Raw genomic sequence first — 56130 nt, 5'->3', positions numbered from 1 at the left:
TCGCAAATGCCAGCCGCTCGTTGTTCAAGTCAGTCATCATGACAGCAGCGCCCGCCAGTTTTGCCATTTTTAACACACAGATCCCGATGGGCCCCGCTCCCTGGATCAGGACGGTATCACCTTTTTCCACCTGGCCTCTCCACACTGCCTGGGCGCCTATCGTATAAGGCTCGGCCATGACTGCTTCCTCCCAAGGCAAGTCCTTTGAGACCGCGTGAAGCTGTCTTTCCGGAAGCACAATATATTCCCGCATGCCTCCGTCCTCATGTACGCCAAATACAGAAAGCTTGGCGCAAACATTCGGCCGCCCTTTGCGGCAGGCATAGCACGATCCGCAATAAGAAATCGGCTCAATCACCACATGATCACCGGGTTTTAGGCTCTGTACATTCGCACCAACTGCCTCCACTTGTCCCGTTACCTCGTGTCCGATGACTCTCGGGAGGGTAGCGAGCGGATTCGTTCCATGATAAATGTGCATGTCTGAACCGCAAATGCCGACTCGCTTGACTTTCACGAGCACTTCATCATCCTTTGAAAGAACTGGCTTCTTCACCTCCGCTGTCACCAGATCATACGCTTTTCGCACTTGAACCGCTTTCATTTTACTCACCTGCTTTTTAAGAATTCATACACGCTCCGGGCGATAGAAATTCCGTTTTTCTTATTTCTTTCTTCATGCAGCTGCTCGATCTCGCCGGGCACATACACTCTTTCGAATCCAACAGCCGGCGGTGATTGCTGCAGTTCATCAATCATGGCATCCATCTGCTCTAAAAACGTATCCCAGTCAGTAAAAAAGGATGGATTGATCGCGCAAACGTAATGCCCCAGCTTTCTTTTTTGATCAAGGCCGTTGTACATTTTGGCAATATGAGGGCCAAAAGCCGCGCCCGCCAGCAATCCGGAAAACACATCCACTACAATCGATAGTCCATAGCCTTTCGGGCCCCCGAATGTTGAAAGTGAGACGACCTTGTCAGGATCAGTTACTGCTTCTCCGTTTTCATCGACTCCCCATCCTTCAGGAATTTCTTTGCCCTCTTCACGGGCCTGCAGAATCTTCCCAAAAGCCACTTTGGATGTCGCCATATCTAGGATAAACGGTTTTTTATGCTTAGCCGGAACACCGTAAGCAATCGGATTTGTCCCTAAAAAAGGAGTCCTCCCCCCAAACGGAACAACGATACTGTCTGTATGCGTCATTGCCATTCCGATCAGCTTTTCGTCAGCCGCTTTTTGCACAAAATAGCTTAGCGCTCCGCAATGGCTGCTGTTTACGGCCGTGACCATGCCTACTCCTTTTTTCTTCGCCATGTCAATTGCATGGTCCATCGCCATGTCGCAATTCACATGACCGAAACCATCGTCTCCGTCAAGCACCCCGGTCACAGGCCCCGTTTCTTTAAAAACAGGCTGTGCCCCAGGATTGATCCCTCCCGCTAAAAGCCTGTTCACATAGTGTTCTGTGCGCAGCACGCCATGCGAATGTACATTGCGCAAATCAGCGTGCACGAGAACATCTGCTACTTTTTCAGCATCTCGTTCATTCAAACCGGCACCGGCCAGCTTTTGCCGAACGAGTCCCTTTGCTTCTTCAGCTGCAATTGTTATCGTTTTCAAACAAGTGCCTCCTTCCTTTTCAGTTTTTTGGGCACTCTCCTAGCGAAACCCCTACAAACACATTTTATTTACAAATTATTTTAAATATTCTCTATATTATATTGTCAGCTCTTTTGATGAAGATCCTGAACGATCTGAGCATGCTGCTGGTCTGTGAGTTTATAAAGAAAGCCGATAATGATCATCGCTAATGCCAAAGCAATTGCCGGATACAGAAGAAGCAGCGCTTTGATGCCAATCAGCGCCTGTGCTGTCTGGACTGCATTCGGCACATAGCCGATAATCCCCAAACCGATCCCCGAGAGAAAGCCAGACAAAGATTGAGCAAGCTTTCTTGAGAAATTGAAAAGTGAATATGTCGTTGCTTCCTTCCGTTCACCGGATTTCCATTCGCCATAGTCGATAATATCGGAGACAAGAGCCCACGTGATGCCATTTGGGATACTGATTCCGATAAAGGCGATACTGGCGAGAATTGTAAACACATAAACGTTAGATGGAAGCATAAAGTTGATCAGATCCGCGGCCACACTGATGCCGAAGCCGATCATTGCCGTTCGTTTCTTTCCAAACATCTTGACGAGCTTTGGTAGGAATACGACGCCCAAAAAGGAAGAACCAATAATGATGAAGTTCATATAAGCCATTAATTCAACATTGCCCAAGTTATATTGTGCGAAATAGACGAGCATGGCGGATTTAATGTTGTATGCGGAAATTGAAAAAATCGTCATCAGGACAAGGGTTAACAGCGGTTTATTTGTAATAAATGTTTTGACGACAGATGAGAGTGTTAATTTTTCTTTGGGTGCTTCCGATATGACAATGCGCTCTTTGCAGTTGCGGTAGCAAATATAAAACCAAAACACACCGAGCGCGGCGAACAAGCCCATGACCACCGGGTAGCCGACCTTCGGATTATCAAACTTGACGAGCAGCGGCATCACGGCCACACTCGTGATAAACAAGGCGCCAAGTGATCCGATTTGGCGGAACGTTGAAATGGAGGTCCGGTCCTCAGAATTTTGAGTCATCGCTGCCCCTAATGAGCCGTACGGAATATTCACAAACGAATAGCCGATGCCCCAAATCATATAGGATGCATATGCATAAATCAGTTTTCCGGTCGTTGATACATTGGGAGACAGAAAAATAAGAACAGTAAGCACCGCAAGCACGAGGCTGCCGATTAATAGATAAGGCCTGAATTTCCCCCGTTTGCCGATGTTTTTGCGATAATCGATTGATGAGCCGACAATTGGATCTGTTATCGCCGCAAACAGCTTACTGACTAAAAAAATGCCGCCGGCCATCGCAGCGGGGATTCCCGCTACATCAGTGAAATACTTCAATAAATAAATCTGGCCGAGATCAAACATAAAACCATTGCCAAAATCACCAAAACCATAGGACATTTTCTCTTTCAATGAAAGCCTTTTTTCCGTTTCGACCGACACAACCTTATTTGCCAGTTCAGTTCGCATGTTCCACCTCTGTGTCTTAAGAATTTTCGGATAGTGATCCGCTCAGCGATACTGAGCGGATACTTTGTTACACGTTTGCTTTCTCTTCTTGAAATTGAAAGTAGTGTTTCGCATTGTCATAGCAAATCCCCTGAACGATGCTTCCCAGAAGCTCCGTATCGCGCGGCACTTCGCCGTTTTCCACCCATTCTCCAATCAAATTGCAGACGATCCGCCTGAAATATTCGTGGCGCGTATACGAAAGAAAGCTTCTGGAATCGGTGAGCATACCGATAAAACGGCTGAAAAGGCCAACATTTGATAACGCTTTCATTTGGTCGAGCATTCCGTCTTTAGTATCGTTAAACCACCAGGCTGTGCCGAATTGTATTTTTCCCGGGGTAATACCGTCCTGAAAACTGTTGATCATGCTGGCGATGACATAGTTATCATTTGGATTCAGTGAATATAAAATCGTTTTCGGCAGCTGGTTCTTCATCTCAACTGAGTTCAGCAGCTTGTATAAAGGCTTAGCAATTTCTTCATCGTTCATTGAATCATACCCTGTATCAGGTCCGAGCCTTTTCATCATTTTTGTATTCGTGTTTCTTAAAGCGTTGATATGAAACTGCATCGCCCAATCGAGCTCCGCATACAAACCGCAAAGAAACTGAAGCGTATATGTCTTAAATTTCTTCTCATCTTCACAAGAAACCTCTGTTCCTTGTAATCTGTCAGAAAAAATCCGTCCAGCTTCTTCTTTTGTTGTTTCGGCAAATACCATTGAATCTATCGCGTGATCAGAAACTCTGCCGCCGGCTGAGTGGAAGAATCGCACTCGTTTTTCCAACGCCTTTAAAAACGCATCATAGGTTGTAATCGATATGGCGGCGGCATCTTCAAGCGCCTGCACCCACTCAGGAAAGCCTTCACGATTGATCTCAAGCCCTTTATCCGGCCGAAATCCGGGCAGCACGCTGACAGGAAAGTCTTTGTCTTCTTTTAATAATAAATGGTATTCAAGAGAATCGACAGGGTCATCCGTGGTGCACACGACCTTTACATTTGATTTCACGATTAAATCCCTTGCCCCGAAGCCTTCCCCTTTGAGCAGTTCATTTGTCCGTTTCCATATAGCCGGCCCGGACTTCTCGTTTAAAATCTCATAAATGCCAAAAAAACGCTGCAATTCTAAGTGAGTCCAGTTGTAGAGCGGATTGCCAATCGCCATCGGCACGGTTTTCGCCCAAGCCATAAATTTCTCTTCATCAAGCGCATCTCCGGTGATGTATGTCTCCTCAATTCCATTGGCTCTCATGATGCGCCATTTATAATGGTCACCATACAGCCAGGCTTCCGTGATGTTTTGAAATGTCTTATTTTCATAGATTTCTTTCGGACTTAAGTGGCAGTGGTAATCAATAATTGGCATGTCTTTCGCATAATTGTGATAGAGGCTGACAGCGGTTTCATTTTTCAATAAAAAGTTTTCGCCCATGAAGGGTTCCATGTCCTCACCGTCTTTCATTCTATTTCAAAATGTTAACGTTAACATTTTGATTTGTTTTTATTTTACCTTTATATTCCTTTGGGATCAATCTCTTTTTTGAAAATGAAATGTTAACGCTGTCATAAACATAAAAAAAGACATTGCCAGAAAGCACTCGGAAAGGAATGCTTTTGGCAATGCCAGATTCATTAAAAGGATTAGTAAGCCAGGCTGAAAAGTCCTTTAATATGTGTCAAATATCGTACATTACTTGCTTCTTTCATCAAGGAAGCAGGAAGACCTTTAAGCGGTGTAGAATTAGCACCAATGATGGCAACCGCGTCTTTGCGTCCAAGGCTTGCAAGTGTACCAGAGTTTACTGGCTTGAATGTTTCAAGCGTTTTGCCTTCCAGGTAAGCGAATAGGTTGTAACCGATCAGCTCACCCATTTGCCATGCGATTTGTGCAGTTGGCGGGTATGGACGGCCGTCTGGACCGAAGTAAACTGCGCTGTCTCCAGCAACGAATACATCTTCATGAGATGTAGATTGCAGGAAGTCATTTACAGTCGCGCGTCCGCGGTTCACTTCTAGGCCTGATTCACCGACTAATGGGTTACCTTGTACGCCGCCAGTCCAAACAAATGTGTTGGCAACAACTTTAGATCCGTCTTTCAGATCGATTACGTTTCCTTCTACATTTGTAACAGGAAGACCTGTTAAGAACTCAACGCCGCGTTTTTCAAGGCTTGCAGTCGCACGCTCGATAAGATCATCCGGAAGAACAGGAAGGATCTTCGGACCTGCTTCAACAAGTTTCAATTTGATTTCTTTATGGTCTACGCCGTATTTTTTCGCAAGGTTCGGCATGATGTCAGCAAGCTCACCAACAAGCTCAACACCTGTTAAGCCGCCTCCGCCGATAAGGATTGTTGCATCTGCTTCGTTTTTCGTTTTAGAGTACTCTCGCACACGATCTTCAACATGCTGGAAGACTTTGTTCGCATCAGCAGCAGATTTCAATACCATGCTGTTTTCTTCAAGACCTGGGATGCCGAAGTAAGCCGTTACAGAACCAAGACCTACAACAAGCGCATCGTAAGTTAATGTAGAACCGTCAGCAAGCGCAACTTCTTTTTTATCAACAGAGAAAGAGCTTACTTCCGCAATTTTAAGATCAATGTCTTTGCCTTTGAAAAGTTTTTCTAATGGCATTGCAACCGCTTTTTCAGACACGTTGCCTGCAGCAAGGCGGTGTAATTCCGTAATGATTTGGTGAGTTGGGTATTTGTTTACCACTGTCACGCGTGCTTGTTCTTTTGTGTAATGTTTGCGAACTGTTAGAGCAGAAAGAACTCCGCCATAACCAGCGCCTAGAATGACAATATGTTTTGACATCGTATATCCTCCGTCCTTTATATCAATTTGAATCTGAGATTATTTTTGGTTTTCGCGTTCGTTCATGACTTCAAGGTAGCTGTTAGCAAAACGGAACAGCTTTTGAGCTTGAGGATCTTTCAGCATGCGAAGAAGGCCGAAAAGTCCAATTGTTTCGTTGCTTGCTTCCGCGCGGTCTTTTGCTTCGATCGCAGTCGCAGCTACTTCTTTCGCTGTTTCTTTTACAGGCTCGAGAATTTCAGTGATCGCACCGACTGTGTCGCTCTTTAACACTTCGTCAGTCGCTACAGACTGAGCGAAATCATAAGACTTCGTTAAAATATTCACTAACTCAGTCAGCTTCGGAAGCTGGTCAACTAAAACAGTCAATGATTCTTGAACTTCTGGCTTTAATAGCTGATCAATAAGATCTTGCTGGCTTTGGCTGACAGACGCATTTGTTTGATCGATTGTTTCTGGCATATCCAATTCTCCTTTACTATAAGCAGTTTGCTGATTTTTTTGGAAAGGGTAGTGCCTCTCCCTGTCTCACGCTTTTAAGGCATAAGAATAAGGATTGTGAATTCGTGCACAATCATTTACAAAAATAAATGTTTACTACCCAGTTTTTCATCTTGCCATATTCAGTATTATTTTTATCTAAAAATAAACAATTGAATAAGTCAAAATCCTTTACTCTCTCTGAAAATAGCAAACACAAAAAACTCCAATTCGATTACCTTCTATATGATAACACTTTTTGAACAAAATTTGAACGTGAATTGCTTCGATTATGAAATTAATTTATATGGAGCTCATGTCATAACGTTTCTGCGGCACTAGTTATTGACAATCCAACAATTTCTCCCCTTCACTTTACCCATATTTCCAATAGAGGCTCTCTTTTTCCTGTGATCGGATCATTCGCCGGCAACGCCGCCTGCTTAATCTGTTTGACCGCTTCCTCTCGCTCATTGGGCTTCCCCGTCTTCATATCATACTGAACGCCACCGGGATAGGCGCCAAGGACAGTAAAATCGGGGCTTGAGCTGAGCTTTTTATGTCCGACTCCGGCTGGAATCACGACTGCGTCGCCTGATTTGAAAGGGATGGCAGCCCCTTTTTCTCCCCCAAACTGAATCACAGCCTCTCCCCTAAGGGCAATCAGGACTTCATGCGTATTGCTGTGATAATGATGGTATGGAAAAACACTCCCTGACCAGCTGTTTGACCAGCCATGCCGGGTGACGATCCGCTCTGCCAGTCCGGTGTCCTTAAGCGCGTTTTGATACACCACGAGCGGAAAATCAGGGTGATTCGGAATCCTGCCGTCATCCGGAAAGAAGTATGTCTGTGTCTCTTTTTCCATCAATTTCACCTCCCTTTTTTGTCTTCCACACATAGCGGTTCGCCAAACATGATGTTTTTCTCATGATTCCATTGATCTGCATGATACCGAATAGTATAGTATAAAAAAATAATGCCAGAATGAGGGATATCATGAAAGCTATCGTTATCGGAATATTGGCTTCACTCTTTTTCGCCGTTACCTTTATATTAAACAGAGCGATGGAGTTATCAGGAGGCAGCTGGCTTTGGAGCTCTTCGCTGCGCTTTATTTTTATGGTGCCGTTTTTATGTTTGATTGTCATCATGAGAGGGACATTCACGCCTCTCTTACTAGAGATGAGGAAAAAGCCGTTTTATTGGATCAAATGGAGCTTCGTCGGCTTCGTGCTTTTTTACGCGCCGATTACATTTGCGGCTGCATACGGTCCGGGGTGGCTCATAGCCGGAACCTGGCAAATTACAATTGTAGCCGGGGTGCTCTTATCTCCTTTGTTTTATGTCAAACAAGATATGCCGGGCGGTCCGCAGCTCGTTCGCCAAAAGATTCCCCTGGTTTCACTTGGCACTTCCATGATCATCCTGATTGGAGCGGCTCTGATTCAGCTTCAGCATGCAGAATCGCTTTCTGGGAGGATGCTGCTTTTCAGTGTGCTGCCGGTTGTCATTGCGGCTTTTGCCTATCCGTTAGGAAACAGGAGAATGCTCGAAGAATACGGAGGCCGGCTTGATACATTTCAGCGCGTGCTTGGAATGACATTGGCAAGCCTTCCATTCTGGCTTATATTAGCAGCTTACGGCTGGTGGTCAGATGGCCTTCCAACAGCAAGTCAAACCGTTCAATCCTTTATCGTTGCCGTCAGCTCAGGCATCATTGCGACGGTTTTATTTTTCTGGGCCACTGATATGGTAAGAGACAATCCGCAAAAACTCGCAGCTGTTGAAGCCACTCAATCCGGTGAAGTGATTTTCGCGCTGCTTGGTGAAATTGTTCTGCTGTCAGGCGTTTTCCCATCTCTATTATCATTTGCCGGTTTGTTCATTATAATAGCGGGGATGATGTTACATACCTTCGCTTCACAGCCGAGAAAACCGAAAAAGAAAGCACAGTCAAATCTGACTGCGTAGCATCTGCAGGAGAATGGGTGAAAGCCTGTTCTCCTTTATTTGTGCTACCAAAAGGAATCTGTTTCACGTTATAGTTAAATATAATGTCAGCCTACTTATATTGAAAGGTGATTATTGTAATGGAAGCAAACGATCAAACACAAAACATACCAGCCATCTCCTTCAGATCAGTCAGAAAAAGCTATAAACAAGATGGACAAACCTATGATGTGCTGCAGGATGTCACCGGAGACATTCAACAGGGTGCAATCGTAGCCGTTTTAGGCCCTTCCGGCTCAGGCAAAAGCACCCTCCTTTCTATGTGTAATTTAATGAGAACGCCTGACAGCGGCGAAATCAACATATATGGAAAGGAAGTCAGAGAATGGAATGTCAATGAGCTGAGGAGAACGGCAGCCCTCGCGTTTCAATCGGCTCCCGTGCTCGACGGGACAGTGCGTGACAATTTAAGTCTTGTACAAAGGCTGCATCAATCCCAGCTGTACTCTCCTGAAAAGCTGGCTTCTCTTGCAGGGCTGCCGCCAGAGCTGTTAGACAGAAGCGCCAGAGACTTATCGGGCGGGCAGCGGCAAAGACTGTCACTGGCCAGAACGCTCTCAAATCCTTCCTCCATTCTATTGTTGGACGAAATCACGTCGGCCTTGGACCCGGTTTCTGTTCTTGAGATTGAAGAACTGATCAAACGTCAGCATCAAGAGAAAAAATGGACAGTCATGTGGGTCACTCATAATATGGAGCAGGCAAAACGAGTAGCCGATGCCATTTGGTTTATGGCAGATGGCCGGCTGCTTGAAATCGCTGAAACCGAAACATTTTTCTCCGCTCCGCAGCATGAAGCAGCGAAAGAATTTTTGAAGGGTGGGACCCGGTAATGGATTACCTTTCTCTCTCTTTAACGATGATCTTTGTTTTGATCGCCTTGTTTTTATCAAAATCCTTTAAAGCCGGTGTAGAAAAAGACATGATCATCGCCACCATCCGGGCCGCGGTGCAGCTGCTTATCATCGGTTATGTTTTGTCGCTGATTTTTCGCGGAGACCACCCTGTTTTTATCCTGCTGATGGTGCTGTTAATGCTCGCGGTGGCGGCGCAAAATGTCATCAAGCGAAAGAAAAATACTATCGGTTCGTTTTGGAGGGTGTTTGCCGCGTTAGCAATCGTAGAAATTGTGACGCAGGGAATTCTGCTGTCTCTTCATATCATTCCGCTTACGGCACGATATGTCATTCCGATCAGCGGGATGGTCATCGGAAATTCGATGGTGCTCTCAAGTTTGTTTCTAAACCGGCTTAACTCAGAAGTCGGCGTTCGCAAAGAAGAAATTCAATTAATATTGTCACTTGGCGGCACACCGAAGCAATCCATACAGCGCATTCTTACCTCAGCGATGAAAATGAGTATGATCCCGACGCTCGAAAGCCAGAAAACACTGGGTCTTGTCCAGCTTCCCGGCATGATGACTGGCCAGATTCTAGCCGGCGCTGACCCGATTCAGGCAGTACGCTTTCAGCTCTTAATCGTGTTTACAACGATGGCCTCAGCCGCGCTGACTTGTGTAATCTTAAGCGTGCTGACATACCCATCATTATTCACCGTTCATCAGCAGCTGAAGCAGAATGAATGACAGACAAAAGCCGCTTTCCGAGGGAAAAGCGGCTTTTTGTACTTGTTATTCCTTTTCTTCATAATACTTGGCCAGCTCAACAATCATTGCACCCATCCGCTCAATCTCTGGCGTAAGCAGTCTCGTAATGCCCTCTTCCCGCAGTGCTTCAGCAGTCACTTTTCCGACAGCAGCTGCGATGGCGCGTTCTTTGAATACCTTCTTCACTTCATTGACATAACCTCGCCCCTTGGCAAAATCAAACAGGGAACGAACCTGAATGGCAGTTGTAAAACAAATGGCATCGATCTCACCGTTCATCAGCTCTCGGCATAACCGCTCCACCGTTTCCTCCTCCGGCGGGATGTGCTGATAAGGCAGAATCGGCAGGACAGACGCGCCTTTTTCTTCAAGAAATGCCATGAGAGCCGGCGCTTTTTCGCCATGAAGCTGCACCATGACTGTTTTTCCTGAAAAGTCGTGAGGCTCCAAAGAACGGATTAAGCCTCTTGTTGTCCCGTCTTCATCCGAAGCTTCCGGTGTGATTCCAAGCTTTTTCAGCGCAGACAGCGTTTTGTATCCCCGGCATGCCGCTTTCGCTTGGCGAATGGCCTGCAGAAACTCATCTTTCAGTCCAATTTTCTCTGCCATATCGACAAGAGTCTCCAACCCGATGCCTGTCGTGAAAATGACCCAGTCAGCTTTTTTTCCCTCCACAAACGTCCGCAAATCCGGCTCCACCTGCTTCTCTGCTAAGTAAACTGTACCTTGGAGAGGCCGGATGACAGGTATTCCGCCCTGTTTTTCAATGATTGTACTGATTTCTTCCGTTTTTCGTGAGCCACCGATTGCCACACGTTTTCCAAGTAACCCTTTTCCCATACCCGTTTCCTCTCCTCTTTGCATAGGCTTTTTATGTATACAAGCTTATTAAAGCTATTTTGGCGCAAACCAAGGGAGAAATCAAGATAAACCCAGACTCCTAAAATCCATTGAATACGCCGGAAGCTTGCTGTAAGATAAACAGCAGACACGTCTTGTAACGGAGGATCGACATGGAAACAAAAAAAGAAGAATATGAAACAAAAGGCTACGATACATCGATTGTTTACGAATTCAATGAATATCCGGATGCCCGCAGCGGGCGCTGCGACAACTGTGATTACACACTGTTCAAAAGCTCTGTAAAAGGCGGAAAATTTCTTAGAGAATGCCGGAGATGCGGGATGAAAAAAAATATTTAAACAGAAAACCGAAATCAAATTGATTTCGGTTTTTATGTTTTTACTGCGGGACAGCGGATTTTTTCATAAACGCTTCAATCTCAGCTGCCGCACGCTCCGCTCCGCCAGCTTCTTTTACATCCTTTTGCATATTCTTGACGCGGCTGAGCAGCTCTTGATCACTGGATACAGCCTGAACCGCTTCCTGCAGGCTGGAAACAGTCACTTCCTCTTTCGGCAAATAAACGCCAAGGCCTAATTCATCAACCCGATTTGCAGTGAGCTCCTGCTCATACATTTGCGGAATGACGACAAGCGGCACACCTGCGTTCATCGCTTCCATCGTACTGTTCATCCCGCCATGAGAGATGAACAAATCAGCTTTCTCTAACACCTCAAGCTGCGGCACACTTTGGCGAATGGTAAAGTTAGCAGGAATATCCTCCAAGCTTTCTGGATCAATCGTTTTCCCAACCGACATGATTACTTGCCATGAAGAATCCCGAAATGCCTTGATGCACATCTTGTAAAATTCCGGCCATGCGTTAAACGCCGTACCCAAAGAAATCAGCATAAGCGGGCGATCATCCTTGTCAATCAACAGGCTTTCTTTTTCCTTCCGTTCTCCGAGAGAGGGGCCGACAAAACAGAAACGGTCATCGAACGTCTCATGCTGAATCTGAAAAGACTTCGGCATAAAGACAATATTTAATGCTTCCGGCACAGCTAACTGTTCAAATGAAACAGCCGGCAACTTCTCTTGCTCCAAGTAGGCTTTAAATTCAGCCTCTGCTTCTCTTATTTTTTTCAGCATGTCTTCATTTCCTAACTGAAAGGATTCATTTTGGGCATATGACGAACAGAGCTTAATGACCGGAACATTAAGCTTTTCAGCAAACAATTTACCAGCCAGCGCAACAAAGTCATAGATGATCAGATCAGGCTGATCATCCTTATATAACTCCTCAAGCTGCGGCAGAATGCTGAGTGATTCTTTCAAAAGACTGAGGGGCGCGTCATTCTTTTCCATCATCTCCCTGATTTGCTTAGGATCAATATTCAAGGATGTATGATAGATCAATGCTTCTCCACCGGCTTGCTGAACAGCGGGCGCAAACTCCTCAGTCGTCGCGTACGTGACACGGTGCCCTTTCTCACAAAGCTTCTCTACTAAAGCAAGCGTAGGATTGACATGTCCGTACGCCGGGATATTGATCATCGAAATATGGTACTTTTTCATGAATCTCCAGTCTCCTTATCTATTACATTTTTACACGGAAGCTCTTTAATCCGTATATCACACTGTTTTCAATCGGAGTGATACTGACGTACTCCATATGAGGAATAGCAGAAATCAAAGACGTTAACGCGATATTTGCTTCAAGACGGGCAAGCGGGGCCCCAAGGCAAAAATGGATGCCGTGGCCAAACGCAATATGCGGATTGGGATGGCGGCGGATATCAAACATGTGCGGCCTGTCAAACTTTGCTTCATCACGATTTGCCGATGCCACAAACGCCAAAACCATATCACCTTCTTTAATCAGGTGCCCCCCGATCTCCGTATCCCGCTTGGCAATGCGCCTCAAAACCGGGGCGGGCGCTCTGAAACGCAGGGCTTCCTCCACTGCCTGAGGCATCAGTTCAGGATGGCTGCGCAGTTCCTCGTAAACGCCTGGCGTTTCTAATATGCTGTACATCGCATTTGAAATCAGGTTTGTAGTGGTTTCATTTCCGGCCACCAGCAGCAGCGTGCAAAACGGAATCAGCTCTTCACCGGACAGCTTCTCGCCTGTTTCTTCCGCTTCCACTAAAATAGAAATAATATCCTGCGCCGGTTTGTTTCGCTTTTCTTCTATGATGCCGGCAAAAAACGCAGCCAGTTCTTCCTCACACTTATCTCGTTCTTCCAAAAAGGCTTTTTCAGCTTCTTCACTTTTATCCCTCGGTGTACTGACCAGAAGATCAGACCATGCTTTAAACTGATCCATATGCGCTGAAGGCACTCCCAGTAGCTCAGATATCACAATAACCGGAAGCGGGTATGAAAAATCGTGAACAAGGTCAAACTCACTGCGCCCCTGAAATTTTTGAATCAGTTCATCTGTGATTTCTTGAATTCTCGGTTCCCATTGCTTCATCACGCGCGGAGTAAAGGCTTTATTCACGACTGAACGGATTTTTGTATGCTTCGGCGGGTCCATGTTAATGATGGAATTTCCAATAGAGCTTGTCTGCTGCGGCATGTAACTGGAAAACAGCTCTTTATCCCCAACAACTTTTTTGACATCATCATAAAGAAAAACGCTCCACACTTGGTTTTCTTCATCAAAGGAAACAGGCGCATCCTTTCTCATCGATTCGTACCATGGAAACGGATGATACGCATCCTGTTTGTTTTTCCCATTGAGCAGCGCTCGCTGCAAGGCTTGCCGGCGGTTTAACACACTCATTATGGTCACTCCCTTGAAAAAATTAAGCAATGAATGTTCCACTTCACCTCCCGCTTTCGAAAAAGAGAGGGACTACCACAAATAATTAAATTGATAACAGCAGGCAGGCGATCACGATGTTCGATGCAGGCATCATATATTCCCCCTCGAATTTCGTTCATCTTACCATAATCTTTCAATTTTTTTCTATTCTGCACTGCTGTTTTGGCTCACAACGTGACCTTAGGCATAAGCACGCAAATCCAATATGGATTCAATTGCACCGCTCCGCTCAAAAAACGTCACTGTTTTCAACCAAATGCACTAACTCCAAAAATGACTTTCCCATTATGTAAAATAATTTGGTTCTATGATTAAATAGAAGGTAAAAGGTGAAGGAGAGAACAACGTGGCAGCACAGACTGATTACAAAAAACAAGTTGTCGGAATCCTACTTTCACTTGCATTCGTACTCTTTGTGTTCTCTTTTTCTGAGAGACATGAAAAACCGCTTGTTGAGGGAAAAAAACAGGAAAACTGGCATACTGTCGTCGACAAAGCCTCCGTCAAAATTTATGGCAGCCGATTAGTTGAAGAAAACAAATTAAAGCAAAAACTCGGCCATAAACAAGCCGATTCTATTTTGACCCTTCTGAAACTCGCCAACGAAAAACACATTACATTATAAAAAAGAAAGAGCCCACAGGCTCTTTCTTTTTAAGTCAAATATCGTTTTCTTGTCCGGATGGCGCAAAAAGTCAAACAGCATGCTAAGCTGTGAGGGTGTGTTTCGTTTAGGAGAAAGCGGCGGGAGTCTGTCTTCCGGAAAAAAAGCGGCATGATTCGTCTCGATCCCTGTTTCCCCCTGCCCGTCCGTCATGCTGCATGCGATGAAGATTTTATAATAGTGATAAGGCTGAGGGGGATGAGAGTGTTTATGGCTGTCTAGCACGGCCAGCAATCGAGACGGCTCTGTATCGTACCCCGACTCTTCTTTGATTTCCTTGACAACGTTTTCAGCCGGCGATAAACCAATCTCGCAAAATCCGCCCGGCAGCGACCACAGCTCATCATGCTTCTCCCGGACAAGCAAAATCTGATTCTCTCTGAATACAGCGCCGCGAACATCCGCTTTCGGTGTTGGATAGCCCTTCTCGCCTTGCCATAAATCAGTGATAACTTCAATGTCCTTCTCCGAGTAATCCGCCATCATTTCCGCGCTAAGCTTCATTAGCTCTTCGTACCTCTCCCTGTCGTACACATCCTTGGAAAAAGCAAGCCCCGCTTGGGCGATCGCCCGAATCCGCTGTGCCCGTTCCAGCCATTTGGTTTGCACTTTTATCACTCATCCTTTCAAGTCAAGTTTCGCTATAAAAAATGCACGTTTTCCACAGATGAAAAACGTGCAACTGTAAATTAGCATCTAATCTAACTTCACCAAGTAATCAATATCGTCCTTTACTCTCTCTTCTGTATTACTGCTATTTGTATCAGCTAAAAACGGATTATATACCAGTGTGTAATGTTTCTGTTCTCCTTTAGGGATGACATAACTGAGTACACCTGTAACCTTTTTCCCCGATACTAGTGTTCCTCCCATAAGGATTCTGCCCTTCTCTTCTATAGAAAAAACAGGCCGCACTGATTGATCATTCTTATCTCTTAAATCAAACCCGATAAAATTGTAGCTTATTGAATCTTCCCCTATATTTTCCATCGTAACTTCTATAATAAGCCGTTCCTCATCATCTTTTATTGTTTTTGTCTCCTCATTTACAGCTCCGCCAACATTCATATATTCACCTTTTTGCACTCTATCAACTTTATTCACTGTAAAATTCGTATGTCCTGCTTTAAATGTTTCTCCTATTTTATGTATTTGATCATCTTTTTTGGTCTTCGGCTCACCGCCTTTTTTCAATTCCTTATCAAGTTCCTTTTCAAGCTCTTCTTGCGATTTTTTCTCTTTCGGTTTTTCCTTCTCTGACGCATCGCTCGATTGGCTGCACGCAGAAAGCGCTAACCCGATCGTCAAGACAAATAATAGTAATAAGACTTTTTTCATGATTGTTCCCCCATCTAAAGTAATCGATTTCTATTATAATCAGATTTTTCCTTTTCTTAACAGGTAAGAAAGTAACGATTATTTCTATCTCATTCATCACAATCTTACTTCTTCCTAGTATTTGAATATTTTTTACTAGTCCATTAGACCTTTTCATCAAAAAACCCGAGCTGGCTGAAGCCGCTCGGGTGGGAGGTCAATCTCGCTTATTCATTCCTCTTTTCTCTCGGGGTTCCTGATGATGTTTTTGGTGTTCCGGAGGCTGCGTCGTGCGTTCCAGCTCCTTTGTATCTTGTCCCATTCCTTTTAAAAAGGAAAAGAGCAGTGTAATTGATTTGTTGATTTCCGGGTCTTTTAGCGAGCGGATAATATCAAAATAACCTGTCTTTTCTTCACTGTTTTTCTGCTCTACAGCGCTTGCCACACCCGCATTCACTTTCAAAATGAGAGGCTCCAGCTGCTTCACGTCCAGCATGCCGAGTGTTCCAAACAGAAGAAGCAGATTTTTCAGCGTATTGGCTGTTTCCTCTGTATCTGCCTTTTTCACCAGGATATCAAGAACTTTATCCCCTTGACCAAAAAGGCCGCGGAGCAACGGCAGGACCCCGCGCTCGTTCATATGGCCCAGCATATGCAATGTTTCGAGAATCGCTTCTTTGTGGTCAATTAGAGCATCTTCAATTTCCCGCAAATCACGCTTTCGCTGATCCTCTTCTGTTACCTCGATTTTTTGGATTCGTTTAATCGCTTTAGCCATTATGGCCCATCCCCCTTTTCACAGCGTCACCAGGGAAAATATAATCCTTCCGCGCCCATTTCTTATGAACCTGCACACCGATTTGCGGCTGCGGATTGCCGTTGCGGTGGTTGATCTTAGGCAGCGGGCTGATTCCGTCGTGCTTCAAAATTTCCATCTTGGCCGATGTTTCTTTGTAAGCAGGCGTATCGGTATCCTTATCGGCATGGCTGCCTGTTAACAGGTTGATCGCCGCTTCCCCTGAATCGTTCATTGGCAGATATACTTCCTTCCCTTTGACTCGATCAGTAATCAGGCACTTCACTTTGACATTTCCGAAAGGCGATGTGAGTCTGACGAGGGTTCCGTCCTGAATCCCTCGTTCTGCCGCAAGCTCAGGAGAAATTTCTAAGAACACTTCCGGTGTTTTCTCCGAAATCCCTTTTGATTTGTAAGTCAGGTTCCCTTCGTGGAAGTGCTCCAAGAGCCGCCCATTGTTGACATGGATATCATATTCCTCACCGAATTCCTTAGGCTCTGTCCACTGGACAGGGTAGAGAATGGCCTTGCCGTCTGGGAAAGGGAAGCGCTCTGTAAAGAGTAAAGGCGAATCCTTTCCATCAGCGTTTACAGGCCATTGCAGGGAATTATAGCCCTCAAGACGTTCATAGGTGACACCGGCATAAATCGGCGACAGCTTGGCTGCTTCCTCCATAATGTCTGCAGGATGCTCATAGAGCCAGCCGGCGCCAAGCTTATTGGCAACCTCCATAATAATCTGCCAATCCGGCTTTGATTCACCCAGCGGTTCAAATACCTGATACAAACGCTGAATCCGGCGTTCTGTGTTTGTAAACGTTCCTTCTTTTTCAAGGCTCGGGCTCGCAGGAAGAACCACATCAGCAAACTCCGCTGTACGTGAAAGGAAAATGTCCTGCACCACAAAGAAATCAAGCTTTTCATATGCAGCGTGTACATGATTGATATTGGAGTCGACAAGGCCCATTTCTTCACCTTTTACATACATCGCTTTCAACTGTCCGGAATGGATTTTTTCAATCATTTCGTGGTTGGTCATACCCGGCTCCTTCGGCAGCGGCACACCCCACACACGCTCGTATTTTTGGCGGACTTGTTCGTCCGTCACTTTTTCATAGCCCGGTAGTCTGTCAGGCATACTCCCAAAGTCACTTGCTCCCTGCACGTTGTTATGGCCGCGCAATGGGTAAGAACCTGCTCCCGGTTTTCCGTAGTTTCCTGTCACAAGCAGCAGATTAGAGATCGCCGTGCTCGTGTCGCTTCCTCCAATATGCTGTGTCACGCCCATCGCCCACAATGCGCACACACTGTCAGCTTGCCCGATCATCTCTGCCATTTGGATAAGGGTTTCTTGATCAATCCCGGTTTTCTCCTCAGCATATTCAAGTGTGTACGGCGCGAGGCTTTTTACATATTCATCCCGTCCGTTCACTCTTTCTCTCAAAAATCGTTCATCGGCCTTGCCGTTTTCTATTAAATATTTGGCGATCGCATTCAGCCAGACGATATCCGATCCGGCACGCGGCTGGACAAATAAATCTGAGCGCTCTGCCATTTCGTGCTTTCTGATATCCGCGACGATCACTTTCTGCCCTCTCAGCTTATGAGCCCGTTTAATCCGAGTGGATAAGACTGGATGCGACTCAGACGTGTTCGAACCGATAATCAAAACAAGGTCCGCTTGCGCGATATCTGTAATTGATCCTGAATCACCGCCATAGCCGACTGTCCGGAACAGGCCGGCAGTCGCAGGAGATTGGCAATAGCGAGAGCAGTTGTCCACATTATTTGTGCCAATGACCCCTCTGGCCAGCTTTTGCATAAGATAGGATTCTTCATTTGTACATTTAGAAGATGTAATAAAAGCGAGAGAATCCGGGCCAAACGCCTCTTTTAATTCAGTGAACTTGCTGGCGATCAGCAATAACGCCTCCTCCCACTCTGCTTCACGGAAATGATCGCCTTCACGGATCAGCGGCTTTGTCAGGCGTTCTTCGCTGTTAACGAAATCCCAGCCGAACTTGCCTTTCACACAAGTAGAAATGCCGTTGGCAGGCGCTTCCTCCTGCGGCTCTACTTTCAGAATGTCTCTGCCCTTTGTCCAGACATCAAAGCTGCAGCCGACGCCGCAATACGTGCAGACGGTTTTCGTTTTTTTGATTCGTTCATCACGCATGGCCGATTCCATATCAGAAATCGCGAGAATCGAGCCGTAGCCTGTCTCTACGCCTTTCGTGATCTCGATCATCGGTCGCAGCGTTTCGTTATTGATGCCTGTTAAATATCCGGCTTCCCCTTCCATTCCTTTTTCCATCATCGCGTTGCACGGACAGACCGTTGAACAATGGCCGCATGACACACATGACGACTCATTGATCGGCACGTCGTTATCCCAAATGACGCGCGGGCGTTTCCGCTCCCAGTCAATGGTCAGCGTTTCAGTTACCTGAACGTCTTGGCATGCCTCAACACAGCGTCCGCACAATATACATTGATCTGGATCATACCGATAAAACGGATGGGATTCATCCTTATGGTATGGCTTGTGATCAAACGGAATGCTTTGGTGATTGATTTTCATTTCCTTCACCGTATTATGTATTTCGCATCCCCCATTGTTGTAATCGCAAACTGTACAATAAAGCTCATGATTATATAAAATCTTGTCCATCCCGATGACCTGCGCTTTTTTCACGTCAGGTGAGAGCGTATCAATGACATCCCCATCCTTTAATTCAGCGGAGCACGACCTCTTCAGCTCACCATTGATGCTGACGATGCACGTATCACATGTCTCAATCGGCCCTAAGCTTGGATGATAGCAAACTTGCGGCACTTCAATCGAGCTGTTATTCAAAAGCTGCAGCACCGTCTGTTCCTCGGACGCTTCCATTTCAACGCCGTTTATTGTGATTGTTTTCTTGCCAGCCATCTCCATTCCCCTTTCTTGCTTTATATACCGAATTACCTATTTCAGTTCCCTTACAACAACTCAATAAAACATACAAAGCGCACTCACATGTTTCGTTGCAAAAACACGGGGAAACGGAATGGTAGATCAATTAGGAGGGATTAACATGAAAAAGACAATGTCTGCTATAACCGCGGCAGCAGCAGTAACAAGCTGTTTTACCGGCTTTGGGGCTGCGTCCTTTTCAGCACCGGCAAAGGCCGCAGCTCAAACAAACACACTCTCAGAAAACACGAATCAATCAGCCGCTGAGCTTGTCAAAAACCTCTATAACACCGCCTATAAAGGGGAAATGCCTCAGCAGGCGCAAGGCCTTACCATTAACAAAAGCACAAAAGGGGATGTCCACGCTGCGTTTGGGGAACCGGAAAGACCAGTCGGGGGAGACAATCGATTTGATTTATATCACTGGAATATGGGACAGCCGGGCTACGGATTTTCCTATCATAAAGACATGACAATTTCAGAAATCCGCTACTTTGGAACCGGTGTGGAACGGCAGCTGAATTTAGGCGGAGTTACGCCGGAAGTGCTGCAGAAGCAATTAGGACCAGTAAATCGGGTGTTAACCGTCCCGTTTACCGATGAAATCGATTATGTATATGATACAGGCCGCTATGAACTCCATTTTGTAATAGGCACGGATCAGACAGCCGACCATGTAAACCTAAAAGCAAAATAAACACCCTACGCGGCTATTCAGCCGCTTTTTTAGTGGACAAATAAAAGCTATATTCCTTACAATACAGGGAGATGAAGCAGAGACGGGGTATCAATTCGCAATGAAGCGAAATCGTTGGATATATGCAGTTTTCACCATACTGATCATTGGGCTGGGGCTTGGATCCAGAGCATTCTCCAGTGTTCTTCCTGATACCCTCAATACTTATCTGGGAGACTCGTTGTGGGCCGCCATGATCTTCACGGGATGCGGATTTCTATTTCGGAAGCTGAAGACAATGATAACGGGCATTATCAGTCTTTCTTTCTGTTTTGTCATTGAATTCAGCCAGCTCTATCATGCCGAATGGATCGACCAGATTAGAGATACTTCTCTTGGCGGGCTTGTACTAGGGTACGGTTTTTTATGGAGCGATATCGAAGCATATACAATCGGAATTGCCGCCTGTGCCGCCATAGAACTGCTGGTTTTGGGAATCAAAAAGCGCCGCTGTATGTGACGCTTTTTTCATGTAGAAAACAGACCGCATTGAGAAATAATGGTCTTCGCATCCAAACGTGTGGCCTCGCTTATCGTGATATGATGTTGATTCATAAATGACTGAACGGCATGATAGCCAACTGCATAACCCGCAAAAGCCGATAAACCTGCAGGCTTAAAGCCTTGGTCGTTAGCAATTGGATCACCAAACATATAACGGCTGACTTCCGAAAATCCTTTCACATCCAGCACCTCATTAATCACATCAATGGAATATTGCAAGTCTTCATGATCAAAACGAGTTACCCAAGGGCCCAATCGTTCCGTACCAAACAGCTCTCTGGCGAATGATTCCGCCAATCCTTCAATCACAAGATAATCCCCGACACTTACAGAGCCATGATGAAAATCTATATACGAAAACCGCACATTATGATGAAACTCATGAGCAATAATGGAAGGAATCCTTGGCAGGTTATAACTGTTCGGATTAATCCATACATGAATAAAGCCCGGTATCCCGCCAAACCCGCAGTAGCCTTTTTGCAGCTGAAGCTTATTTGGATCAGCGATATAAAGGCCGAATTTGATCTCCTTTGCATTCACCCGCAGCTGTTCGCGCTCAGCAAAAAATATGCATTGCCGAAGTGCAGATTCAGCTGTCTCTGAAACATGTGATTCTTTCAGTATTTGTAGTGCTTTCTGGCCGCTTTCAGCATCACGGACATCCAAATAGCCCAGCATTTTCGCAGCCATGATCACATCATAGCCGTTTGGCTCCTTCGCTTTCAGCGGAACTTGGATGGCGGTCCACATCTTTTCAAACGGCCTCATCATCGTATACCGAAATACATCTTCTCTTTTCTGTTCTTCCATTGAAAACAGCTTTTCGTATTGCTCAAAGGTCTTTTCCATTACTAGATTCATCCTGATTCCCTCCTTGTCAAAAACATACGATATGCCGCAGCGTAAGGGTCAACAAGAGAAATTAAGCCATTTTTCACTGTAAAATCATACAAACCCGCCGATAGGTAAGGCATAGGAGGTGGAACCATGGATATTCCTGCTTTATCGGTTGCGATGCATCAAGCATCCCTTGCCCAGAATGTAAATATTGCTTTAACGAAAAAAATGCTGGACACCGCCCAGCAAAATGCCGATCAAACCTTAAAGATGATTCAACATCCAACTCTCGGACAAACCATTGATGTAAAAGCATAACCTCATACCAGAGGCGGCCAAGAACTCCATCCTCCCGGCCGCCTTTATTGTTCACAAAAAAGCATGCATGTTTTGATTGTTCCTCCATATGATTTATTGTTTGCCATATTAAGGAGGTCATAAATTGAAAAGACTGTTTATGAAGGCTTCATTGGTGTTATTCGCAGTAGTATTTGTTTTTGCCGTCAAAGGTGCACCCGCCAAGGCGGAAACCCATGCCTACGATGGAAAAAGCCCTTATTACAATGATTGTGCGTCCAGCGGCTCTACAAAAAAATCCTCAAACTTAGTGAATGCCAGCAATCAAGTCATCGGAGTAGTCGAGCTTAAATTCAGCAGTACATGTAAAACGGCTTGGGCAAAAATCACGATGAATAATACATTGACGTCTGGCTATGAAGCAAATGCGGAGATTACCCGGAACACAGACGGAAAAAGATATAATTGTGATTCTGCAGGCGGCAATGGAAAAGCGGTGGCCGGCCAAAAGTCTTGCTATACACCGATGGTATATGATTTAGATCCAAGGACTTCTTACGCTTTCGGCAAGTATTCAGGACCAAACTTAAATGTTTGGGCCACCACAGGCTCTTATTAAATAGAAAAAAGGCTGTCCGTACGGACAGCCTTTTCTAATTTATTTCGCTTCTCTTTGTTTTTTAACCTCTTCAAGCTGAGAAACTGTCACCAATTGATAGCCTTGATCGGTGAGCTTTTTTATAATTTCATCGGCCGCATCAGCAGAGGTGCGGTAAATATCGTGAATCAAAATGGTTCTTCCATCTCCCGCCTGATTCATGACACGGTCAACAATTGTTTTTTTGTTACGGTCTTTCCAATCTTCCGGGTCAACATCCCATAACGCAACATCCATTTTCATTTGACTCCGCAGTTCATCATTAATGCCGCCGTATGGGGGTCTTACAAGCGTCGGACGATATCCGCTTATTTTTTCAATGATGTCTTGCGTATCATTGATCTGCTTTAACGCTTCTTTCACTGAAAGCCTTGTGAGAAGCGGATGGCTCCATGAATGGTTCCCAACCTCATTTCCTTCTTTCAGCATTCTTATTAGCGTTTCCGGATAATATTGAACTCTGCTCCCCAAAACAAAAAACGTGGCATGACCCTTATATTTCTTCAAGGAGTCTAGAATCTGATTTGTTGTCGCAGGATTCGGGCCGTCGTCGAAAGTAAGCGCAATGACTTTTTGATTTGGATCAACTGTTTCCTCTTTGGGTAAAGAAATCACTTCATGCTTCGGCTTTTGTTCTTTGATTTTATTTTTATTTTTTGCTTTATCAATATATTGTTCTTTCAGAATGTCTTTCAAAAGACTTTTCTTAATGGCAATCGATTGCTCTCCAAGATAGCCTGCTGCAACCTGATATGTGTCAAAGTAAAGTTCGATATAATCCTCCTTGATGGCAAAGCGGCTGAAATTTTCTTTTTTCGGAGCCGTCCCTTCCTTTAACAGTGCATCGTCCGCGGCAATGTCCTTATTCTTTTTCAGCTCGTGATAAGCGATTAACGAAAGCTTATGTAAGTAGTCAGCGTCCTCTTTGAAAATATCATCAATGGAAAGAAACGCTTGTTTACTAAAATCATAGTTAAACGTTTTTTTCACGGTTTGCCCGTGTGCCCCGCCGATGTATTTATATTCATTAAATACAATCGCCACTGTCTGTTTGGCATAATGGACAATTTTATAATCAACATTTAATTCGTTGCGTTTTGTCGTATGCTCTTGGTCAACGTCCTTTGTTTCCTTTTGAAATTGACGAACCTCTTTTTCTGCGAATCTTTTTAATGCCGAATCCATTTTTTCATTTTTGAAAACAGGATAGTTTACCGCGTAATTAAAAGTTTTCCCGTCATTCACAAGCGTTGCGATCTCAACATTCCCATATTGAGAATCAGTTCTTACTTTATTCATGACCGTTTCTTTTTTCAATGAATGATTATGGAAAAAGCCGATAAGGCCCACCACACATACAACTGCTATTAATACATGAAACCATTTGATTCTTTTTGCCAACAACAAAAACTCCTTCTTTCGTAGCCATTTCGATTTACTCTTCATCAGTTGGAACTGTATCTATAGAAATGTTTTTGTAACATTGTAGTAACATTTATTTCACATTTGTAATACTATGAGATTTAGAAGTTCATGTCAATCCTTTTTAAGGAATTTCATCATAAAAAAAACCGAATTTCATGAATGTACATACACCCAACTTAAGCATCAGGAATATGGTAAAAGGAATAAAAAAAGCTAGGGAGGTTTTCCTCTTGGATTACCCTTTGAATGAACAGTCATTTGAACAAATTACCCCTTATGATGAAAGACAGCCTTATTATTATCCGCGTCCGAGACCGCCATTTTATCCGCCTTATTATTATCCAAGACCGTATTATCCGTTCTACCCGTTTTATCCGCGCCCGCCTTATTACTACCCGCGCCCGCGACCGCCTTACTACCCTTGGTACGGTTACGGCGGAGGTTATGGCGGAGGATATGGGGGAGGTTACGGTTACTAGTCGCCACATATCAAAATGGGGGCAGTCCAGCTCCCCATTTTTTTGTTTTAAAAATGACAATATCATGACAAATATGGGAAATAATTGTGATTCTGTCCCCCTCTTGTTACGATAACAAAAGCATGCAGTTTTGGGGGAGGCGTCTATTTTTGGAGAATACAAGAGATTCTGCAGCCATATCTGAAACAAAATACATAAAAGCTTCGAACCGGGTAACCATTTACGATTTTATCAAACTTGCAAAGCCGGGCATTATCATATCAAACTCGATAGCAGCCTTCGGCGGGTTTTGGATCGCGTTTGCAAGCGCAGAAAAAACGTTAACCGGCTTGGCTTTTTTGATGACAATGGTAACAGCAATGTTGGGAACCGCGTTTGTGATGGCTTCCGGCACTGTCTATAACAACTATTTTGATCGGCATATGGACGCAAAAATGGCACGAACTCGCAGCAGGGCCTCGGTCACAGGGAAAATGCCGCCAGCCATGATCTTAACATATGGCTCTGTTTTAGGAATCGCAGGTCTTGCCATGCTTTATTCCCTCAATCCATTAACGGCCTTTCTCGGACTGGCCGCCTTTATTTTTTATGCGATCATCTATACGGTATGGGTGAAACGAACGTCTGTGTGGAGCACATTTGTCGGGAGCTTCCCAGGAGCTGCGCCGCCATTGATGGGGTATTGTGCCGTAACCGGTGACTTCAGTATGACAGCAGTGCTGTTGTACACGATTATGTTTCTGTGGCAGCCGCCGCATTTTTGGGCGATTGGGATAAGACGCAAAGAGGAATATCGCGCTGCTGGCGTTCCGCTCTTGCCAGTAGTCAAAGGCAATCATGTAACAAAAATAAAAATGATGCAATATATTGCCGTCCTGGTGCCGGTCACGCTATTATTTCCTTTCTCTCTCGGCACCGGCCATATAAGCCCATTTTATTTCTTAGCCGCCTTGGTTCTCGGAGGCATATGGATCAAAAAAAGCATCAAAGGATTCAAAACAGACGATGACGTGAAGTGGGCAAAGGATATGTTTGTCTACTCGCTTATTTATTTTTGCTTGCTGTTCTTCATCATGATGATCGATTCATTTATGATGTTTCTGATCAGATGATGCAAAAAGAGCCACACATTAATGTGACTCTTTTTTGTTTGGAAAAACAGCATCTAATAGAAATGTCATGGCAAAAAACACAACCATGCAAATCAAAAATCGTATAATCTCACTCAAAATCCAGCTATCAGCTATGCGCATACCATCGGTTTCTCGGAGTGTTGCGCATATTGAAAAAATCATGAGTATGTTTTTTAGGGTTTCTTTGTTCATAAAATACCATCGCTTTCTCGATAGGATGACTTAAAGGCAATGAAATAAGTCATCAAGATATAAAATGTGTCGCATCGTTGCATGTTTTGATTGAAAGAAATCATTGTTTTTTTGCCAGCCAATTGTAAAGCTCAGGCAAACAGATGAAAACCGTTTCTGTGAAAAAGCAGATCTAATCGAATGCTTCTATACTCTCTCCACAAATAAAAAATGCTAAGAAATACATTTGTTTCTCTAATCTATAAACCCGCACTCTTTTTCCATCATCAGGTATTATAAGCCAAAAACAAACAAAAAAATAGACTTGCGTTTGAGTTGTATGGAAGTGAAATTGCAAGAATAACCCATACGGTGGTAATATATTGTTTGATTTTCCCATATTCATAGATTTGGAGGTCATACAAAAGTGAAGGGAATATTTTTAGTTGTTCAGCTTGGATTTTCTATTATGGTATTTCTGTTTTTAGCTGCTGTTAATTGGTATCAAGGAAGCGAGCTTGTTTCAGATCGATTTGATTGGAACTATACTGCTAAACTCTCAAAACTGCTTAATGGAATTGATGCCGTCAGCAGCCCCAAACAAATTTCACAGCTTGATTTTTTCATCTACTCCGCTAAACACTACCCTGTTATGAGTGCGTTAATGATCATCTCCTTCTTATATGTTCTGGCCGCTCTTTTTTTACTTATATACTCAGTCAAATGCAATAAGCAAGAGATTCATTTGGACTGCTGACCCGGTAAAATTCGTTTTTATAGCCCCTTAACTCTTCCCAGATGCATGCAGGCATCAGGCATAAATGGATTTGTTTAGTGAGTGAAATATACTTTCCGACCTTAACCTAGGTTTTCGGAACTTCTCGCTCCATTTTACGTATACCTTAATAGGAGGGATCAAACGATGAAAGAATATGAATTCGTAAGAGTTGAGCTGAGTACGATGAGAAGAAGGCCTAAAGAAGACTACCAGCAAATCATCCATGATTATGCGAAAAGAGGCTGGAGATTCGTTCAGATTTTCGCTCCCAGTATAGATGGGTATGGGGCAGCTGCTTATTTTGAAATCATATTTGAAAGGGATGCGGAAAAAGCTTAATCGATATGACTAAGCTTTTTCGTTCCCCTATATCTGCATCTATACAATTTCTGCAAATGCGGCATCACATGATCTGGCTAAATCTTGTGGCGCCAACTTTAGCTGCATACCGATTTTCCCTGCACTGACAATAATAAAATCAAGCGTTTCTGCAGATGCATCAATATAGGTCGGGAACAATTTTTTCATGCCAATTGGCGAGCAGCCGCCGCGAAGATAGCCAGTTACCGCTAACAGCTCCTTCATTGCAATCATTTCTATTTTCTTTTCCCCTGTCACCTTTGCTGCCTTTTTTACATCTAACTCTTCTGCAACGGGTACAACAAAGACATAATAATGATTTGTTCCTGCTGCTGCAACCAACGTTTTATATACATATTTCAAAGAATAACCGATTTTTTCCGCAACAGAGATGCCATCTACCGGCTGGCCGTCTGTTTTATACCCTAATACCTCATAAGAGATGTTCTGCTGTTCTATCAGACGAACCGCATTTGTTTTTGCCATTTTTTTCGCCATTGTTTTCACCCACTATCAAAATGATGTATGTCTAACTTCTTGCAGTAATATGTAAATTCTATCATCCTAACCTGCATTTTCAAGGTTACTAGCATTGAATCAACGGAAGGACAAATTGATTTCCTTGGACGCCTATAGCCCATTATTAGTCTACATGGAACAAAACAGGAATGAACAAATAACTCCCACATACAATTTGTATGAATGGAAAATAAAGGAGTGGTTGCTTTGTATCATTACTTTTATGGCCCTGCGTTAATTCCTTACTTTTCACATACTCATAACCCTCAAAGAAGTCCAGACTTTTCAGAAAGACAGCGAAGAAGAGAAATCACATTGACTGTAGATGGCTTTGTCCCCCCATCTTCCACCGAAGATCTTGGAGACGGCTTTTATTCTTACGCATGGACGAACCAACAGGTCATCAACCCAGGTGAATACTTAGTTTGTCATCTTGAAGGAAGAGATATCAACGTGATAAATGGTGGGTTCACTCCGCGCGATACTGCTCCATTGTATGCGGTAGCAAGCTTTCCAAGACGAAGAAACCAATGGGTCATTATCATTCATAATCCTGTTCAAACCCAAAGAGCCATATCGCTTTATTTGATTGCGAAAAGGTAGCACAACATGTTATCAGAAACCCTGCATTTAGGAACAGAAAAACGGGTAGGGTCACATTAACATCAGCATTTTCCTACCCGTTTTTGGGCTGGGCAAACTCTCACCTGTCACTCTTTCTATCCCCCTCAATTTTTTCATCTTTCTCTACTGCCAAGGTATCAGAGAAAATTGTTATATGTTATCATTATTCGCAGTAAAAAGAAAAGAGGATTAGATATATGGTTCTCCTTGAAACGAATCGATTACGTTTAAAAACGATTGATATTCCCCTTCTTGACGCTGCGTCTAAACAAGATCATCAGGCTATCAAAAACTTAGGTTATGAAACAAATGGTGAATGGCCAAATTCTGATTTTTTTGAAGCAATACCTTATTTCCGCGAGATTTTAGTCAAAAACAATGGAACAAAAGGATTTGATTCATGGATTATTGTAAAGAAGGACAATTATGAAATTGTTGGGGGAACTGGATTTTTAGGTGATCCAGACGAGAATGGCATGATTGAAATCGGTTTTGCAACAAATAAAAGTCATCGCCGCAAAGGTTATTGTGTGGAAGCCGCCCAAAAACTAATAAACTGGGCATTAAACCAAGAAACAGTAAACCGGATCACCGCAAGATGCGAACATGATAATCTAGGCTCACAAAAAACCTTGGAGAAGTTAGGGTTTATATTGAATCATAAATCAGCGGATTATAAACATTGGCTATATGTTACAAAGTAGAGTCCTTAATTACAAAAGCAGGCACTGCGCCTGCTTTTGTTTGGATTATTTACCTCTGTGCTTCTTTTTCGCTTTTTGCTTTTTGAGCATATACCTTTGCTCTTTTACATGTTCTCGCTGTTCTTTCATTATTTGTTTTTTCTTTTGCTTTCTTGCTTCAAGCTCTAGCTTTATCGCCTCTTGAGCTTTAGAAGCTACTCCGGCGTTTTTCAACTCTTTTGAAACCTGGCGCTGCAATCTTTTTGGATTGATCTTTTTTTGACGTCTGCCTTGTAAACGAACTCCTTCCTGCTCAGCTTGGGCCAACATATTCAGGAGTTGGTTATGAACAAACTCTAATACTTCAGAATCCCTCGGCTCTTTGCCAAAAAGATGACGAAAGGCTCTTAGCTTTCCATTGTCCACAACTTCAACAACGCCTACCCAAAACTGACCATCGTAGTAAATCGTTAATTTCATAACGATTCCCTCCTCATAAAAGATATTAAAGAATGATGGACATCCCGAGGAGGGGAAGGTTACTGACATTCTCAATCATGCATCCGGACTACCAACCGAATCGTGTTTTTTCATTCTTTACCATATACAGAAAAGAGTGTAACATTTCTTCTCCAACTATTAAACTCTTATTTTATTTAGATCATTGCTGGAGAATAGGCGTCTTCACTCGCAAATTTATTTCTCAAGCCCTGCATGTTACAGATGGGAGACGATACATTCTGCATATCCTTCGAGTTTAAATTCTCCAAGACCGTAAGGCAGCAACATATGATCTCCTTTTTTGAAAGGATAGACATACTCACCAGAGATCATACGGCCCTCCCCTTCAATCACACTGATAAGAAGGAATGGTTTTTGCTGCTTTAAGCTTGCTGATCCTGATAAGTTCCATTTCCCCACCGAAAAGTAAGCGCATTTAATCAATGTCGTTGTAAGCAAATCCTCAATTTGTTTATTGTGAACTGTATGCCGTTCTGGAATAGACGGGACCTCTATCACTTCGATGCTCTTTTTCAGATGAAGCTCGCGCAGCTTGCCTTCTGCATCTTTTCGGTCATAATCATATAATCTGTAGGTTGTGTCAGAGTTCTGCTGCGTCTCCAAAGCAAGAATTCCTTTTCCAATCGCATGAACAGTACCGCTTGGCACATAGAAAAAATCCCCCGGCTTTACCTTTACACGGCGCAAGAGCTCATCCCATTCTCCACGCTCTATCATGGTAGTTAGTTCTTCCTTTGTTGTTGCATTGTGGCCATAAATAATCTCGGCATCTTTTTGGCAATCAATAATGTACCAGCATTCTGTTTTTCCAAGCTCACCGTTTTCATGTATGTTGGCATATTCATCATTCGGATGCACTTGAACAGATAAGTCCTGGTCAGCATCTAATATTTTTGTAAGCAGAGGGAAACGATCCCCTTCAAGCTGTCCGAATAAATGTCTGTGATGTTCCCATAATTCGCTGAGCGTGAACCCCTTATACATTCCGTTTTGAACAACGCTTTGACCATTTTGATGCGCGGCAAAAGCCCAGCACTCCCCTGTTCGTTGTGACGGAATGGTATAGCCAAAATCAGCTAAAGCGGTCCCGCCCCAAATTCTTTCTTTGAAAACAGGCTTGAAAAATAACGGTTCAGTCGTCATGAAAATCCCCCGCTTTATTCGATTTCTTCTAGCAGCTTGTATGCTTCTTCTGTTGTTTGCACGGAGAGCAGCCGCTCCCTATAATTGTCATCCATTAGCTTTCGAGATAGCATCTGCAGTATTTTGAGATGCTGGTTTCCCCTGCTCTCTTTCGGTACAGCAATCATAAAGATTAATTTAGCTTCTGATCCATCCAGGCTATTCCAATCAACGCCTGATCGTTTGATCCCAAAGGCAACACTCGGCTCCCTGACCGTCTCAGACTTTCCGTGCGGAATCGCGATATTCATGCCAATCGCCGTTGTTCCCTGTTGTTCACGATTCAAAATGGCTTGTTTAAACCCGCTCTCTGAAAGCAGCGCACCTCTTCGGGACAATTTCTGAATCAATTCATCTATGATGTCATCCCTCGTTTCCCCCGATAAATTTGGTTCAATTAATTCCGGGCTGATAATGTCTGTCAGTTTTTTAAATTCCGACATCTCAGCTTTTTGGCTTTGAATTGGCTGCTTTATTTCATTTGCTGCCGCAGCTTCACTTGGCGCGGAGGGCGGTGCAGTTTCACTGAGCACAGGAGACGCCGTAATATCCTTTTTTAGTACATTGACGAACAGAGCAGTGACAAGAGATCCTGCAATCACAGCAATAAAAAACATCAAGACATGATCAACTGCGCCAAGCACTGCAACGATAGGTCCGCCGTGCGCCACTCTGTCTCCCACATTGCCAATCATGGCTATCACAGAACCTGTCATTGAGCCTGCCATAATACTTGGAATAACGCGCAGAGGGTCCTGCGCCGCAAATGGAATCGCTCCTTCAGTAATGCCGAAGAGACCCATCGTAAATGCCGCTTTCCCCATTTCTCTTTGAGATGCCTCGAATTTTCTTTTTCCTAAAAACGTCGCAATGCCAAGGCCAATCGGGGGGATACAAATGGCGACAGCAATTGGTCCCATAATTTCATAATTTCCTTCTCCAATCATTGCCGATCCAAACAGAAACGCCACCTTATTTACAGGACCGCCCATATCAAATGAGATCATCGCCCCTAAAATCAATGCCAGTAGGATCGAGCTCGACCCTTTCATCCCCGCCAGCCAAACTGTTAAAGAGGCGAAAATTTGAGCTACAGGCGCGCCGATCAAAAACACAAACGCTAAACCTACAATCAGTGATGCAAACACCGGAATAATAATAATCGGCATAATCGGCTGGATTGCTTTTGGAACTTTTAATTTTTTGATCCAAAGTGCCGCGTATCCAGCCAAAAATCCGGCAATAATCCCCCCGAGGAATCCGGCGCCGCTTGCGCTGTCATAAAAACTTCCAGTCGCCGCAATATAACCGCCGATCATCCCTGGCACAAGTCCCGGTTTATCAGCGATGCTATAGGCGATATAGCCGGCTAAAATCGGAATCATAAATGAAAATGAAGCACTGCCGATCTGTTCAATCGTTTTCCAGAAGGAATCATCCGGAATAACTAAGCCTTTAGGTGTTTTCTCCCCTCCAAGCGTTAATGCAACCGCTATCAATAATCCGCCGACAACAATGAAAGGAACCATAAATGAAACACCGTTCATTAAATGACGGTAAATTGGATTTTGTTTCTTCTCCTGATGATTACCGGATTCCGATTTTGTAGCGGAACGATAGACCGGTATATCCCCGTTAAGAGCTTTTTGAATCAATTCTTCCGGTTTGCGGATGCCGTCCTGTACCCCCACAGACAGCAGTTTTTTGCCTATAAACCGGTCTTTGTTTACCGAGCGGTCTGCAGCAATAATGATTGCGTCCGCTTCGCGAATTTCCTCTTCGGTTAGCTTATTTTCAACACCAATCCCTCCCTGGGTCTCAACTTTGATGCTAACGCCCAGTCTGTCAGCAGCTTTTTGCAGATTTTCCGCTGCCATATACGTATGGGCGATTCCATTCGGACAAGATGTAATCGCTAACAGTTTCATAGGAAACCTCCTTTAAAGTGTGAATAATAAGATCTTGTCTCAACTGTATACCGAAATCAGCTCATTAAAATCGCTTTTTTTACCATAGGTTCCGGTAATAAAGGCATTTTTCCCTATAACAAAAAAAAAGCAAGGAATAATCCCTGCTTTTAATAATCCAAATGAGATAAAAATGTCATGACATTGGCTTCTTTCGTCAGCTTCTGGACGAAGGCCGGCTGCTCGCTAAGATATGAAAGCTCGCTAAACAGCTGCTTTGTCATGGTTTGATCCTCGTGTTTGACAGCCAGCATAAAAACGAGCGAAACTTTTTCATTTCCCCATTCAAGCGGCTCCTTTAATGTGGCAATCGCGATTGCTGATTGTTTAATAAATTTAGCGTTTGCATGAGGAATGGCAATGCCTGACCCAATATTTGTCGCCGACATTTTTTCCCTCATCACCGCATGAACCGCATAGTCCTTATCAACATAGCCTTTCTCAAACAAAGCTGTCGCCAGCTGTTCGATTAACTTGTAGCGATGCTCCGCCTCCTGCTGCAAAAAAACCAAAAAAGGAGTCGTATTGTTCAGCATCTGAAACGTTTTTTGTTTTTGGCGGTGTGATTCGCCCAGCTGACGTATAAACGCACTTAATTTCTTCTCTTCGCCAGGCTCTAAAAGCGGAGATACAACAATATGGGGAACCGTTATATTCTCCAGCGCAATGGTGGATATGACAAGATCAATATCCTCATGCTTTTTGATATAATCCTTTAAATCGGCCTTTGCAATACAAGCCATTACAGCGATTTGATGACATTTCCGTTCAATTTTTGTCCTCAGCAATTGTGACATCCCAATCCCCATGTGGCAGACGATAACCGCCTTTTTATGTGTCTCGCTGCTGCCCTGCATCCGTTCGATCGCTGCCTGAAAATGCAATGTCAAATATGCTGCCTCTTCCTCAGGAATATGAAGATCAAAAGTTTGATTGATGTCTTCCAAAACATCAATGATGAGGTGGAACAAATAAGGGTACATCTTTTTGATGTCATTGAGCATAGGATTTGCTACAGAAAGATCGTAGCTCAGCCGTTGTAGCACAGTATTGAGATGAATGTTCAAACCATTGATCAAATCCTGATCCTTGTGAAAATCCATCATTTTCAGCTCTGAAACACGATTGATTAAATGCCCTACAACCTTAGGAAGCACAGCATTTTCAAGGTTCTCTTCTGTCTGCAATGGATAACGAACCTTACCGCCCAATATATGTAATGTTAAGTACACGGCTTCTTCTTCAGGGAAGCGAATTGCAAAAACCGGTTCAAGCCGCTGTAAACAAGCAAATGTCCATTGATATTCTTTCTTCTTTTTTACTGCCGCCATTTCTTTTGGGGACAATGAAATCGGCTGCTTCATTTTGATGCGGCGGACCATTAACAATGTATGCAGCAACAAACTTTCAAACGTTTCGTCTGTGAAATAGAGGGAATGCTTTTTTTGTAGTGATTTGATTTCTTTCGTCACAAAGTCTACTTCATAATGTAAAAACTTACTTTTAATAAATTGGCTGGTAAACGCTGTATTGTGAATCAAATCAGATATTCTTGCCAATGCCTTTCTTTTATTTCTTTCGTTCCCTTCAACCTTTAATCCAAGCCGCTGCCTAGAAACCAGTGTGAGATCAAAACGCTTCAGCCACTCTTCTACTGCGTATAAATCCTTTTTAATGGAAGATCGATTGACAAAATGCCGAGCGGCAATGTCTTTTGCGGAAACAGGCTTCGGATTCATTAATAAGTCATAAGCAATGTGCAGCATTCTTTCCTTATCGCTCCGCTGCCTAGAAGAAAAATGTTCAGTATGTAATTGTTGGCTTAGCCAGGTCCTTTCCTGTTCTTCTATATGTAAATAAACGCCCAACCCTGGTTTTCGAATAAGCTGTGCATGAGAATGCTCATTGAGATAATCCTCGATCACTTTCAAATCATTCCGGATTGTTTTTTCAGAACACTGTACCCTATCTGCGAAATCTTGCACAACTAAATAGTCATCAGGTTCAGATAACAACAGATACAAAATCTCTTTTTGTCTTGTATTTATGTATTCCATCTGTTTTTCTATCCTTCCTGTCAGTATCTACTTGAGCAAATTGATAGTATAAGTATACTATATAAGAAACCGTTTACATTATAAAACAAAATCATAGAGACAAAAGTTTCGTTTTTTACCGAAGCTTCCGGAAAAAAGCGATTTTTATACTCTTTGAGTTTGCTATGTAATGTATATTCAGCAGAAATTCATAAAAATACTCCAATTCTTCACCTATTTAGAACGAAGATTTTCTAATGTATGAGTACGAAAGTAAGAACATGATGAAGAAAAGTGATTTGGTATCTTCGGGGATAAAGTGCAGGTAACAAAATTTCCACACGCTCAACAAACTAATACCCATCAAATGTGTGCTATTAACATTTTAAGGATGGCCATTCTCTCTCAGCAATTTTCCATCATAAATACAAACTCTGTGCAGGGCACACAATATTCTTAGCTCAAATCAATTGATCGTTCACATATTATTAACATTTATTTACAAGGAAAATAATTACTTTTATTGAATTGTTATAGTGCAAGACAAAAAACTTTAAAGGAGTGTTTCAAAATGAATTTCAAAAAAACGGTTGTTTCTGCTTTATCGATTTCTGCGTTAGCTCTGTCGGTCAGCGGGGTAGCTTCAGCTCATGAAATAAACTCCACACCTACTGAAGTAAAGAACATTTCTATTTCACCTACACATGTTATCAAGATTCAAGACTATAATTTACCTCTAAAAGTTGGAGAAACCTATTCTGTTAAAAATAATTCAGCTACTCGTTATTGGACTGATAACCAAAAAGTTGCTGAAGTCGATCAAAATGGTTTAGTGACGGCTAAATCAAAAGGGAAAGCCACGATTACTTTGTTTAAAGGTACTGCAGTATTCGGAAAAGTATATGTAACGGTTTATTAATCTTTATCCGCCAGATTTTCTGGATGCAAAACATGCATGAATAAAATAAGGTCCCCCTCTAAAAAGAGAAGGGACCTTATTTTCGCTTCAAGTTTAGATTTAGTTTTGGGAATACATCATACATTGGTGTATACCGTGTTTCATTAGCTTAGCCCCGAATAAATCCACCTTCTGAATGAATAATTTGTCCAGTTATCCATTCAGCCTCATCACTTGCAAGAAAGGCAATCATTCGTGCTGCATCATCTGGTGTGCCAATACGCCCCATTGGAAATTTAGGTGAAAGAAAATTTCTTATTTCATCTGTCATCCATGTAGAATCTGTTGGACCTGGGTTTACGGCGTTAACAGTGATGCCCAATGGTGCAAGTTCTTGTGATAACGACCTAGTAAATGCAGAAATAGCTCCTTTAGTTGCTGCATACGCTAACTCCCCAGGCAAAGGACCTAAATCCTGCCCTGATGTCATATTGATGATTCTTCCTGATATTAAATTAGATTTTTTAAACCGACGGGCGAATTCAACACAAAGAAGAAAATTCGATCTCATATTAACCGCATAATGCTCATCAAGTGATTTAGCATCTAACGATACATAATTATCACTTGCGGAATGAGCTGCATTATTAATAAGGATGGAAGGATATCCTAATTTATCTGAAATTTTTTCATGTATTGTGAATGCAGCATGTGCATCTGATAAATCAATTTTCATTGCCTCACAGCGGACACCCATACGTAAAATTTCTTGTTGAAATTCTTCTATCCAGGCCGTATCAGAATTCCAGTGAGTAAAGAAGATATGTATACCCTGTGAGGCTAACTTACGACAAATAGCCGTACCAATATCCCCTTGACTGCTTGCTCCTGTAATTAGTGCAATTTTTTCTTGAGAATGACTCATTATTTTAACCTCCAATTTATAAGGAGTATCTCCATTATGATGGTAACAAGCTATCCAAAGAATATAATCCATTAAATCAAACAGAGCTGACTTTGAATACATTTTAAAATCAGCTTAAAAAAACATTTTCGTCTCAAAAAATATTAAATAGAAAAAATAAGAGTTGGACAACAATTTACTACTTAGTCACAAGTGGCTGATACTAAGTCATTGAATGTCTCTTTTTAAAGAGCCTTTCAATCATTCACATTGCTTTTCATTAACCATTCTACTTCCGTTAATTCTTGTTTTTGAACGTCTATTGTGTGTTTTTTTGTGAAATGGATTTTCACAGCTTCTTCGTTTTCCCAAATCTCCCAAAGCATTATTTTACGTTCTGATGGCTCAAGCGGATAAGCATGGAATGTAATACAACCCTCTTCTTTGTTCGTTTCTTCCTCAAGTTTTTTGAATTCCTTCATTATCTCATTAAGGTCTTTATCACTGATGATTTTTAAACATGCCGTTATGTAATGCATCGAAATTCCCCCTCCTATCATTTTATGGCTTTTCATTATAACATTTTCTTGAAAAATAAAAACAACCCCCGACATTAAGGCAGCGATTTAAGGGGTAATAGTAGAGTAATGAATGCGATTGACGGTACTATATTTGGTGTTAAAGACTTAGTCGTGGGGGTATGGGAACCGACGAAGAACTGATTCAAAGACTAGCTAAAAGCAAAATGAGTAACAAGAAGATTTCCAGTTCATCATCATTTAAAAATAAAGCACTACAGAAAGAGCTGTTAATAGTACTCTTAATTTACAGTTAGATAGAAAAATGGTTAAATTGTGATAAGAACAAGCCTTTATACTCCTATAAAGGAAATGAAGATTTAAGAAGAGAAATAGCCAAGGGAGAAGATACAATTACTGTTTTAACAATTGCTAAAATTTATTGAAAAGGTATCTTTATATTAACTGGTTAGCCAACGAGATGATATCATGATAGATACAAACTTATCTGAACCTGTATTTCATTTTCTAGGAGGTATATTTCATCAAGATATAGAAACTCCAGAGTCAGCACTGGACGAATACTTAGAAGAGATTCCAAAAGAAGAGCAAAAAACTGATATAGTAGCATTAAAAGATTTTACAGTGATTATTTGGATGAAGACAAGAATGATTTTATAGATGAAGCTGCTGACGGAGTGGACATTCTTAGTTACGGAGTATCTCCATTAGTATGGCTCGAACAAGTTATTCAAATAATAGAAAAGAATATTGAAACCTTATAATCCATTAAACCTAGCATAAAAATAGGGCTGATTTTGAATTCACTTCTTAATCAGCAAAAAAATTTTCGTCCTCAATTCGTCCCTATGTAGACACAAAGCTAACAAATATAACTAAATAAAAAACCCTTGTTACGCAAGGGTTTAAGCTATGATTTCGACTGGTCTCAAACCAGGGGCCTCTCCCCCTGTCACAAGGTAGCGATTATATTCTAACATTAAGCTGGCTTGCACATGCCCGCTTAACCCCGAGTAACGCTGCTACCACTATACACTTATGGTCTGCTGGATAAGGGAAACATCATTTCATATACCATTAGACATATTACGGATTGCTCAATTTTTATATAACTGTTGGAAACGGTTTTTCCGTCTGCGATAATTAAATAAGAGGTGAAATCAATGAATGGTATAGAGTTTTTAGAGTCCGTGTCTCAACTGGGACAAATAATTTTATTATTCTCCGGCTATGCCCTTTACTGGAGATTAGGTAAAACAAAAAAAGAACGAAAACTTACAAAATACGAAACTTTTCTTAGATTCTTTGTAATGTTCGGGATATTTGCATGGGCACTTTCGTTTCTTGCTTTGCACTTGTGGTAACAATCTTCTGTCGATATTTGACTTATTATGTCTAATTTGTTTAATTCTAAATAAAACTCCCTTTTTCTTGAAAAAATGTATGTTACTATTGAATTGCTTTACCATTTCAAAAAAGGGGGAGTTCACACATGTTGAAAAGATTGTTTTTTCTGGCGTCGATTTTCTTTCTTGCTATTGCCACAATTGCACCAGCAGCTTCAGCAACACAATTGAATCCGGAGGACGGTTTAGATGGCTTAACTGAAGAACAAATTGAAAAATCTGTTGCAGAAGTTGAGTACATCTTTACTAAAATTTTAGTTTTTGACAAAGAGACGGGATATACAGTCAATGAGGACGAGCTTGAAAAAGCTCCTTATCCTCCAGCTCAAAAAGAGGGCATGATTGCTTTCGCTAATTATATGAATAAGGAATATAATTATACCGATGTCAAAATCAATAGTGTTCAAGGATGTTTAGAAGATGCACTTAACTTAAGTAAAGGTGCTTTAAATCAAGTTCAAAAAGCCATTCAAAACGGAGATTGGTTGACTGTTGTAGGATTTCTAGGAACTATAGGTTTAGCAGTTTCCCCACCAGCAGTATTTGCATTCTTCCTACTCTGTGGTGCTCCAGTGGCAAAGATTGCTCCACAAGAAAATTGATAAATGAATTTTAAACCCCTTCTACAACAGAAGGGGTTTAATTTTTTATAATTTCGCTTCAAGTTTCGCTTTAGTCTTAGGTCCATAAATACCGTTAGCTTTTAACCATTCATCAGTTGGAACCGTTTAACCGCGTTTGCGATTTTTGATCCGTAGAATATGAGATTCAATTAAACACCACCATTGCATATATAAAAAAAGATAAAACGGTCGTAGAACATCTTTATACAGAAAGTGTAAATGACAAAAGTTCCATGGAAACAGAAAATTTTAAAAACCTTATGTTTGTTTGGAGAGAAAAGTTCGCCAACAACTCGCGAATTTGATAAACCTGCTTTATTAAAGCAAAGTAAAAAACCCTTGCTGCACAAGGGTTTAAGCTATAATTCCGACTGGGCTCGAACCAGCGATCGCTACCCTGTCAAGGTAGCGATTATGTTCTGATACGAACGTATGTTTCATTTCGAAACCTTATTTTATAGGGTTTTCTGACAAATGTTTCTGATAAAAAATCTTCTGTTTTGACTAAAAATGAACAAGTTGGTCCCCAATTCGTCCCCATCTGTCCCCAAATAGCATTATAACTTACCGATTCTTTTTCTAATTAGGATTACACTACAGTCTTGATATTCCATTATTTTCTCCGTTAATTAAGGAACGTTTGTTCGCATATAATTTATCCAAGGAGATGATCAGAATGAGTCAAGGAATTTACGACAAGAGATGGGAACAAAAATTCATATTGCCTGAGCAAAGGGCTGCCCTTTTAAACAGAAAGAGAGAGAAGTTAAGAAAATCGAAAAACCCATTCTCGATGAATACCTGCTCGAGGAAATGGCACGCACTATTTGCGAAGCCATGGAATTTAACTCGCTTCTGGTCATCACTGTATACAGAGATGGCTTTATAGAAGAAATAACAGGACATGTCCATTTCATAAACGAAGTGAAACAGAAGTTTCATGTGAAGGATTTAAAAGGTGATACAAATTTAATTAAATTGTCTGATATTACAAACGTAAAGAATCTTTACTAACAGAATACATCTTGATAATAATCACATCCTATGGAATAATTATCATTATTTAGAAAACAATTAATATTTTATAAAACCTTTGGGGGCAATTATGAAAGAATATGAAGAGAAGTATCAAGAAACAAAAGCAAAACACTTAGTTTTATGGAAAGACCTTATCTCTAAAATATTTGATGGTGTGCCTACTTCTCAAATGACAATTACTGACCGAAGTCATATAGTTCGAATATTACATAAGATAGGGAGTAGTGAAGCTGATAATCATACTTTTATGCCAGCAGGTGGCGGGGATGATCTAACAGATTCTGTTTTTTCTTCTGAAGATGGACGTATAGAATTAAACTTTAGCGGTAATGTTTTAATAGTAAATCCTACAAAATTATCTTTCCATCCAATTGGAGAAAATCCTGAATGGTGGTATTTTAGACTAGATACTAGCTCGTTTAACCGTAGTAAAGTATATGAAGATCAGCAAGATGAAGAAACTAATACTCATCAGCTTATCGATGAGAGCGAACTTCATTGGTCTGTGCATTTCAACGGAGAAGAAGTTCTTGAATTAACCTCTGGAGAATATGAAGACCGCTCATTATGGGAAGAAGGTTTTTTAGGATATGATGAAGATGGCCGAGAAATAAAAATGCCAGATACCACTCGTATTGTGACAAGAATGATTAACGGTGGTTCGTTTGTAATTTTCCCGAAATATTCTCTATATAACAGAAACTCAGCAACTTATGATGGCCGCCATAATAAGGTAACTAACGAAGAGTTTGCTAGCTATATTAAAGATGTAGTTGCAAGTTTAGATAAAAAATAGGCATGTATAAAAAATAAAACCCTGCTCTTATAGAGAAGGGTTTTTCTATTAAGATGTACCTTCCAAAAGTTCAGTTCACTCATCATACAGTCGATACTTCTTCCGGCCTGCTTCTAATTAATGGTAAAATCACTTCCAAGAAAATTGCAAACATTGATAAAACGGCTAAGGATGCAATCGCCAATTCTGATTACACGTTTGTAAAGTATGGAGGTAACCGCCACGGCCATATGGAATTACGATTCACTGCAACCGGAAACTGGTACACACATCACGTTTCTATTAAATAAGAGAAAAAGCCCTCCCAATCGGGAAGGGCTTTTTATTTAAGAAGGGATTCGAGCTTCGCTTTAGTTTTCGGGCCATAAATGCCATTAGGATTTAAACCATTCATCAGCTGGAATCGTCTTACTGCGTCATTAGTTTCCAAACAAATAATCCGAATAGGTAAATTGACACAGATCAAATTATTCATTTCACACTTTTGAATTACATCGCTGTCTATTTCTTCATTTTCCCATGGTAAAATCTTGTTGGAGCTATTCAAACGAAAGGATATGATCATGAAAGTATTTGAAGCCAAATCACTGCTTTCAGAAGCAGATAGACGTGCAAAGGAATACAAAGAATTAAGAAGTCAGATGGTCAATCTAAAAAAGGCTTTTAAAGCTGTAGCTGATTTAGATGACAGTGAGTTTTCTGGAAAAGGTGCCGACAACATCAAAGTATTTTACCAAGATCATGCCGGTGTAGCTGACAATTGGATTGACTTACTTGATATGAAAATTGCTTTCTTAACAAGCATTTCAGGCACTTTAGAGGACGCCAGCTTGTCTGATGCATACATAGAAGAATCCTTCTTAGAACACGAGCTGGCTAACGCCTACACAAAATCAAAATCCATAATGTCTGAACAAAAGAAAATGATGAAAGATATCTTACATGATATCGACGATATTCTTCCGCTTGATTTGTTCTCGACAGAAACCTTTAAAGACGAACTTGCCGATGCGGAGAACCAACGCAAAAAAACAGTCAATAAAGTAGGCAGTGTTGATGAAGCACTTGTTTCTGAATATGCTCAGTCAGAGCCAAACGAGCAATTCATCAAGAAGGACTTTCAAAAGCTTGAGGAATCCACAGGAAAAGGGAAAAACGCCACACCGATTCACTATAACGCCAAAGCGTACAGAGAGAGTGACATACATAAGAAAAAAGGCGATATTGAAAAACAGACTGAAGCTTATTTGAAGATCAAGAAAGATGAAGCGAAAGAACGAGAAATCAAAGAGCTGAAAAAGAAGCTAGCTGACGGAGTGACGGATCCAGATGAATACTTAGACATTGCCAAGAAGGTCGGCTATGAGAACCTTACCCCTGAACAGCTTGAATTTGTTTCATTTCTTGAACAGCGTAAAGCTTTCATGGATAACGGAAAAGAAGTGTTGCAAATCATAGGTGATGGCGCCAAGGGTGCGATTGTTGGTATATACGATCTTGCCAAGGATACCGGTGAAGGAGCCATTCAATTCGGATGGAATATCGGTTGGACAATTGACAACTTAAACAAGGAGCCTCAAAAAGTGCTGGATACCGTTTTGGAATACGACTATCAAGCTGCCTTTCAAAGTATGGTTGACACATTGAAGGATAATTGGGATAAAAAAATGATTCACGGGGATGCATATACACGGATGCACTATGTTACTTATTTGGGCGGAAGTCTTCTGTTATTGAAAGGTGGAAAGTCATCTGTCTCAACAGGCTCGAAGGATCTTGCTAAAGTTGGGAAAGCAGCTAGTGAAAAGATTAAGAATGGCAATCCATCTGTCAAACCTTATGTTAATCGATATACTCCTGCATTAGAAGGGATTCTACAAGACGCCGGGAATACTATTAACGTTAAAAATACGCCGCTCCTAAAAAGAATAGCCGATTCCACTAAAGATAGTGTATTCTTTAAATCAATCAATGGTAAGTCATCAAACAACAAGACAGTTAAAAAAGGCCTTTCCAAAAAATCAAGAGAAGTCGCGCTTCCAAAGGTAGATACATATGAACAAGCTAGAAATGAGGCGCTAAATCTAATTGGTGATTTAGGAATAGATTCAAAACCTTTTATAGGTACTTTATCTAAAAGCGCAGGCTTTGGTAAAGTTACTGGCCGAATGTCTGGAGATAATAAAGTCCTTTGGAGATTAGATTATGACCCCGAAAAGGGACCTCATATAAATGTTGAGGATTATAGAAATGGAAAAGGAGATAAGGCAAAGAAATATTATATACCTTTTAACGGAAACGAAGATACTTATAAATCCCTTTTAAAACATTTAAATAAATAGGAAGTGTTAATATGACTTTATACGAAGAATGTCTAGAAGCTCTTGGAGATAACAAAGAAGTCCTCACTATTTCTGAGACACGCAAATATCATGAACAACTTGGCGAAAGCTTCCCCTTCACATCATGGGGAAGAATTAAATGGGATGAAGTAACTACTCACAGATCTATTGATTATGCTGAAGATATCGACGAATGGTTAATTGAGAATAAAATAGATGACAAAAATGTTATTCTCCTCTGGGCTTATGGTGATTATCCAGCTGTAAAAACCAGCTTAGACAACGCTTTAAACGTAATTGATGATGTAACTGCTGTAGGTTCAGATACTTTCATGTTCAGCGAATCTGGTTATGTTATTGAATTTTTCCATGATGGAGATGTAACAATAGGAAAAGCAAGCTGAAAATAATAGCCCTTCTTAGTTAAGAGGACCAATATGAACTTAGAGAAAAAAATGGAAGCTATATTAATTAAAAGAAAAGAACTTAATCTTAATGATGACTATGAAATTCAAAAGAGTTGGGATGAAATAATTGAAGTACTCTCAGAAAATGAGGAAAATTCAATTAGCTATCTAGAAAATTGTAATAAAGAAGATTTATATTGGATCAGTGAAGTATTTGAAGATTTAGCTGAAAGTTTGCAAAGTAAAGAACTTATTAATTGTTTAAGAAAATTAGATGAAAAGTACCCTGATTTAGAAATGACAAATGATATTGATATAGCAGAAAGTTATATAGAATAAGATACGTACCATCTCTCAGATTTAAAGTTACCAGTTTCTTGGTGGTGATAAGTAATGATAGAAATCGAAGTTTCTGATTCTGTATTTGGATTCCTTGGCGGTTATTTTCATCAGGATATTGATTCTCCAGAATCAGCACTGGACGAATACTAGAAGAGATTCCAAAAGAAGAGCAAGAAACTGATATAGTTGCATTGAAAGATTTTATTAACAGCGATTATTCGGATGAAGAAAAGAATGATTTTATCGATGAAGCTGCTGACGGAGTGGACGTTCTTAGTTACGGCGTATCTCCAATCATATGGCTCGAACAAGTTATTCAAAAAATCGAAAAGAATATTGAAACTTTAACCTAGCATAGAAACAGAGCTGATTTTGAATTCACTTCAAAATCAGCTTAAAAAAACTTCCGTCCCCAACTCGATGAATGATGACAAAATCAATAAATAGGCAAAGTAAAAAACCCTTGCTACGCAAGGGTTTAAGCTATGATTCCGACTGGGCTCGAACCAGCGACCTCTACCCTGTCAAGGTAGCGCTCTCCCAGCTGAGCTACGGAATCATGATATGTATGTGTTGCTGGGTATGTTATTGTCTTTCTGACAAGTTCTATTATATAACCTTCCCTTCTATTCGTCAACTGCTTTTTTAGAAAAACTTTTTTTGGACTTGCTGTTCCGTTCCCCGGCTATTATAATATGTCTTAATTTTCCAACAATAGAGGTGATGGGGTTTTGCATTCTTTGATCTCTTCCGATGATGTTTGGGTATTATGGGGGTTTATTGCGGTGTGGGCGGCAGTGAGTATCGGGCTGGAGCAGCGCTTTAAGTGGGCTTCTGCTGTGTCGGGCGCTATTATTGCCCTTGCAGGTGCTATGGTGTTTACAAATGTAGGAGTGCTTCCTGTTGAGTCGCCTGTGTATGACACTGTGTGGTCTTATGTGGTACCACTGGCGATACCACTTTTATTGTTTCAGATCAATGTTAGGCAAATTTTTAAGGAAAGCAGGCGTTTGCTGTTTATTTTTCTGATTAGCTCCGTTGGAACAGTGCTTGGCAGTATCCTGGCTTTTTTTCTACTCAAACAGCATATTCCCTATCTCGATAAAATCGGCGGGATGATCAGCGCCTCTTATATCGGCGGCGGGGTCAACTTTGCGGCGATGGCGGCAAAATTTGAGACGCCTGGTGAATATGTGTCGGCTACCGTTGTGGCTGATAATTTTATGATGGCGCTTTTGTTTTTTATTTTAATCAGCATTCCTGCACTCAAATGGTTTCAGCGGCATTATGCCATGCCGTTTGAAGAGAAGGTAAAAGCCGATGGAAACAGCGGAAACAGTGCTGAAAGCTATTGGAAACGGAAGGATATTTCCTTAAAGGATATCGCATTTAATGCCGGTGCCGCTTTCGCACTTGTTGCGGTTAGTATGAAGGTTTCCGGTTATTTTAAAAGCATTTTTTCTCATCCCCTGCTGACCGGTACGCTTGGCGATCAGTACCTGGTGCTTACGTCTTTAACTGTTCTTATCATTTTTCTTTTCCCGCGTTTTTTTGAAAGGCTCAATGGATCTCAGGAACTTGGAACCTTTTTGATTTATTTGTTTTTTGTGGTGATCGGCATTCCTGCAGATCTCCGCTTAATCGTCACGAATGCGCCTCTTATTCTATTATTCGTGTTTATCATTGCGATCAGCAATTTAGCAGTTTCCTTAGCTGCCGGAAAATTGTTCCGCGTGCGGCTTGAAGAAATTCTGCTCGCCGTCAACGCTACTGTCGGGGGACCGACGACTGCGGCTGCGATGGCAATTGCCAAGGGATGGCGGGAGCTTGTCGCCCCGATCATGCTTGTCGGTACGCTCGGCTACTTAATCGGCAACTATGTTGGCACTTTTATTGGAAATTGGTTTTCTTCCTTCTTATAAAAAGGATATTTGCATTTCCCTGAGAATAATGTAAGAGGAAAGCTGACACGAGAACGGAGAGATCACTGTATGTTAAAAGGAAAAACCATTTATGTTAGACCTTTAGAAGTAACGGATGCCGAAGAAAATCTGCGGCTGCAAAGCGAAAATCGGGATTTTTTCGAACAGTTTTCTATGATACGCGCAGACGATTACTATACGGTTGAGGGGCAAAGAAAACGGATAACCGAGTATCAGGAAAGACTTGAGAAAGATGAAGAATATCATTTTGGCATCTTTACAGCGTCAGACGATAGATTAATCGGGACGGTTTCGCTCTTTCAAATCATCCGTGGCGCGTTGCAAACTGCGTTCATCGGGTATTTTTTAGACAAAGCCCATAATGGAAAGGGCATTATGACAGAGGCAGTCAGATTGGTTGTTGATTATGCGTTCCACGAATTGAAACTGCATCGGATTGAAGCCGGTGTGATGCCCCGTAATCTCGGGTCCATGCGTGTTTTAGAAAAAGCGGGATTTCATAAAGAAGGCATCGCCCGAAAAAATGTAAAAATTAATGGCGTTTGGGAGGATCATCAAGTCCTCGCGATTCTGAATCCTGATGACGAACAATAATAAAAGAAGCCGGGCCATCCCCGGCTTCTTTTTTAACGAACCGCAACTGGAGCAATTTCTTTCAGCGCTTGTTCGAAATCGTGTTCTAAATCGTCTGCATGTTCGACGCCCACACTCAGACGGAGCAGGCCATCAGTGATACCGCGTTTTTCACGCTCTTCCTTAGGCATTGCCGCGTGAGACATCGTTGCCGGATAGGACAAAATCGATTCCACGGCACCAAGGCTGACAGCGAAGACCGGCAGTGACACATTCTCGACTAACTTCTTAACGGCCTCTTTGCTTTCAAGCTCAAAAGATAGTACGGCGCCCGCTCCCGTTGACTGGCTTTTATGGGTTTCAGCGCCGGGATGATCAGCCAGTCCCGGATAATACACGCGCTTCACCGCCGGATGCTTCTGGAAAAATTCCGCAAGCCGCTGGGCTGTTTGACTCGCTTTCTCTAAACGGACCTGCAATGTTTTTAATCCGCGCAGGACAAGCCAGCAATCCTGTACGCCAAGGACGGCGCCGAACGCGTTTTGCAGCTTATACAGCTGCTTCCCAAGCTCTTTATCTTTGACAGCAGCCAAACCTGAGAGCACATCGCTGTGTCCGCTTAAGAATTTTGTCGCGCTGTGAAGTACAATATCCACGCCGAGGTCAAGCGGTCGCTGCAGTGCCGGTGTCATGAATGTATTGTCCAGAAAGGTCAGACAGCCGTTTTCTTTTGCAAGCTGAACAACCGCTTTAATATCCGTAATCCCAAGTGTCGGATTTGACGGTGTCTCCATATAAATGACCTTTGTGTTCGGCTTGATGCTCCGCGCCACTTCATTACGATCCGTCATGTCGACAAACGTATGCTCAATGCCAAACCGGGTCAGCACCTCTGTCACCATACGGAAGGTTCCGCCGTATACATCTTCTGTCACAAGAACGTGATCACCCTGTGACAGCAGTAAAAATGCTGTTGAGATGGCAGCCATGCCTGAACTGAAAGCAAATCCTCTTGTTCCGCCTTCCAATGCGGCAATTGTTTCTTCGAGAGCTGTTCTTGTCGGCGTGCCAGAGCGGCTGTAATCATATGCCCCGAACTCTTCAAATGAAGATTGGTGAAAAGTCGAGGCGTGCTGAATCGGTACACTGACCGCCCCGGTTCCGCCGTCTGTTTTAAATGGATTGTGCACGAGCTGGGTTTCCAGCGTCCAATTGTGTTTACTCAAATGAAACAGCTCCCTCTTTGACCTGACATAATGCCTGTTTTAGATCCTCTTTTAAATCTTCCGCATGTTCAATACCGACAGAAAAGCGCAGCAACCGATTGCACACCCCGTTTGCGATGCGGATCTCTTCAGGAATATCCATGTGCGTCTGGGTCGCAGGGTATGTAATAAAGCTTTCCACCCCGCCGAGGCTTTCTGCAAAACAAATGGTCTTCAGTGCTTTTAAAAACGGATTGACCCATTCTTCTTTTTGCAGACGAAAGGACAGCATGCCGCCTTTTCCGGGATACAGCACATCCGAAATTTCTTCCTGCTCTTCTAAAAACGCCGCAAGCTCCTGCGCGTTTGCCTGATGCTGACGCATTCTGAGGCTCAGCGTCTTCATTCCTCTCATCAGAAGCCACGAATCAAATGGCGGCAGGACGGCACCGATCGCATTTTGATGCTGAAACATTTCCTCTCCGAGCCGCTCATCCTTCACCACGACAAGTCCAGCAAGCAGATCGTTATGCCCGCCTAAATACTTGGTTGCGCTGTGAATGACAATGTCAGCTCCCAGCTCAAGCGGCCGCTGCAAGACCGGTGTATAAAATGTATTATCTACGATCAGCAGAAGACCGTGCTCCTTTGTAATCCGGGCAATATGTTCAATGTCCGCCTCCTGCATGAGGGGGTTTGTCGGCGTTTCCACAAACACCGCTTTTGTATTCGGCGTAATCTTAGAGCGTAAACAGTCCTCATCGCTGAAATCATCATAATGAAAAGTCAATCCGTATTTTTTCCATTCATTTTCAAATAAACGGTACGTGCCGCCATATAGGTCCGATGAAACGATCAGTTCATCTCCGCTTTTAAACAGCGCCATAATCGTTTGGATAGCAGCCATTCCCGAACTAAAAGCAAGCCCTCTCGCGCCGTTTTCTAAGTTAGCGATGGCGTCCTCAACAAGCTGGCGTGTCGGATTTTTTGTGCGGACATAATCAAATCCGGTAGATTCTCCGATCCCTCTGTGGCGGTATGCTGTTGATAAATAGATAGGAGCACTCACTGTTCCCGTGACTTCATCGCTACGGTTCCCAATTTGAGCTAATTTCGTTTCAACGTGCTGTGACATATAGCTGACACCTTCCCTTTTCAAAATAAAAACCCCTTCTTCATAAGAAGAAGGGGTTTAACGCTTCTTCTTATCTTCCAAGCATAAAAAACGCTTGCTGGATTTAGCACCTTGGCGCTTTGCACATGCAAAACAAGCCGGTTGCTGAGGTTTCTAAGGGCCAGTCCCTCCACCTCTCACGATAAGAAATATCGATTTCAATTTTCTGATTGTTTTATATTAGCGCAATTCACAGTTTATTTCAACACTTTTTTCTTCGTGTGCCGAACCGTTTAAAGAGAGAAATTTCTAATAATTCATGGTACAATAATTGAAAATGCAAGAAAGTATAGTGATGTCCTGGAGGAATGTTTTTATGGCACCGAAAAACGGCACAGTGCAAGAAAAGAAATTCTTTTCAAAAGAGCTTAACGAGGAAATGACCTTGCTTGTTTATCTGCCGTCCAACTACTCCCCGCTTTATAAATACCATGTCATTATCGCGCAGGACGGCCACGATTATTTCAGGCTGGGGAGAATCGGCAGACAGGTTGAGGAATTGCTGTCGAAACGCGAAATAGACCGGAGCATTATTATCGGTGTTCCTTATAAGGATGTAAAAGAGCGCAGAAACACCTATCATCCGGAGGGTTCAAAATTTTCGGCTTATAAACGGTTCATCGCCCATGAGCTCGTTCCTTTTGCAGATGATGAGTATCCAACCTATCAGATCGGTTACGGCCGAACGCTGATCGGTGATTCGCTCGGAGCGACCGTGTCACTTATGACAGCGCTTGATTATCCGAATATGTTTGGCAACATCATCATGCAGTCTCCCTATGTTGACAAACACGTACTAGAAGCCGTGAAACAGTCAGGCGATATCAAACACCTCTCTATTTATCACCAAATCGGAACAAAAGAAACTGACGTCCACACGACAGACGGGAACATTCTGGACTTTACAGAACCGAACCAGGAGCTGAAGCAGCTGCTGGAGAAGAAGCTTTCCGATTATGATTTCGAGCCATTTGACGGAGACCACAAATGGACATACTGGCAGCCGCTCATCACCCCGGCGCTGAAAAAAATGCTTTAACACTCTATCATACTTTATTTCCAGGAGGGACATAATATGAAATACGGAATCGTTTTATTTCCATCAAAAAAGCTCCAAGACCTTGCAAACTCTTACAGAAAGCGCTATGACCCAAGCTACTCTCTGATCCCGCCTCATTTGACGCTGAGAGCATCCTTTGAATGCGCGGAGGAGAAAGCGGATCAGCTCGTATCACATTTAAGAAACATCGCAAAAGAGTCCCACCCACTCGTTCTCAAAATGACAAAATACAGCTCATTTGCGCCTGTCAATAATGTCATTTACATCAAAGCAGAACCGACGGAAGAGTTAAAAACACTCAATGAAAAGCTATACACCGGTGTGTTGGCAGGAGAACAGGAATATAATTTCGTTCCGCATGTGACGGTCGGCCAAAACCTTTCCGACGATGAGCATTCAGATGTGCTGGGACAATTAAAAATGCAGGAAGTGTCGCATGAAGAAATCGTTGACCGTTTCCACTTGCTTTACCAGTTGGAAAACGGATCGTGGACAGTATATGAAACCTTCTTGCTAGGCAGAGGAGAATAATGTTTGAAAGCAGTTATCGCAAAAAATGAAGAACAACTGAAAGATGCATTCTATGTAAGAGAAGAAGTCTTTGTCAAAGAACAAAACGTGCCTGCTGAAGAAGAAATTGACGAACTTGAAAATGAGTCAGAGCATATCGTCGTGTATGACGGTGAAAAGCCTGTCGGTGCCGGAAGATGGCGCATGAAGGACGGCTACGGCAAGTTAGAGCGGATTTGCGTACTGAAAAGCCACCGCTCAGCCGGTGTCGGCGGCATCATTATGAAAGCGCTCGAAAAAGCCGCGGCAGACGGAGGCGCTTCCGGTTTCATTTTAAACGCGCAAACACAGGCTGTGCCGTTTTACAAGAAACACGGGTATCGCGTGCTTTCTGAAAAAGAATTCCTCGATGCCGGCATTCCGCACTTACAAATGTTGAAGGACTGAACGCATCCGGATCTTTTGAGATCCGGATTTTTACTGCATATAAAAAAACCGTTCTCTCGTATGAACGGTTTTTTATACATATCGATTAATATATGTGCCCATTCCTTTTTCTCGCAACCTCTTATAAAGAGAGCGCTTACGTTTCATCTCGTTTACTTTTCTTTCAGCTGCCGTTTGATTCTCCTGCTGCTTTTCCAGTTCTTTGTATACCCGCTGAAACGGGACATAGCTGATTTTTTCGGTTCCGGCATAATCCTGCTTATGTCCAATCGTTCTATTAGCATATTGAGCGTATTGCTGGTTCTGAATTTGACCTGCATATATCATACAATACCCACCCCTCTGCTGTCTCTTTTCCCTTAAACTTACTTTTTGAAACACATTTCTTTTGATATGATAGTCATTGTCTGTAATGAACACCTTTTGATTGGGAGGACCCCTTTTTGAAATGCGCCCGACTGAATGATAGAATCATACATTTACATACATATTCGAGAGAACATTATCAATTCCTCTTTGAAGAGGGAATAAAAGGACATTTATTTTGTTCTCATTGCGGAAAGCCCGTTTTGTTACGGCTTAACATCGCCGATCCGCCAGAGTTTATCCATCGCCAGCCAGGCGATTTTCCGGCATGTGAGGAGGCGTGCGAACCGAAGCCCTCTAAAGAGGGGAAAAAAGAAGATGATCAGGAATCTGGTGTCATTCGTTTACCCAAGGGAAAAGCGATCGCCGCTGACCCGTCCCCAGCTGTTACAGAATGGCACCGTCCTAGAAGCATTAAACCAGGAACACCATTTGTGCCAAAAACAATAGAACCCGATACGAGCCTTTTTCCGTCTGTCGGTTTAAACACGGATCAGCTGAAAGCTGTCACGGAAACAGAGGGCCCGCTGCTCGTGCTTGCAGGTGCGGGGAGCGGAAAAACACGGGTGCTGACAGCCCGTGCCGCCCACATGATCGAACACTTAGGCATACCGCCTGAAAATATGCTGCTTGTCACCTTTACAACAAAAGCTGTCGCTGAAATGAAAGAGCGTATGGCGAACCAGTACGGATTACAGCCGGCAAAAGTCAGAAGACTTGTGACAGGAACATTCCACAGTCTGTTTTATAAGATCTTGTATCACTCTAATTCTGCTAAATGGAACGGTGAGCATCTGCTGAAAATGGAGTGGCAGCGGGAACAATATATCAAAAAAGCACTCTATGAAGAAGGCATCGATGAGAAAGAATTCCCAGTTGACCAAGCTCTGCAGCAGATCGGTTTTTGGAAAAACACTTATGTCCCAAATGAACGCATCCCTCTAAAAGATGAGTGGGAAAAACAAGTTTATCGTTTATATGAACATTATGAACGCCAGAAAAAAGAACACAGCCAATTTGATTTTGATGACATGGCTTCAGCCTGCTATGAATTGTTTATCGAGCGGCCTGACCTTCTGGAACAATATCAATCTCGGTTTACGTATATCTTAATTGATGAGTTTCAGGACATTAATCCGGTTCAATACAAAATCATGCAAATGCTCGCCAGTCCGGAGCAAAACCTGTGCTGTGTCGGAGACGATGACCAGTCCATCTACGCGTTTCGCGGAAGCAATCCGTCTTTCATTCTTGATTTTCAAAAGGATTATCCGGGAGCGAAGACGATCTATTTAACTGCGAACTACAGGTCTACGCACCCGATCGTCTCTAGTGCTGATATCGTTGTGAAAAAGAACAAAAACAGATATGCCAAAACGCTTGAAGCGGCCCGCGATGACATTCAGGTCCCTGTGCTGTTTTATCCTTATGATGAAGAGGAAGAAGCCACAATGGTCGTTTCCGATATCAAAGAAAAAATTCAAAATGGAGCCATTCCAGAAGACTTTGCGGTTCTTTACCGCACAAACAGCGGAGGCCGTGCTATTTATGAAAGGCTTCATCAATCGTCAATTCCGTATACAGCTGACCGCGGCGTCCAATCGTTTTACAGCAGACGGATCGTCCGCCAGATTCTCGCCTACTTGTATGCCAGCCAAAATGAGGATGACACCGAGGCGATTAAACACTTGCTTCCCGCCTTGTTTTTAAAACAGTCCGCTTTGAATACGCTGAAGGCCCTCTCGATTACAGAGGACTGTACCATGATCAAAGCGCTGGCCAAATTGCCTGATCTGAAGCCATTCCAGCTGGACAAAATCAAGAAAATCGTACCGTTTTTCGCAAGCCTCCGCACAATGAAACCCGTAGAAGCCATCACCTTTGCAGAAGGAAAAATGGGCTTCTCCGAGTATTTAAAAAAGCGGGGCAATGAGGGCAACAAGCTGGAAAAAGGTTCCGATGACCTGCGCGACATCAAGGTTGTCGCCAAGAAGTTCAAAACGATTCCTGACTTTCTTGCCCACGTAGACCATATGAGGGCCGCTGAGAAAAACAGAACGGATGAACATGGCGTTCAGCTGATGACCATTCACCGGTCAAAAGGCCTTGAATTCAAAACAGTCTACGTGTTAGGCACTGTAGACGGCTCGATTCCGCACGATTTCTCATTAGAAACGGCAAGAAAAGGAGACGAGGCCGCTCTTGAGGAGGAAAGACGCCTTTTATATGTAGCCATGACCCGGGCGAAACAGCATTTATATTTGTCTTGCCCCGCTAACAGGCGCGGCAAAACAGCCAACCGCTCAAGATTTTTGTATCCCCTGCTACAAAAAGCAAGACAGCCCTTGCATCATTAACAGCCCGGCAGATTACTGCCGGGTTTTTACTGTAAAAAAAGGCCCGCTGCAGTGAGTCAGCCAGGCCATCCACTTATTTATTATCCATCATTTTAGAAATCGTGCCAAAATCAAGCTTTTCTTTTCCGCTTGTAATAGATTCCACAATTTTATCTTCTAATTCTTTTGGCACGCGTCTGTTTGCCATCTGCGCTACGCGGTTAATCACACTGCGAACTGTATTTTCATCTTTAAAATTAGCGTTTTGGAGTGATCCGGCAAGATTCATTACATCCTGCATCTTCACACCTGTTTTCTTTTCGATGTTCTTAAAAAATTGATTATCCATAATGCGCCTCCTTTTGGCGGAGTAATACGGTATTGTATGAATGCACATAATACAATGTGCTTTTCCAACATTTTTAAAAATAAACACAAGGCAAGGAAGCACGGGTTATAACCCGTACTTCCTCAATACATCTTAAAAGAAAGATGCACCTACGATGATGAGGAGAATGAATAATACGACCAACAAAACAAATGTTGAACCATAGCCGCCGCCGTAACCGCCAGCATAACCGCCATAACAGCCGCCGTAGCCGCCGCCGAATCCGTATCCAAAGCCCATAGATAAGCACCTCCTTTACTCTCTATACACTATGTGAGCTGCTTGGATCGGCTTGGATATTCGCATAGGGCGTTTGCGGATTTATGATTGATCATATTGAGCTTGATGTTTCTTAAGTAAGGCCTCCGTTTTTTCAGCCAGCTCTTCAATCTCATCTTCAAATTCCAGACCGGCTTTATCAAATGCATCCAAGTCTTTTCTGATACGGCCCATCGTGTCTTCATACTCTTTTTGCTTTTGTTCGTGTGGTTCATATCTTCCTTCTATCCATTTTTCAAACTCATTCACTTTTATCCCCCCGCTTATGATATATGCTGAGCGAGGCCGCCCCGTTAAAAAAACAAAAAACCGGAGTTCTCCGGTTTCTTTGCCAGGCTATTGAGGCTTTTTCTTTTTATTTCCGCACCCGCAGCCTTTCTTTTTTATCTTTTTTGATTGATACGATGAATCTGTATATGGAGATTTTTGGGAAGGTTTATGATGTTGGCTCATTTTTGTCCCCTTCCTTTCCTTATGTCATATATGCTACTTTATGCTGATGCTAGTGAAAAGTTGCTGGTGGTAACGCCTCATTCTTGCAGCCATTTTGATACGAGCGTTTCTATGATGCCGGCAAGGCCGGCGATCGCCAAAAGTAAAATCAGCCACTGCGCCGCTTGCGGGATCAACGCCTGGCATAAAATCAAAAAGCCGGCGCACCACACGCCTGTGCACCAATAGCAGCTCAGCAATTCACCAATAAACGCCCTGACACCGGTTCCTTTAATCACGATATAGGTTTGAATATTCCCGTCCGCATCCTTTTCTTCCTTCTCTTCATGAAACAGACTGCGAAGCGGCGCCATAATCGTGTCAAACACCAGCAGGCGGGCGAGCCGAAAGACCGCAAGCGATAGAAGAACAATTGTCAGCCCATTTATAACCACTCGTTCACTCCTTTGCCAATCATGATCCCTTCACATATATGCGAAAACCCTATTCTTCATGAATTGTATCTTGTCCGGCAGAAAATTGGTTATTTTTATTATTCCGCTCTGCACCCCATTTGCATTATATAGAGTATGGATAAGAAAGGAGTGAAGGTTATGTCATTTGAAACAAAAATTGAATCCCTGCATCCTGACATATTTGAGCAATTATCAAGCGAATTCGAGCAGCAGATCGAAGTGATTGATTGCGAAAATATCACAATAGATACGTCACATATAACATCTGCCCTTTCTATACAAGCCTTGGTTACAACATTGATTATCCTGCTGACACAGCTCGTTATTGCCGACGAGGACTTGGCCGACACAGTAGCAAGCGAAATACTCATTCTCGATAACTCTCAAATCAAAAAAAGAACCATCATTAAAATTATCAACAGCCGAAACATCAAGATTACTTTGTCTGCAGACGAAATAATAACCTTTGTACAAATCTTGCTTCAGGTGTTAAACAGTATGCTACTTGAATTCGACATCCTTTAACCCTTTCTTTTCACAAACTAAAAGTTGAGGTGAGAACAAATGTCAGATAACGATAAAATCAAAGAAGAGCTTGAAAAGCTCCCAGAAGTTGATCCAATGATGAAAATGCTGGTCCAAAACATATTTGTAAAACACGGCATCACAAAAGACAAAATGAAAAAAGTATCAGATGAAGAAAAAGAAATGCTTTTGAATATGGTAAAAGACCTGCAAGCGAAATCAGCGGAGCTAGCTGAAAAACACAAGAAGAAAAAAGAAGAAGAAGCCGTACAAGAGCAAAAGAGCGATAAACCGCTTAGCCGCAGAGAGCAGCTCATTGAACAGCTCAGACAAAGACGGCAAAACAATAACAATTCAAATTAATCATAAAAAATAGGGCACATCATCAAGATAAATGCCTCAGTCAAAGTAAGAGGCTCGCTCATTTAATAACAGTAAAAGAAAAGGAGGAATAGATATGGAAAGCAGACCATACTCTTGGGTTGCACTTGATCCTGACTGTGACCATCCGTTAGAGCACAAAGAGAAAGAAAAAGAAGAAAGAAAATGCAATTGCGATATTTGCTGCAATAACAATGGGTTTGGCAATGACAACAACGCCTTTATCGACCAAGATCTAGCTCAGGCAAATCTCAACAAACAAGTCTCAGATGAGACGATTATTATTAGAGACTCTTGTGACATCAACGTTTCATCTACAGACGTTCAAGCCGTAACATCTATTGTA

Annotated in this window: 64 protein-coding genes, 1 tRNA gene, 4 pseudogenes and 1 riboswitch (2 of these 70 only partly in view); of the genes and pseudogenes, 36 read left to right on the top strand and 33 right to left on the bottom strand. The window is 42.5% G+C overall.

All coding sequences use genetic code 11. The features are described 5' to 3' along the window. From MHB62_RS06595 to MHB62_RS06565, 7 genes are all read right to left on the bottom strand, one after another. Positions 1-604, bottom strand: partial view of a zinc-binding alcohol dehydrogenase family protein gene (locus MHB62_RS06595; RefSeq protein WP_003245542.1) — the 5' portion only. The gene continues 416 nt to the left of window position 1, outside the view; 604 of the gene's 1020 nt are visible here — the first part of the coding sequence; its start codon is at positions 602-604; the stop codon falls past the left edge of the window. 5 nt (positions 605-609) lie between these two features. Next, positions 610-1623, bottom strand: coding sequence for an ureidoglycolate dehydrogenase (gene allD, locus MHB62_RS06590; RefSeq protein WP_019712453.1), 1014 nt, complete (start codon positions 1621-1623; stop codon positions 610-612). A 104-nt stretch (positions 1624-1727) separates the two neighbouring features. Further along, positions 1728-3107, bottom strand: a complete 1380-nt coding sequence (locus MHB62_RS06585; RefSeq protein WP_019712452.1) for an MFS transporter — start codon at positions 3105-3107, stop codon at positions 1728-1730. Positions 3108-3174: 67 nt separating this feature from the next. Beyond that, on the bottom strand, positions 3175-4596 hold the full coding sequence (gene uxaC, locus MHB62_RS06580) for a glucuronate isomerase (RefSeq protein ID WP_026009833.1): 1422 nt from the start codon (positions 4594-4596) through the stop codon (positions 3175-3177). A 197-nt stretch (positions 4597-4793) separates the two neighbouring features. Next, on the bottom strand, positions 4794-5972 hold the full coding sequence (locus MHB62_RS06575) for an NAD(P)/FAD-dependent oxidoreductase (RefSeq protein ID WP_003232765.1): 1179 nt from the start codon (positions 5970-5972) through the stop codon (positions 4794-4796). Positions 5973-6011: 39 nt separating this feature from the next. Next, entirely contained in the window at positions 6012-6434 is a 423-nt protein-coding gene (locus MHB62_RS06570) for a DUF1641 domain-containing protein (RefSeq protein ID WP_003220510.1), read from the bottom strand. Between the two features lie 388 nt (positions 6435-6822). Next, positions 6823-7320 carry a cupin domain-containing protein gene (locus tag MHB62_RS06565; protein ID WP_019712500.1) on the bottom strand — a complete coding sequence of 166 codons (498 nt, stop codon included), beginning with the start codon at positions 7318-7320 and terminating at the stop codon, positions 6823-6825. A gap of 131 nt (positions 7321-7451) precedes the next feature. Between MHB62_RS06565 and MHB62_RS06560 the strand changes: the two genes are divergently transcribed. The 3 genes from MHB62_RS06560 to MHB62_RS06550 all read left to right on the top strand — a co-directional run bounded on the left by MHB62_RS06560 (position 7452) and on the right by MHB62_RS06550 (position 10050). After that, entirely contained in the window at positions 7452-8426 is a 975-nt protein-coding gene (locus tag MHB62_RS06560; protein WP_020425117.1) for a multidrug resistance efflux transporter family protein, read from the top strand. Between the two features lie 119 nt (positions 8427-8545). Next, positions 8546-9298 (top strand): phosphate ABC transporter ATP-binding protein, encoded by a 753-nt coding sequence (locus MHB62_RS06555; protein WP_019712503.1) that lies wholly within the window; start codon positions 8546-8548, stop codon positions 9296-9298. After that, complete coding sequence (locus MHB62_RS06550; protein ID WP_003232776.1) at positions 9298-10050, top strand: ABC transporter permease; 753 nt, start codon at positions 9298-9300, stop codon at positions 10048-10050. Before MHB62_RS06555 ends, MHB62_RS06550 begins: the two co-directional genes overlap by 1 nt. Positions 10051-10095: 45 nt before the next feature. On the opposite strand, the gene MHB62_RS06545 is transcribed toward MHB62_RS06550, so the two are convergent. Then, the gene (locus MHB62_RS06545; RefSeq protein WP_019712504.1) at positions 10096-10911 is read right to left on the bottom strand and encodes a uroporphyrinogen-III synthase; all 816 of its coding nucleotides are present in this window, start codon (positions 10909-10911) and stop codon (positions 10096-10098) included. Between the two features lie 173 nt (positions 10912-11084). Between MHB62_RS06545 and MHB62_RS06540 the strand changes: the two genes are divergently transcribed. Further along, entirely contained in the window at positions 11085-11273 is a 189-nt protein-coding gene (locus MHB62_RS06540) for a hypothetical protein (protein ID WP_003232781.1), read from the top strand. A gap of 40 nt (positions 11274-11313) precedes the next feature. Here the strand turns inward: MHB62_RS06540 and MHB62_RS06535 are convergent, their stop codons facing one another. Beyond that, positions 11314-12492 carry a glycosyltransferase gene (locus tag MHB62_RS06535; protein WP_003232783.1) on the bottom strand — a complete coding sequence of 393 codons (1179 nt, stop codon included), beginning with the start codon at positions 12490-12492 and terminating at the stop codon, positions 11314-11316. Between the two features lie 22 nt (positions 12493-12514). Then, positions 12515-13705: a monooxygenase YjiB gene (gene yjiB, locus MHB62_RS06530; RefSeq protein ID WP_019712505.1), complete on the bottom strand. Its 1191-nt coding sequence runs from the start codon at positions 13703-13705 to the stop codon at positions 12515-12517. A gap of 388 nt (positions 13706-14093) precedes the next feature. Between yjiB and MHB62_RS06525 the strand changes: the two genes are divergently transcribed. Continuing rightward, complete coding sequence (locus MHB62_RS06525; protein ID WP_003232791.1) at positions 14094-14372, top strand: hypothetical protein; 279 nt, start codon at positions 14094-14096, stop codon at positions 14370-14372. On the opposite strand, the gene MHB62_RS06520 is transcribed toward MHB62_RS06525, so the two are convergent. The 4 genes from MHB62_RS06520 to fdhF all read right to left on the bottom strand — a co-directional run bounded on the left by MHB62_RS06520 (position 14367) and on the right by fdhF (position 19456). Continuing rightward, complete coding sequence (locus MHB62_RS06520; RefSeq protein WP_080015518.1) at positions 14367-15029, bottom strand: NUDIX hydrolase; 663 nt, start codon at positions 15027-15029, stop codon at positions 14367-14369. The genes MHB62_RS06525 and MHB62_RS06520 overlap by 6 nt on opposite strands. A gap of 78 nt (positions 15030-15107) precedes the next feature. Then, complete coding sequence (locus tag MHB62_RS06515; protein ID WP_003244850.1) at positions 15108-15749, bottom strand: DUF4352 domain-containing protein; 642 nt, start codon at positions 15747-15749, stop codon at positions 15108-15110. Positions 15750-15945: 196 nt separating this feature from the next. After that, positions 15946-16506 carry a DUF1641 domain-containing protein gene (locus MHB62_RS06510; protein ID WP_003232799.1) on the bottom strand — a complete coding sequence of 187 codons (561 nt, stop codon included), beginning with the start codon at positions 16504-16506 and terminating at the stop codon, positions 15946-15948. Then, a complete protein-coding gene (gene fdhF / locus MHB62_RS06505) occupies positions 16499-19456 on the bottom strand; it encodes a formate dehydrogenase subunit alpha (protein WP_003245240.1) in 2958 nt (985 codons plus the stop codon). The genes MHB62_RS06510 and fdhF overlap by 8 nt, the downstream gene beginning before the upstream one ends. A 145-nt stretch (positions 19457-19601) precedes the next feature. On the opposite strand from fdhF, the gene MHB62_RS06500 reads away from it, so the two are divergent. Then, positions 19602-20177 carry a YjgB family protein gene (locus tag MHB62_RS06500; protein WP_003245827.1) on the top strand — a complete coding sequence of 192 codons (576 nt, stop codon included), beginning with the start codon at positions 19602-19604 and terminating at the stop codon, positions 20175-20177. A gap of 100 nt (positions 20178-20277) precedes the next feature. Continuing rightward, entirely contained in the window at positions 20278-20676 is a 399-nt protein-coding gene (locus MHB62_RS06495) for a DUF2809 domain-containing protein (RefSeq protein WP_009967034.1), read from the top strand. A gap of 8 nt (positions 20677-20684) precedes the next feature. Here MHB62_RS06495 and MHB62_RS06490 read toward each other — a convergent pair whose 3' ends face one another. After that, positions 20685-21584: a DUF2268 domain-containing protein gene (locus tag MHB62_RS06490; protein ID WP_003244687.1), complete on the bottom strand. Its 900-nt coding sequence runs from the start codon at positions 21582-21584 to the stop codon at positions 20685-20687. A 126-nt stretch (positions 21585-21710) separates the two neighbouring features. On the opposite strand from MHB62_RS06490, the gene MHB62_RS06485 reads away from it, so the two are divergent. Further along, the gene (locus MHB62_RS06485) at positions 21711-21878 is read left to right on the top strand and encodes a YjfB family protein (protein ID WP_014476499.1); all 168 of its coding nucleotides are present in this window, start codon (positions 21711-21713) and stop codon (positions 21876-21878) included. A 124-nt stretch (positions 21879-22002) separates the two neighbouring features. Next, on the top strand, positions 22003-22476 hold the full coding sequence (locus tag MHB62_RS06480; RefSeq protein ID WP_003244679.1) for a YjfA family protein: 474 nt from the start codon (positions 22003-22005) through the stop codon (positions 22474-22476). Between the two features lie 39 nt (positions 22477-22515). Here the strand turns inward: MHB62_RS06480 and pdaC are convergent, their stop codons facing one another. Continuing rightward, a complete protein-coding gene (pdaC, locus tag MHB62_RS06475) occupies positions 22516-23919 on the bottom strand; it encodes a peptidoglycan-N-acetylmuramic acid deacetylase PdaC (RefSeq protein WP_003245023.1) in 1404 nt (467 codons plus the stop codon). A 251-nt stretch (positions 23920-24170) separates the two neighbouring features. On the opposite strand from pdaC, the gene cotT reads away from it, so the two are divergent. The 4 genes from cotT to MHB62_RS06455 all read left to right on the top strand — a co-directional run bounded on the left by cotT (position 24171) and on the right by MHB62_RS06455 (position 26840). Then, complete coding sequence (gene cotT / locus MHB62_RS06470) at positions 24171-24419, top strand: spore coat protein CotT (RefSeq protein WP_003245601.1); 249 nt, start codon at positions 24171-24173, stop codon at positions 24417-24419. A 122-nt stretch (positions 24420-24541) separates the two neighbouring features. Continuing rightward, positions 24542-25531: a heme o synthase gene (cyoE, locus tag MHB62_RS06465; protein ID WP_010886488.1), complete on the top strand. Its 990-nt coding sequence runs from the start codon at positions 24542-24544 to the stop codon at positions 25529-25531. 619 nt (positions 25532-26150) lie between these two features. Next, complete coding sequence (locus MHB62_RS06460; RefSeq protein WP_003232822.1) at positions 26151-26480, top strand: YjdJ family protein; 330 nt, start codon at positions 26151-26153, stop codon at positions 26478-26480. Positions 26481-26645: 165 nt separating this feature from the next. Continuing rightward, on the top strand, positions 26646-26840 hold the full coding sequence (locus MHB62_RS06455) for a DUF4177 domain-containing protein (protein ID WP_003232825.1): 195 nt from the start codon (positions 26646-26648) through the stop codon (positions 26838-26840). Positions 26841-26879: 39 nt separating this feature from the next. Here the strand turns inward: MHB62_RS06455 and ybaK are convergent, their stop codons facing one another. Further along, positions 26880-27359, bottom strand: a complete 480-nt coding sequence (gene ybaK, locus MHB62_RS06450; RefSeq protein WP_003244878.1) for a Cys-tRNA(Pro) deacylase — start codon at positions 27357-27359, stop codon at positions 26880-26882. Positions 27360-27587: 228 nt separating this feature from the next. On the opposite strand from ybaK, the gene MHB62_RS06445 reads away from it, so the two are divergent. Together MHB62_RS06445 and MHB62_RS06440 are read left to right on the top strand one after the other, a co-directional pair. Next, positions 27588-27983 carry a hypothetical protein gene (locus tag MHB62_RS06445; RefSeq protein WP_009967031.1) on the top strand — a complete coding sequence of 132 codons (396 nt, stop codon included), beginning with the start codon at positions 27588-27590 and terminating at the stop codon, positions 27981-27983. Between the two features lie 218 nt (positions 27984-28201). Further along, entirely contained in the window at positions 28202-28708 is a 507-nt protein-coding gene (locus MHB62_RS06440) for a GNAT family N-acetyltransferase (protein WP_032721367.1), read from the top strand. Between the two features lie 45 nt (positions 28709-28753). Here MHB62_RS06440 and MHB62_RS06435 read toward each other — a convergent pair whose 3' ends face one another. From MHB62_RS06435 to manR, 4 genes are all read right to left on the bottom strand, one after another. Further along, positions 28754-29236, bottom strand: coding sequence for a YjdF family protein (locus MHB62_RS06435; protein WP_015252318.1), 483 nt, complete (start codon positions 29234-29236; stop codon positions 28754-28756). A gap of 168 nt (positions 29237-29404) precedes the next feature. Then, positions 29405-30352: a mannose-6-phosphate isomerase, class I gene (gene manA / locus MHB62_RS06430; RefSeq protein ID WP_032721363.1), complete on the bottom strand. Its 948-nt coding sequence runs from the start codon at positions 30350-30352 to the stop codon at positions 29405-29407. 14 nt (positions 30353-30366) lie between these two features. Beyond that, positions 30367-32319 (bottom strand): PTS mannose transporter subunit IIABC, encoded by a 1953-nt coding sequence (manP, locus tag MHB62_RS06425; protein ID WP_032721362.1) that lies wholly within the window; start codon positions 32317-32319, stop codon positions 30367-30369. Between the two features lie 149 nt (positions 32320-32468). Further along, complete coding sequence (manR, locus tag MHB62_RS06420) at positions 32469-34415, bottom strand: mannose transport/utilization transcriptional regulator ManR (RefSeq protein ID WP_032721360.1); 1947 nt, start codon at positions 34413-34415, stop codon at positions 32469-32471. Positions 34416-34965: 550 nt separating this feature from the next. On the opposite strand from manR, the gene MHB62_RS06415 reads away from it, so the two are divergent. Beyond that, positions 34966-35313, top strand: coding sequence for an Ig-like domain-containing protein (locus MHB62_RS06415; RefSeq protein WP_003232839.1), 348 nt, complete (start codon positions 34966-34968; stop codon positions 35311-35313). Between the two features lie 148 nt (positions 35314-35461). Here MHB62_RS06415 and MHB62_RS06410 read toward each other — a convergent pair whose 3' ends face one another. Next, entirely contained in the window at positions 35462-36217 is a 756-nt protein-coding gene (locus MHB62_RS06410) for an SDR family oxidoreductase (protein ID WP_003245148.1), read from the bottom strand. A gap of 236 nt (positions 36218-36453) precedes the next feature. Next, positions 36454-36771, bottom strand: a complete 318-nt coding sequence (locus MHB62_RS06405; RefSeq protein WP_080010590.1) for a putative quinol monooxygenase — start codon at positions 36769-36771, stop codon at positions 36454-36456. 432 nt (positions 36772-37203) lie between these two features. Here MHB62_RS06405 and MHB62_RS06400 point away from each other — a divergent pair. The 3 genes and pseudogenes from MHB62_RS06400 (at position 37204) to MHB62_RS06390 (ending at position 38743) form a co-directional block, all read left to right on the top strand. Continuing rightward, positions 37204-37499, top strand: a pseudogene (locus tag MHB62_RS06400) (contact-dependent growth inhibition system immunity protein). Between the two features lie 399 nt (positions 37500-37898). Then, a complete protein-coding gene (locus tag MHB62_RS06395; RefSeq protein WP_015715692.1) occupies positions 37899-38099 on the top strand; it encodes a hypothetical protein in 201 nt (66 codons plus the stop codon). A gap of 128 nt (positions 38100-38227) precedes the next feature. Further along, a complete protein-coding gene (locus MHB62_RS06390) occupies positions 38228-38743 on the top strand; it encodes a hypothetical protein (protein ID WP_014476481.1) in 516 nt (171 codons plus the stop codon). Between the two features lie 45 nt (positions 38744-38788). On the opposite strand, the pseudogene MHB62_RS06385 reads toward MHB62_RS06390, so the two are convergent. Next, positions 38789-38898, bottom strand: a pseudogene (locus MHB62_RS06385) (peptidoglycan-binding protein); the annotation flags it as partial. An 85-nt stretch (positions 38899-38983) separates the two neighbouring features. Between MHB62_RS06385 and MHB62_RS06380 the strand changes: the two are divergent. The 4 genes from MHB62_RS06380 to MHB62_RS06365 all read left to right on the top strand — a co-directional run bounded on the left by MHB62_RS06380 (position 38984) and on the right by MHB62_RS06365 (position 40888). Then, a complete protein-coding gene (locus tag MHB62_RS06380; protein ID WP_128422176.1) occupies positions 38984-39187 on the top strand; it encodes a hypothetical protein in 204 nt (67 codons plus the stop codon). A 351-nt stretch (positions 39188-39538) separates the two neighbouring features. Next, a complete protein-coding gene (locus MHB62_RS06375) occupies positions 39539-39778 on the top strand; it encodes a YolD-like family protein (RefSeq protein WP_072557209.1) in 240 nt (79 codons plus the stop codon). Between the two features lie 91 nt (positions 39779-39869). After that, entirely contained in the window at positions 39870-40598 is a 729-nt protein-coding gene (locus MHB62_RS06370; protein ID WP_003232844.1) for a hypothetical protein, read from the top strand. 53 nt (positions 40599-40651) lie between these two features. After that, positions 40652-40888: a hypothetical protein gene (locus MHB62_RS06365; protein ID WP_003232845.1), complete on the top strand. Its 237-nt coding sequence runs from the start codon at positions 40652-40654 to the stop codon at positions 40886-40888. Between the two features lie 32 nt (positions 40889-40920). On the opposite strand, the pseudogene MHB62_RS06360 reads toward MHB62_RS06365, so the two are convergent. Continuing rightward, a pseudogene (locus MHB62_RS06360) lies at positions 40921-41025 on the bottom strand (peptidoglycan-binding protein); the annotation flags it as partial. A gap of 136 nt (positions 41026-41161) precedes the next feature. Here MHB62_RS06360 and MHB62_RS06355 point away from each other — a divergent pair. From MHB62_RS06355 to MHB62_RS06340, 4 genes and pseudogenes are all read left to right on the top strand, one after another. After that, complete coding sequence (locus tag MHB62_RS06355; protein ID WP_032677399.1) at positions 41162-42940, top strand: T7SS effector LXG polymorphic toxin; 1779 nt, start codon at positions 41162-41164, stop codon at positions 42938-42940. An 11-nt stretch (positions 42941-42951) separates the two neighbouring features. Next, a complete protein-coding gene (locus tag MHB62_RS06350; RefSeq protein WP_003232847.1) occupies positions 42952-43344 on the top strand; it encodes a hypothetical protein in 393 nt (130 codons plus the stop codon). 33 nt (positions 43345-43377) lie between these two features. Continuing rightward, a complete protein-coding gene (locus tag MHB62_RS06345) occupies positions 43378-43686 on the top strand; it encodes a hypothetical protein (RefSeq protein ID WP_003232848.1) in 309 nt (102 codons plus the stop codon). A 54-nt stretch (positions 43687-43740) separates the two neighbouring features. Beyond that, positions 43741-44042 (top strand): annotated as a pseudogene (locus MHB62_RS06340) (contact-dependent growth inhibition system immunity protein). Positions 44043-44175: 133 nt separating this feature from the next. Here the strand turns inward: MHB62_RS06340 and MHB62_RS06335 are convergent. Continuing rightward, positions 44176-44248, bottom strand: a tRNA-Val gene (locus MHB62_RS06335). A gap of 172 nt (positions 44249-44420) precedes the next feature. On the opposite strand from MHB62_RS06335, the gene MHB62_RS06330 reads away from it, so the two are divergent. Together MHB62_RS06330 and MHB62_RS06325 are read left to right on the top strand one after the other, a co-directional pair. Further along, positions 44421-45611, top strand: coding sequence for a DUF819 family protein (locus MHB62_RS06330; RefSeq protein WP_029726265.1), 1191 nt, complete (start codon positions 44421-44423; stop codon positions 45609-45611). A 69-nt stretch (positions 45612-45680) separates the two neighbouring features. Beyond that, positions 45681-46226 carry a GNAT family N-acetyltransferase gene (locus MHB62_RS06325; RefSeq protein ID WP_003232852.1) on the top strand — a complete coding sequence of 182 codons (546 nt, stop codon included), beginning with the start codon at positions 45681-45683 and terminating at the stop codon, positions 46224-46226. 32 nt (positions 46227-46258) lie between these two features. On the opposite strand, the gene metC is transcribed toward MHB62_RS06325, so the two are convergent. Further along, positions 46259-47431: a cystathionine beta-lyase gene (gene metC / locus MHB62_RS06320; protein ID WP_017695700.1), complete on the bottom strand. Its 1173-nt coding sequence runs from the start codon at positions 47429-47431 to the stop codon at positions 46259-46261. Next, positions 47424-48545 carry a cystathionine gamma-synthase/O-acetylhomoserine thiolyase gene (gene metI, locus MHB62_RS06315; RefSeq protein ID WP_003232857.1) on the bottom strand — a complete coding sequence of 374 codons (1122 nt, stop codon included), beginning with the start codon at positions 48543-48545 and terminating at the stop codon, positions 47424-47426. The genes metC and metI overlap by 8 nt, the downstream gene beginning before the upstream one ends. Positions 48546-48612: 67 nt before the next feature. Beyond that, positions 48613-48733: riboswitch (SAM riboswitch) on the bottom strand. A gap of 167 nt (positions 48734-48900) precedes the next feature. On the opposite strand from metI, the gene MHB62_RS06310 reads away from it, so the two are divergent. From MHB62_RS06310 to MHB62_RS06300, 3 genes are read left to right on the top strand one after another with little or no spacing between them, the layout of a single operon-like run. Continuing rightward, a complete protein-coding gene (locus tag MHB62_RS06310) occupies positions 48901-49623 on the top strand; it encodes an esterase family protein (RefSeq protein WP_003232859.1) in 723 nt (240 codons plus the stop codon). 36 nt (positions 49624-49659) lie between these two features. After that, positions 49660-50175, top strand: a complete 516-nt coding sequence (locus MHB62_RS06305; RefSeq protein ID WP_003232861.1) for a YjcG family protein — start codon at positions 49660-49662, stop codon at positions 50173-50175. Positions 50176-50178: 3 nt separating this feature from the next. Further along, positions 50179-50601, top strand: coding sequence for a GNAT family N-acetyltransferase (locus MHB62_RS06300; RefSeq protein WP_003232863.1), 423 nt, complete (start codon positions 50179-50181; stop codon positions 50599-50601). A 72-nt stretch (positions 50602-50673) separates the two neighbouring features. Here MHB62_RS06300 and MHB62_RS06295 read toward each other — a convergent pair whose 3' ends face one another. Then, entirely contained in the window at positions 50674-50928 is a 255-nt protein-coding gene (locus MHB62_RS06295) for a hypothetical protein (RefSeq protein ID WP_003232866.1), read from the bottom strand. 116 nt (positions 50929-51044) lie between these two features. On the opposite strand from MHB62_RS06295, the gene MHB62_RS06290 reads away from it, so the two are divergent. After that, on the top strand, positions 51045-53324 hold the full coding sequence (locus MHB62_RS06290) for an ATP-dependent helicase (RefSeq protein WP_032677401.1): 2280 nt from the start codon (positions 51045-51047) through the stop codon (positions 53322-53324). 73 nt (positions 53325-53397) lie between these two features. Here the strand turns inward: MHB62_RS06290 and spoVIF are convergent, their stop codons facing one another. From spoVIF to yjcA, 4 genes are all read right to left on the bottom strand, one after another. Next, entirely contained in the window at positions 53398-53652 is a 255-nt protein-coding gene (spoVIF, locus tag MHB62_RS06285; RefSeq protein WP_003232870.1) for a sporulation-specific transcription regulator SopVIF, read from the bottom strand. A 132-nt stretch (positions 53653-53784) separates the two neighbouring features. Next, a complete protein-coding gene (gene yjcZ / locus MHB62_RS06280) occupies positions 53785-53931 on the bottom strand; it encodes a sporulation protein YjcZ (protein WP_015252337.1) in 147 nt (48 codons plus the stop codon). An 81-nt stretch (positions 53932-54012) separates the two neighbouring features. After that, a complete protein-coding gene (locus MHB62_RS06275; RefSeq protein WP_017695696.1) occupies positions 54013-54219 on the bottom strand; it encodes a hypothetical protein in 207 nt (68 codons plus the stop codon). Between the two features lie 281 nt (positions 54220-54500). Continuing rightward, on the bottom strand, positions 54501-54857 hold the full coding sequence (gene yjcA / locus MHB62_RS06270) for a sporulation protein YjcA (RefSeq protein WP_003232879.1): 357 nt from the start codon (positions 54855-54857) through the stop codon (positions 54501-54503). Between the two features lie 159 nt (positions 54858-55016). Between yjcA and MHB62_RS06265 the strand changes: the two genes are divergently transcribed. From MHB62_RS06265 to cotX, 3 genes are all read left to right on the top strand, one after another. Next, the gene (locus MHB62_RS06265; protein ID WP_021479535.1) at positions 55017-55403 is read left to right on the top strand and encodes a spore coat protein; all 387 of its coding nucleotides are present in this window, start codon (positions 55017-55019) and stop codon (positions 55401-55403) included. A gap of 39 nt (positions 55404-55442) precedes the next feature. Continuing rightward, positions 55443-55766, top strand: coding sequence for a hypothetical protein (locus tag MHB62_RS06260; RefSeq protein WP_015252340.1), 324 nt, complete (start codon positions 55443-55445; stop codon positions 55764-55766). A gap of 94 nt (positions 55767-55860) precedes the next feature. Then, positions 55861-56130 carry the 5' portion of a spore coat protein CotX gene (gene cotX / locus MHB62_RS06255; protein ID WP_015252341.1) on the top strand. 243 nt of this gene lie beyond the right edge of the window, so only the first 270 of its 513 coding nucleotides appear in the window; the start codon lies at positions 55861-55863; its stop codon lies beyond the right edge, outside the window.

Source organism: Bacillus sp. FSL K6-0255, assembly GCF_045040725.1.
In the GTDB taxonomy this organism is placed as follows: Bacteria; Bacillota; Bacilli; order Bacillales; family Bacillaceae; genus Bacillus; species Bacillus subtilis.
Note: the sequence above shows the minus strand (reverse complement) of the source record. Positions and strands in the feature narration are given on the sequence as shown.

Coding starts and splice junctions, on each gene's coding strand:
- MHB62_RS06540 (WP_003232781.1), top strand. CDS start 11,085: ATGGAAACAAAAAAAGAAGAATATGAAACAAAAGGCTACGATACATCG.
- MHB62_RS06455 (WP_003232825.1), top strand. CDS start 26,646: ATGAAAGAATATGAATTCGTAAGAGTTGAGCTGAGTACGATGAGAAGA.
- cyoE (WP_010886488.1), top strand. CDS start 24,542: ATGCAGTTTTGGGGGAGGCGTCTATTTTTGGAGAATACAAGAGATTCT.
- MHB62_RS06515 (WP_003244850.1), bottom strand. CDS start 15,749: ATGAAAAAAGTCTTATTACTATTATTTGTCTTGACGATCGGGTTAGCG.
- MHB62_RS06440 (WP_032721367.1), top strand. CDS start 28,202: ATGGTTCTCCTTGAAACGAATCGATTACGTTTAAAAACGATTGATATT.
- MHB62_RS06260 (WP_015252340.1), top strand. CDS start 55,443: ATGTCAGATAACGATAAAATCAAAGAAGAGCTTGAAAAGCTCCCAGAA.
- MHB62_RS06555 (WP_019712503.1), top strand. CDS start 8,546: ATGGAAGCAAACGATCAAACACAAAACATACCAGCCATCTCCTTCAGA.
- manP (WP_032721362.1), bottom strand. CDS start 32,319: ATGAAACTGTTAGCGATTACATCTTGTCCGAATGGAATCGCCCATACG.
- MHB62_RS06405 (WP_080010590.1), bottom strand. CDS start 36,771: ATGAAAAGCCATAAAATGATAGGAGGGGGAATTTCGATGCATTACATA.
- MHB62_RS06350 (WP_003232847.1), top strand. CDS start 42,952: ATGACTTTATACGAAGAATGTCTAGAAGCTCTTGGAGATAACAAAGAA.
- MHB62_RS06415 (WP_003232839.1), top strand. CDS start 34,966: ATGAATTTCAAAAAAACGGTTGTTTCTGCTTTATCGATTTCTGCGTTA.
- MHB62_RS06495 (WP_009967034.1), top strand. CDS start 20,278: ATGAAGCGAAATCGTTGGATATATGCAGTTTTCACCATACTGATCATT.
- MHB62_RS06570 (WP_003220510.1), bottom strand. CDS start 6,434: ATGCCAGAAACAATCGATCAAACAAATGCGTCTGTCAGCCAAAGCCAG.
- MHB62_RS06490 (WP_003244687.1), bottom strand. CDS start 21,584: ATGAATCTAGTAATGGAAAAGACCTTTGAGCAATACGAAAAGCTGTTT.
- MHB62_RS06410 (WP_003245148.1), bottom strand. CDS start 36,217: ATGAGTCATTCTCAAGAAAAAATTGCACTAATTACAGGAGCAAGCAGT.
- fdhF (WP_003245240.1), bottom strand. CDS start 19,456: ATGGCTGGCAAGAAAACAATCACAATAAACGGCGTTGAAATGGAAGCG.
- MHB62_RS06560 (WP_020425117.1), top strand. CDS start 7,452: ATGAAAGCTATCGTTATCGGAATATTGGCTTCACTCTTTTTCGCCGTT.
- MHB62_RS06550 (WP_003232776.1), top strand. CDS start 9,298: ATGGATTACCTTTCTCTCTCTTTAACGATGATCTTTGTTTTGATCGCC.
- uxaC (WP_026009833.1), bottom strand. CDS start 4,596: ATGGAACCCTTCATGGGCGAAAACTTTTTATTGAAAAATGAAACCGCT.
- MHB62_RS06565 (WP_019712500.1), bottom strand. CDS start 7,320: ATGGAAAAAGAGACACAGACATACTTCTTTCCGGATGACGGCAGGATT.
- ybaK (WP_003244878.1), bottom strand. CDS start 27,359: ATGGCGAAAAAAATGGCAAAAACAAATGCGGTTCGTCTGATAGAACAG.
- manA (WP_032721363.1), bottom strand. CDS start 30,352: ATGACGACTGAACCGTTATTTTTCAAGCCTGTTTTCAAAGAAAGAATT.
- MHB62_RS06535 (WP_003232783.1), bottom strand. CDS start 12,492: ATGAAAAAGTACCATATTTCGATGATCAATATCCCGGCGTACGGACAT.
- MHB62_RS06345 (WP_003232848.1), top strand. CDS start 43,378: ATGAACTTAGAGAAAAAAATGGAAGCTATATTAATTAAAAGAAAAGAA.
- MHB62_RS06310 (WP_003232859.1), top strand. CDS start 48,901: ATGGCACCGAAAAACGGCACAGTGCAAGAAAAGAAATTCTTTTCAAAA.
- yjiB (WP_019712505.1), bottom strand. CDS start 13,705: ATGAGTGTGTTAAACCGCCGGCAAGCCTTGCAGCGAGCGCTGCTCAAT.
- MHB62_RS06485 (WP_014476499.1), top strand. CDS start 21,711: ATGGATATTCCTGCTTTATCGGTTGCGATGCATCAAGCATCCCTTGCC.
- MHB62_RS06325 (WP_003232852.1), top strand. CDS start 45,681: ATGTTAAAAGGAAAAACCATTTATGTTAGACCTTTAGAAGTAACGGAT.
- metI (WP_003232857.1), bottom strand. CDS start 48,545: ATGTCACAGCACGTTGAAACGAAATTAGCTCAAATTGGGAACCGTAGC.
- manR (WP_032721360.1), bottom strand. CDS start 34,415: ATGGAATACATAAATACAAGACAAAAAGAGATTTTGTATCTGTTGTTA.
- MHB62_RS06265 (WP_021479535.1), top strand. CDS start 55,017: ATGTCATTTGAAACAAAAATTGAATCCCTGCATCCTGACATATTTGAG.
- MHB62_RS06500 (WP_003245827.1), top strand. CDS start 19,602: ATGAAAAAGACAATGTCTGCTATAACCGCGGCAGCAGCAGTAACAAGC.
- MHB62_RS06380 (WP_128422176.1), top strand. CDS start 38,984: ATGACAAAAGTTCCATGGAAACAGAAAATTTTAAAAACCTTATGTTTG.
- MHB62_RS06305 (WP_003232861.1), top strand. CDS start 49,660: ATGAAATACGGAATCGTTTTATTTCCATCAAAAAAGCTCCAAGACCTT.
- MHB62_RS06545 (WP_019712504.1), bottom strand. CDS start 10,911: ATGGGAAAAGGGTTACTTGGAAAACGTGTGGCAATCGGTGGCTCACGA.
- MHB62_RS06510 (WP_003232799.1), bottom strand. CDS start 16,506: ATGGCTAAAGCGATTAAACGAATCCAAAAAATCGAGGTAACAGAAGAG.
- MHB62_RS06435 (WP_015252318.1), bottom strand. CDS start 29,236: ATGTCAGTAACCTTCCCCTCCTCGGGATGTCCATCATTCTTTAATATC.
- yjcZ (WP_015252337.1), bottom strand. CDS start 53,931: ATGGGCTTTGGATACGGATTCGGCGGCGGCTACGGCGGCTGTTATGGC.
- MHB62_RS06390 (WP_014476481.1), top strand. CDS start 38,228: ATGTTGAAAAGATTGTTTTTTCTGGCGTCGATTTTCTTTCTTGCTATT.
- MHB62_RS06365 (WP_003232845.1), top strand. CDS start 40,652: ATGTACCTTCCAAAAGTTCAGTTCACTCATCATACAGTCGATACTTCT.
- MHB62_RS06355 (WP_032677399.1), top strand. CDS start 41,162: ATGAAAGTATTTGAAGCCAAATCACTGCTTTCAGAAGCAGATAGACGT.
- MHB62_RS06370 (WP_003232844.1), top strand. CDS start 39,870: ATGAAAGAATATGAAGAGAAGTATCAAGAAACAAAAGCAAAACACTTA.
- MHB62_RS06575 (WP_003232765.1), bottom strand. CDS start 5,972: ATGTCAAAACATATTGTCATTCTAGGCGCTGGTTATGGCGGAGTTCTT.
- MHB62_RS06585 (WP_019712452.1), bottom strand. CDS start 3,107: ATGCGAACTGAACTGGCAAATAAGGTTGTGTCGGTCGAAACGGAAAAA.
- spoVIF (WP_003232870.1), bottom strand. CDS start 53,652: ATGGATAATCAATTTTTTAAGAACATCGAAAAGAAAACAGGTGTGAAG.
- MHB62_RS06395 (WP_015715692.1), top strand. CDS start 37,899: ATGAATGGTATAGAGTTTTTAGAGTCCGTGTCTCAACTGGGACAAATA.
- MHB62_RS06295 (WP_003232866.1), bottom strand. CDS start 50,928: ATGATATATGCAGGTCAAATTCAGAACCAGCAATACGCTCAATATGCT.